This window comes from Shewanella sp. MBTL60-112-B2, assembly GCF_019655055.1.
Lineage (GTDB): Bacteria > Pseudomonadota > Gammaproteobacteria > Enterobacterales > Shewanellaceae > Shewanella.
Genome location: NZ_BPFA01000032.1, coordinates 1 through 57,671, shown reverse-complemented (window position 1 = coordinate 57,671; position 57,671 = coordinate 1). Strand labels below are relative to the sequence as shown.

Sequence of the window (57,671 nt, the reverse complement as noted above, 5' to 3'; positions counted from 1 at the left end):
CAGTCATTGTCGACCTTTAATTCTCCACTAAGGTACTGCAGCACCTTTAAGTTGTTCAGAGGGTGGACCTCACACGCTATAAGCAATGCCATCGCACGAACAATGGATTTATCAAACATTTGTGCTGGTAACAACGATACCTGAGGGTAAGCTTCATCTAAATACTCTAGAATAGCCAAAGACTGAGTCAGCACTACCTCTTTATCTGCCTGCTCAATAACTAAACTGGGTACCAGTTCTTGAGCGTTAAGGTCTGTATACGCTTCGTGATGTTGCTCGCCACCGCCCTTAACTAAATGCACAGATATATGCTCCGCATCCAACGATTTTAAGTTCATTGCAATACGCACACGATAGGCCGCGCTTGAACGCCAATATCCGTATAATTTAAGCTTGGTTGTTTCCATCTTAATATCTCCTTTTACGCCACAACAATAGTCATACCCCCGGTCATTGCCGTTAGCCTAACAAAAAGGCCAACCCGTTAGAGTCAGCCTTTTATGCTACGCAATAAATAGCAATCAACTACGCCTTATATTCGACAACTTGCTGATCGATAGAGCCAAAGATACTCTTGTTGTCATCATCTAACATCTCAATGCGCACACGATCACCAAAGCGCATAAATGAGGTAGAAGGTTTGCCATCTGCAATCGTCTCAAGCATACGCGTTTCAGCTAGGCAGCTTGAACCGGCACTGCGATCGTAATTTGAAATAGTGCCAGAGCCAATAATCGCACCGGCACCCAATGGGCGAGTTTTAGCCACATGCGATACCAATTGGCTAAAGTTAAATGTCATATCAACACCGGCATTTGGACGACCAAATAACTCACTGTTTAAATGAGTAATCAGTGGCAAGTGCACTTTAGCATCTTGCCATTTATCTTCGAGTTCATCAGGCGTAACAGCAACAGGAGAGAAGCTGCTTGAAGGTTTAGCTTGGAAAAAACCGAACCCTTTAGCTAACTCACCAGGGATAAGGTTACGTAACGATACATCGTTCACTAGCATCAATAATTTAATGTGCTTCGCAGCATCATCAACCGTTACGCCCATAGGCACATCATCGGTGATCACAGCGATTTCAGATTCGAAATCGATGCCCCACTCCTCACTGCCGAGTGGAATATCAGCCTTAGGGGCAATAAAGCTGTCTGAACCGCCTTGATATACTAACGGGTCTGTCCAAAATGTTTCTGGCATCTCTGCGCCACGGGCTTTGCGCACTAACTCAACATGGTTAACGTACGCGCTGCCATCAGCCCATTGATAAGCCCTTGGTAACGGAGACAAACATTTGGATTCATCAAAATCAACAGCGTTATCCATCATTCCCTTGTTTAACGCATCGTACAGTTCAACTAATTGTGGATTAAGCAGTTCCCAAGCATCCATCAGTTGTTGCATGGTATGAGCAATAGCAGGCACGGCAACAGCCTTAGTCAGATCTTTGCTAACCAACATCAGTTGACCGTCACGGCGTCCATTATCATAACTTGCTAACTTCATCGTCACTCCTAAAAAATTGTGGCATGGCTGCGAGTTGTTATTATTTAGCATTTGCAGCGAGCATTAATCAAAACTTGGTCATAATTCAAAATCGAACCATAGAATGACATCAACTCACTCCCAAGTGGAATAGTGTGCACGAAATCACACTTAACCACTTTAACCTCATCAGTGTAAACTATTAGATACAGCTCATTAAGAATAGCCGAATCACCATGATTTAGGCCGAAAGCAGCCTATCTATACAGCAATCAACGGCACACTTCATTTACACCTATTTTGGCTTATTGATCTTATATTCCCGAAGTTTGTTAGCAATTGCGGTATGAGACACACCCAACTTCTTAGCTAATTGTCGAGTGCTGGGGTAAGCCGGATACAATCTTCGTAAAAGACTCGCTTCAAACTGTTTCATCGCTTGCTCAAGACTTCCCTCAAACTGATGGTCGAAATAGCCAAACCCTTCAGCATATGAGGGCAGCTTTAGCTGTTCTACCGTGAGCTCAGCACTGCCATCCCACATAGATACGGCTCTAAATATTGCGTTTTTAAGCTGACGTACATTGCCAGGCCATGCATAACCTAACAGGTGCTCACGACACTCACCAGATATACGGCGAATAGGGATCGATAATTGCTGACTGTAGTGCTCTAAAAACATTTCGGTAAGCGGAATAATATCGACTTTACGCTCACGCAATGAAGGCACATGGAAACTCAATACATGGATCCGGTAATAAAGATCTTCTCTAAACTCGCCACTTTGGCATAACTCGGCAAGATTTTTTTGAGTCGAACAGATAATGCGCACATCACTGCGGATCTCCTCATCCCCCCCTACCCGTCTAAAGGTACCGTCCTGTATGAATCGCAATAACTTAACCTGAGCAGCCTTAGACATCTCGGCTATTTCATCAAGAAAAATCGTCCCGCCCTTAGCTTCCTCAATAAAGCCACGCTTAACCACGTTGCCATTGCTAACAAAACCAAAAAGCTCTTCTTCGGCGGCACTGTCAGGCATTGCTGCACAATTAATCGCAATAAAAGGGTGTTCACGGCGCATACTGGCATCATGGCAAGCACGAGACATCAACTCTTTTCCCGTTCCCGTTTCCCCCGTAATCAACAAAGGAGCATCAAGCTGTGCCATACGGCGAGCCTGAACCAGTACTTCTTTCATCTTGTCACTGGTTGCGAGTACATTCTCAAAGCCACTCGATTGATTTTGCAAAGCGTTGAATTGTTTACCCAAGCGTGCGGGCGATTTCAGCGATACCACTGCACCTGCCAAAATGGGAGTATCACTACCACTATCGGGTAAATAAATAGGTAACATCTCGGCTAAGTATTCATTCTCTCCAATATTTACCCGTGTCGCTTGAGCTAGGACTGTTGATTCACTTAACCAACGGCTAAAGTTAAACCCCTGCACCCAATGATTTATCGGCTCATCTATCACTTCATGTTCGGCCATACCTACTGTGTGTAAGGCCGATTCATTGACGATGCGGATCCGCCCTTTCACATCAAGAGAAAATACAGAGTCCGGTAAGGTTTTTAATAGTGTTTTAAGTGCGTAATGTTCCTGCTCTGACGGCATAAATGACACCGTCCGTACATCATGTACGCCTTCTACTTTTCTAATTAAGGGGAGTAATTCACTGAGAGTGTCGAAACTCACTTCAGCAAATTGTAGATATAGGAAACCTTGGTTGCTTGCGTCAATAGCAAACAAATTAATCCCATAGTCTTCCATAATCAATAAGATATCTTTGGCGAGACCCACTCGGTCTAAACAGCTGACTTCCAAGCGCATACTATTGCAGTTCCCTTTTTTAAATACTCGTTATTGGGATAAAACAGCCATCAGAAGGGAATTCGCACGGTTTAGGGAGCAGGCTTAAAAGCAACATCCACTTCTGTAATCGTCTATACGTTAGAAGTTTATCTTTGCTGTGGCAAGACTTGTTTACAGAGGATTTGTAACATAAAGAAAATAAATGCGTGCCAGCAATGCTAACACGCCTTTGATACCGGAGGTTTGACGAACTCATCCGGTAATAAAACAGCCATTTTGCAGCCGTTAAATGCCTATAAGCTTATTCAAATAAGGTGTCGGTCTTTGCCGCCATAATAAAGTCGTTCTTATGAAGGCCCTTTATTGAATGCGACCACCAAGTAACCGTCACCTTACCCCACTCGGTTAAGATCCCAGGGTGATGAAAATCAGCTTCGGCTAGGTCTGCGAGCTTATTAGTAAACTCCATTGCTAACTTAAAATTTTTAAACTTGTACACACGTTCCAACTGCATAACACCGTCACGGACTTCAACGCCCCAATCGGGAATTTTTGCGATTAACTGCGCCAGTTCATCATCTGTCACTTTAGGTGCATCTGCCTGGCATGCTTCACATTTCATTTGCGCTAATTCAGTCATATCTATTCCTTAATCATTGCTACTAATTCGCCTTTACTTACGCCTCTTAATACTCACAACAATCGCTGATGGGCGTTAGTTAACTCTTTTAACGGTTCTTTTAACTATCAGTTATAACTAAGCCGATTTAGCGGGGAATGTTGCAGTAAACAATCCCAACTCTCGTGCCTTATTAACTGCAGCCATAATATCCATCTCGGCTATTGCGCCCAGGTCGCTAATCTCTTCAATGGCATAATAAATTGGCTGCATAATATCAATCCTGTATGGCGTACGCAGCACATCTATTAAATCAAACGGCCTAATCTCAGGCTCTGAGCCCATAACATACAAAGTCTCACCTGGAGAGCTTAAAATCCCTCCACCATAAATTCTCAATTCGTTGCTTTTAGAACGCAATAAACCAAATTCGACAGTAAACCAGTATAGCCTTGCTAAAAAGACCCGATCCTCTTTACTCGCCGCAAGCCCTAATTGGCCATACAGATGAGAAAAATGAGCGAAAGATGAATTGGTCAGCAATGGACAATGGCCAAATACCTCATGGAAAATATCGGGCTCTTGCAGGTAATCCAGCTCTTCTCGGCTACGAATAAAAGTTGCCACCGGAAATGACTTATTAGCCAGAAGCTCAAAGAACTTACCAAATGAGATAAGCGCAGGAACCGCAGCCGTCTTCCACCCAGTAGCTTGTAGTAAGACATCGTCAATCTCAGAGAGTTGCGGCACTCTATCGCTCGCAAGCCCCAGTTTATTAAGGCCATCGTTATATTCTTGACAGGCGCGGCCAGGTAGATTGACTTTCTGTCTTTGATAAAGCTGTGACCAAATATCATGCTCAGTTTGAGGGTACTCAATATAGCCATCGGCATCTGGCAAACGTGCTGTATAGTTGTGCGGTTTACTCATAGTTATTTACTCATGATTCTAATCAGTAGTTTGGAGCAAGAGTGAAAATAAGCGCTCTACAACTGATAAGGAGTGCTTACTTCATACTTCACTAAAGCTGCAAACTTGTTAAGCCGATCACTGTTTATTGTTCATCAGTAAAGAGCCACTAAGTGTAATAATAATGTTACACGCTTAAGCGGTTTTCTCTCCAAATCGTGCCGATGCTTAGCCTTGAAGCGTATAAAACAATTGACACGAGCTTAATCAACCGCCTTAAAACCGCTAATTTTCAACATCAGTAGCATTATGTGATTTCTACCCGCGAACTGTTAAAGCTGAGCTTTAACAACAGAAAGCCTTTTTCTTTGCGCCAATAGTCGCTCTAAGCCGAAAAATTCTTCAACTTTTCAACAAAATCGCAAATAAAGTTAATTTACAACTCGCTTTAAACAAATCTTCACCATTCGAGCTTTATTTCGGTATAGAATATAGGTTTGTATACCCACTCCTGACTTAGAGTAGATAGGATTAGAATGAAACAACATAAAATTCTCAAAGCAGTTATCCCTGTAGCAGGCCTTGGAACCCGGATGCTTCCAGCCACTAAAGCTATTCCAAAAGAGATGCTGCCAGTTATGGATAAACCTCTTATCCAGTATGTTGTCAACGAGGCTATCGCAGCGGGAATTAAAGAGATTGTCTTAGTTACTCACGCCAGTAAAAACTCAGTTGAAAACCATTTCGACACCAGCTTTGAGTTAGAAACTCAACTCGAGCGTCGCGTTAAACGTCAACTCTTAGCTGAAGTACAAGCTATTTGCCCAGACGACGTCACGATTATTAGTGTTCGTCAGTCACAAGCTAAAGGCCTAGGTCATGCTATTTTATGTGCTAAAAGCATCATAGGTGACGCTCCTTTTGCCGTACTTTTACCGGACGTACTGATCGACGACGCAAGCAGCGACTTAAGCAAAGACAACCTTGCCGAGATGGTTGCGATTTATGATCAGACCGAGGTCGGTCAAATCATGGTTGAAGGCGTGCCACATGAACTTGTTAATCAATACGGCATTGCCGATATCAATGGTGCAGAACTAAACCCTGGTGAATCACTGCCGTTAACTCAATTAGTAGAGAAGCCAAGCGTTGAAGATGCCCCTTCTAATTTAGCCGTTGTTGGTCGCTATGTATTGCCTGCCGAGATCTGGTCGTACCTTGCTAAGACGCCTGCAGGTGCTGGCGATGAAATCCAGCTAACAGACGCCATTGCTATGTTGATGGAAAACCAAACTGTTAATGCCTATTACATGCAAGGTAAGAGTCATGACTGTGGTAATAAGTTAGGCTATATGCAGGCCCATGTAGAGCATGCACTGCGTCATAGGGAAATTGGCCCAGAATTCGCTGAGTACCTAAAAGCTATCGTTAAGACACTTAAGTAATAGATACTTAACTAATAGACAATAGCTAACACCTGTTGCATATCGCCTAGATTAAAGGATTTTAGATAATGACGATTTTAGTTACCGGCGGCGCTGGTTATATCGGAACCCATACAGTTGTAGAGCTGCTGAATAACGGCAATAACGTCGTTATCTTAGATAACCTTAGCAACTCAAGCGTTACGGCCCTAGAAAGAGTCGAGCAGATCACTGGCAAAAGAGTAACCTTTTATCAAGGCGATGTACTCAATAGAGCTTTCTTGCAGAAACTATTTACTGATCATGACATTAAGTCCGTCATTCACTTCGCAGGCCTAAAAGCCGTTGGTGAGTCAGTAGCACAACCGCTACGTTATTATGAGAATAACGTCACAGGTACTATCGTCTTATGTGAAGTCATGGCTGAGTTTAACGTTAAAAATCTAGTTTTCAGCTCATCAGCCACTGTCTATGGCGATCCTGCAAGCCTGCCTATCACAGAGGACTTTCCTACAGGGGCAACTAATCCCTACGGTCAGTCCAAATTGATGGTAGAGCATATCCTTAGCGATCTTTATCACTCAGATAATAGCTGGAATATCGCCTGCTTAAGATATTTTAACCCTGTAGGCGCTCATAAGAGCGGACTAATCGGTGAAGACCCCAATGATATCCCTAATAACCTGATGCCATTTATCACTCAAGTTGCCGTCGGTAAACGTGAGCAATTAAGCGTATTCGGCAGTGATTATAATACTGTCGATGGTACAGGCGTTCGTGATTACATCCATGTTGTCGATCTAGCTATAGGTCACTTACGAGCTCTTGATAAGCTACACACCCAATCAGGGTTAGTGACCTATAACTTAGGTACAGGTCAAGGTTACAGTGTACTTGAAATGGTTAAAGCCTTTGAAAAGGCTAGCGATACCACTATCAAATATCAGATAGTGGAGCGCAGACCTGGCGATATTGCAGCATGTTATGCAAACCCAGAAAAGGCACATACAGAATTAAACTGGCAAGCAACTCACAGCATCGATGATATGGCACAAAGCAGCTGGCACTGGCAATCAAGTAATCCGAATGGTTACCAGAACGAAGGCTAAGGTCTTAGGTCTTAGGTCTTAGGTCTTAGGTCTTAGGTCTTAGGTCCTAGGTCCTAGGAAAAGCAGGTTCTAGGCTTGAGTACTAGCTAGGTTCTAGGTTCTAGGTTCTAGGTTCTAGGTTCTAGGTTCTAGGTTCTAGGTTCTAGGTTCTAGCAAAATAGATCGTAAGCTAAACTGATACTAACTTTTGTTTTAGCTTTTCCTAGTATCTAGAAGCGCAGCGGTCTCGCAGTGAGTCTGCGAACGTCCTAGAACCTAAAATCCCTGTAAGCCAACAAACTTACAATCTTAATACCTTCTAAAAATGAGCCTATAAATGAGCAGCATTAATCAGAGCAGAAGAAGACTTTTCAACCGCAAAAAGAGTGATGCAGTTCGCCCTCCTTGGGTAAAGCAGTCAATCGAGTTTACCGACCAATGCACCCGCTGCGATAAGTGTATTTCGGCCTGTGAAACTAAAATCATTGTCAAAGGCGATGGTGGCTTTCCTGAAATCGACTTTAAACTTGATGAATGCACCTTTTGCAAAGAATGTGCAAATGCCTGCCCAGAAGATCTATTTGAAGATACTAACACCACACCGTGGCAAGTTAAGGCCAAAATCCAAGATAGCTGTATGGCATATCAAGGGAGCTGGTGCCAAAGCTGTAAAGACTCCTGTGACTCCCGCGCCATTAGCTTCACCCTTGCAGTAGGTAAAGCCCCCCTGCCTCAAATCGATCTTGAAGCCTGTACAGGCTGTGGTGCTTGTGTAGCACCTTGTCCATCAACCGCAATCATAGTTCGCACCGCGTAAAACAGCCAAAAATATGACATATTAGCGCCAAATTTAAGTGGTTTTGTTTCCTTGAGTTTCAAGGTAACATCTAAGCAACTTAGACTGACTGTGACACGATTATGTTTAGAAAAAAAAGAAGCGGCGGGTTAACATTTATTGCTCAAGGCACCAAATTTACTGGTGAAACTGAGTTTTCAGCTGAAGCGCTTATTGCTGGTGAACTCTTTGGCAAAGTAAGCTCCAGTAGTAACGTCACTATCGAACAGGGTGGCCTTATCGATGGTAAACTTCACTGTTCGGAGCTAAGAGTCTCTGGTACTTTCCGCGGTAAACTGACCTGTGAAAAGCTTAACATTACTAGTACGGGTCTTGTCGATGGTGAAGTAAATTGCCAGTCGATGGAAATTTTTGAAGGTGGTCAATTTATTGGAATGCGCGTGAGAGATGATATCGCCTTCTTACCCTCAAACTCAGCGCCTAAACAGGAAAACAGCCAATCAGCTAAAGAAGGAGTGATTGAAGACGCTGAACTCAGTATGAGTTAACCTCCATCATGCCTATTTAATGCTAGCGGCTTTATCACTTTACCCTAGCTAGCATTAAATTCACCTTTCCAGCACTACGACTTGCCCACAATCGCTCTACAACTGCCCTGAACTATTGTTTTTATACTCTCTCAGTAAAGCGAGAAATTCAATTTCTGACCTATCGAGTGAATCTGTTGAGATAAACAGATGATAGCCTAAGTGTGAATTTAATAGCCGACAACGGTGACCAAACATAGCGAGTACTCCCTTATATCTGTCCTCATTCTCAATAAAAGGCGTAAACTCCGCGCTCATCTGCTCTTCTAACACAGATAGGTCTTCACCTTGAGTTGAAGCTGTCATCAACAGAGGGCGTTGCTCGGTGAGTAACCCCGCAGCCAATCGCAACGAAATACACTCTAAAACAGGGCTGATCTGTTTTAACTTTACGCCTATATAAGGCAAGTCTAGGGTGTCAATCCCCTGAGAAACTCTGGGTTGATCAAAACGTTGGATATTGTTCCATTCAATAACAACCTGACCCCGTCTATGAAAATAAGTCAGCCCCTCGTCAGTCAGTTTAACCGTCACCTCCGGTTCGACCAATTTAGCCCCCCCCAAAACCAGAGCGATTGCGCCAAACGCAAAACAAATCATTCCAGGTGCAAATAGATGACTCCCCGATAAAAAGAGCCCTAACCCAGCGGCTAGACTGAGGCTACCAGCAAAAGTCAGTGTTAATCCATTACGTTTAATGATGGGGCGGATCAGAACAGCTTCGTTTATCAACTTTTACATACTCTTATTGTTTGTGGCACAGCGGGATCCTAGCAGGTTACAAAAACAGAATAAATAAGGTTCTAGGTTCTAGGTTCTAGGTTCTAGGTTCTAGGTTCTAGGTTCTAGGTTCTAGGAAAACCTTAAGCCAACAGCAACAAAGTTAAAGTAGTAAAAACTCTAAATATCGCTTTTGCTTGTATAGTATCTAGAAATAGCAACGCGACGCTCTTGCAGTGACGAAGTCACGTCCTAGAAGCGCTGCGCCCTTCTTAGCTCCAAACTGTCAGCGAAGCGCTCCGTAAGGCCGTAGGCAGTTCCGTCTTTGCTTGTACCGTCTTTGCTTTAACCTAGAACCTGCTTTTCCTAGGACCTAGGACCTTCTTTTTCATGCTTGAGCTTAAACCAGAGCAATCCCATATATTCATAAATAGCGCGTTGTGAATTTAATAAACTCTGTGCATCGAACCGCCACCAATAAGTGGCCCGTTGTGCAAAATCGGTAGGCGCAGCAACCGCATTAAGCTTAGCATTAGTAAAAATGGCCATTGCACGCGGCATATGGCTTGCCGACGTGACTAAGCGAAAAGGCGCATCTTCGACCTCCCACTTCATAAATTGTGCTTCTTCTATGGTATCTTGTGCCAATGGCAATTTAATAATAGCTTTAGGCGATACGCCGAGCTCCACGGCAGCATCAAACATCACATCAGCATGTGAGCGAGTTGAGAGTCCACCGCTCCAACCACTCACCACTAGTTTACAGTTTTGACCTAGAGACAATTGACGCACTCCCTCAGTCAACCTGGCTAAGGCTGTATTTGAAAGTTGCTGCACCGCAGTCAAATTAGCGTTTTCATCATGGCCACTACCAAGCACCATCACCAAGCAGGCATGAGCCATAGGCTTATTATTAACTGAATATTGATCTTCCAATGGCGCAAGTAGCCAATTGCTGCCCCAACTGCTGCTCAAGGTGATCAGTAATGCTGCGGTTATCGCTAATAACGCTCTAGAGGACTGACGGTTACGCATCACTAAGTAAGCAAGTGCAATAAGCAGCAGTACTAAAGGGACTGGCATGAAAAACTGCGACACTATCTTTTTTAACCAAAACATAAAGCAGCCAAAATCAGGTGAATATATTTAAGAAGTGTAGCATGTTATTCTATTTATTAACGTTATCTGTGACCATCCCCAAAAAGGTGGTATCAATAGCGGGTAAAATTAGTGGTTAAATTAGTCATTAACAAAACTAAGTCTCATCTTTACTCCACAACCACGCAGCTCCGCGTACACCTGAAGAACTACCATACATGTTTTGCACTACAGCTGTGCGGCACTCGCCGCCTAATACATATTTAGGCAAAACATCAGGAAGTCGAGAGTAGATACTATCAATATTCGATACCCCGCCCCCCAACACTATGACGTCAGGATCCAATACATTGATGACATGAGCTAAGGAGCGGGCGAGTCTATCTAGATAGCGGTCAAATGTGGCTATAGCGCAAGCTTCACCTTGCTGCACTCGCGCGGCGATCTCTATGCCACTTTCAGCAACGCCGCCTGCAAGTTGATAATCCCTAACCAACCCCGTTCCAGAGATAAAAGTCTCAATACAATCTTTATTACCGCAAAAACAGCTGGTTGAGTTGAACTCTTCAGCAGTCATCCAAGGTAATGGATTATGCCCCCATTCGCCGCCAATGCCATTGCCACCACTATGAACGTTTCCGTTAATGGCAATACCTGCGCCGCATCCCGTACCGATTATGACTCCAAATACCACAGCTTTACCGGCAGCTGCACCATCTATAGCTTCAGAGACGGCAAAACAGTTGGCATCGTTCGCCACCCTCACCTCTCTGTTCAAGCGCTTAGCTAAATCAATATCTAATGGATGTCCGTTAATCCATGTCGAATTCGCATTTTTAACAAGGCCAGAAAAAGGGGAAATAACGCCAGGGATCCCGACGCCAACAGTGCCTTGTTGACCTAATTGCCGCTCAGCTTCAGCGACTAAGGCCTCTATCATATCCAGCGTTGCCTTATATTCCCTAGGAGTAGGCATGCGTTTACGAAAAAGCTCTTCGCCCTGCTCGTTAAGTGCTACAACTTCTATTTTTGTACCACCAAGATCAACGCCTATGCGTAACATTCTTCTCTCCTAGTATTTTCAATTCGTTCTAATACTTTAATCGACAATAGCCTTTAATTCCGCACGTTCGACTTTCGCCAATAGCTAAAATCAACAGAAACTAAATCAACTTGGCTTAATCCCAATGAGGCGCATAAGCAATAAAATAGGGATTGAGTATGTCGGCCTTTTGATTGTAATTAAGAGGGGTATTAGTGTCGTATTGCAGCACCCGACCGCCTGCACTTTCCAAAACAGCCTGCGCTGCTGCGGTATCCCATTCACTGGTTAACCCTAAGCGAGGATAAATATCAGCCTCTCCCTCAGCCAGTAAACAAAATTTCAGTGAACTGCCGACGCTTTTCATCTCATGTTCACCAATCTGCTCTAAATATGTTTGTAAACCAGGGCTTAAATGAGAGCGACTGCCAACGATCCTTGGGGGAGCGGTTTTCAAATCTTTAATCTTGGTTAATCGCCTCTGCGCTCCCGCATACTTTAACCAAGCTCCACTCTCAATTTCACCATAAAAGCATTTGTCTAGCACCGGCGCGTATACCACACCTGCTACGGCTCTATCTTGCTCAATAAAGGCTATATTGACGGTAAACTCACCATTACGCTTGATAAACTCTTTCGTGCCATCGAGTGGATCTATCAACCAATAAGCTTGCCAATGACGTCTCTGCTGCCAATCGATACCCGTCGACTCTTCAGACATCACAGGTATGTTAGGTGTCAGCTGCTGTAACCGCTCAACGATAACTCTATGACTGGCAAGATCTGCTGCTGTAACAGGGCTATCGTCAGCCTTAGTTACAACTCCTAAGTCATCTTCGCCATAGATCGCCATAATGGCGTCACCCGCTTCAGTGGCTATATCGACAATGGCTGATAGCCATTCTTGTTTAAATACCTGGCTCAATGTGAGTTATCTCTATAATTTGTCAAAGGTAATGTTTCTATTATGCCAGTATTTAATCATAAAAATTAATAACCAAAAAATCATTCTAGGGTGAAAACAGACTAAGAGAAGGAGATAGAGCTTAAGTTCTAGAGTGCTCCGCAGTGAGGACGGACAGCATTCTGCATTCTGTATTCTGTATTCCGTAAGCGAATCGTTCTGTAGGCCTTAGGCCGTTCCATCTTTGCTTACCCCGTCTTTGCTGTAACCGCTTTAGCTTGTACCTAGAACTTGTTTTTCCTAGAAGCTGTTTTTCCTAGAAGCTAAGACTTGTTAGCTTTAACCGACATTCAAGCTGTCACACTTTGTGTCTAATCATCGATTCATTTACCTTAACACTACCTGCCAGCAGTGAAATCCTCTAAAATGCGCCTCATTGATAAAAGGGATCCCAATGAAACTTAAATTATTATCTGGATTATTACTGCTTAGTTGCAGCTCAGTGCAAGCAGCTTGGTGGGTTGAACCCACTGACTTACCACTAAGAGCCGACATTCAACTCCTGTCTGATACAGGCGTGATTGTGCAGCCCATCACCACTTACCCGCTAATGTGGGATGGTATTAAACAAGATATGGACAAGGCAGATCAGAATACTCTGTCCAATCTTCAGCGTGATGCATTCGACAGAATCATAAGCGCTTATGAGCATGATCATCGCGGCATGAGCAGCAAAATAGAACTTGCTGGCGGCTCAGATACCACCCGCTTTATTGGTTTTGGTCAAGATTATCGCGATAAAGCCGAAGCAGCAGTGTCTGCTGAAGTCACTAAAGACTGGTTTAGCGGTCGCTTAGCAGCAAGTTACCACTATGACCCTATCGATGGTAACAGCACACGCTTAGATAACAGTTTTGCAGCCGTCATGCTAGGTAACTGGATAGTCAGTGCTGGCGCCCAACAGAAATACTGGGGACCAGGTTGGGATAGTGGCCTTATTCAAACCACCAACGCTAGACCTATGCCAGGAATGACGCTAAGCCGTAATAACAGCCAAGCATTTGAAACCCCATGGCTTAACTGGATTGGCCCATGGACATTTACCACCTCATTTAGCCAGATGGAAAGCGACCGCTATGTACCGGAAGCTAAGCACTGGGGGGCTCGCGGAACATTAAGACCTATCTCCAAACTTGAAGTGGGTTTCTCATGGACCATGCAATGGGGCGGTGAAGGTTACGGTAACAGCTTAGGCGACTGGTGGGATGGCCTCTTTAATGGTGGCATGAGTGAAGGTGAAATTAAAAATGGCCAAGAGAATATGCTTGCAGGCTATGATTTCCGCTGGTCTGATACCGCCTTTGGTATTCCTTACGGGATCTACTACGAGCGTATTCACGAAGATTACCACAACGGTAAGAACAAGCTAATTAACTCAGCTAATATGGGCGGTGTCGATTTCCTATTATCTGATCTCAATACTCGTGTGTTTATCGAATACTCAGATACTCAAGTAGCTTGTGGAGTCGATTCAAATGCCTATAACTGCCTCTATGAACATGGTTTCTATCAAGATGGCTATCGTTACTATGGAAAAAGCCTAGGCAGCACCTATGACAATGACGCAACGACACTCGTTATTGGCGGCATCACTCAGTTAGGTGGCGGACAAAACATCAGCAATAAGTTTCGTTGGTTAAGACTCAACACTGACGGGACTGATACTGGCAACCCATCTGGAGGTAATCCTGTGTCTCCTGGTGAATATGAGCGCGTATACCAGTTTGATACTAGTTACCATAGACCGTTCTACCAAGGTACGTTAAAAGTCGGTGGCACTGTAGGCTATAGCAAATATATGACCTCTGGTGGTGATGACTGGGATACTACGATTTACGCCGGCTGGGAAAGAAGTTTTTAATATAAAAACCGGCAAAAGCTAAGACGATAAAAGCCGATTTAAACAAAGACGGCACAAGCTAAACAAACTTCGTTTAGCTTCAGAGGCAAAAGTAGTCCTAGCTGCTTTTGCCTTTTTTTTACAAAGGAACTAGGACGCTTCGCTACGAGGGCGTTCACAAGCTCACTTCTAGAACGGACTGCGTCCTACTAGGAAAATCGAAAGCAAAGCCCCACCCTCTTTACGTAGGTTGGGCTTTAGCCCATCAGTCTTGCAGTTAATACACCTAAATTGGCGGCATAAATGCCGACCTACGTAAAAATCAGGTTTCAGGTTCTAAGAAAACGAAAATCCACATCAAAAGCCAAACAGTATTTCTGTTGCTTTCCCTATAACCTACTTTATCCTAGGACCTTCTTTTTTAGCTTTTCCGTCTCGGCTTGCTCGGCTTTAACTTCTTAGCTTCAGCCTAGAAGTCGCAACGCGACACTCTCGCGAAGACATAGTCACGTCCTAGAAGCGTATCGCCCTTCTTAGCCCTTCACCGTAAGCGAAGCGTTCCGTAAGTGAGCTTGCGAACGTTCCGTAATCTGTCAGGCCGCAGGCCGTTCGTATTTTTCGTCTTAGCTTGTACCGTCTTAGCCTTTTACCTAGAACCTGCTTTTCCTAAGCTCTAGCCCTTCTTCGCTTTTAACTTTTTGATATTTAAGCATGGCCTCTAGCTGTTGTTGCCAATTGGCACTGATTAAGCTTTTCGACTCGATGCCGAGTAGCTGATTCACTTTTGCTGCGTTTAAGGCACTTTGTGCAGGTCTTATTGCTAAGCGATTTTCATGTAACCTTTGCCAAGCTAGAGTGGTAATGGGCTCTATTTTGCATGCCACAGTGCTCGAAGCTGACTCTGTGCTAACTGGCTCGCCAACCTGTGTTCGACGCTGAATCTCACCTGCAAACTCATACCAAGAAGTACAAGATCCACCAGCGTAATGATATAAATGAGCGACACCTTTTTCCTGATGTAGCGGGTATACAACTTGCTCTATATTACTATTGCCATCGCTCGTATTCGATAGCTTTTTTTGCTTAATCAGCATCAGAATAACCACCGCGAGCGCTTCACACCAGGTAGGACTACCTAATTGATCACTAACAACCGATAAACTCTCTTTTGTCTTAAATAAACTCTGCATGGTTTTAACAAAATTATCGCCATAACAACTATAGAGCCATGAGGTGCGAATAATCGTTGCTTGCTCACCTAATATTTCACTGACCCAGCGCTCGCCTTCACGTTTACTCTTGCCGTATACGGATAACGGTTTGGAAAGTTCTTGCTCTGTGTACGCACGTGATAACTCACCATCAAATACAAAGTCAGTCGAAATATGCACTAACTTAAGATGTCGAAGCCGACATTCACTGGCGAGTAATTTAGGCCCTATCGCATTGACAGCCATGGCCATGTCGATATCAATCTCGGCCTTATCGACTGCGTTATAAGCCGCGCAGTTAATAACTACATCCGGAGCAATTGTATCCAATGCTCTACGTATTGAATCGATATCACCAATATCGAGCACTTGATGAGAGACGCCAACCACTTCATCACTGGGTTCGATACAGGCTTTAATTTCGGGAAAAAAATGCAGCAGCATTTGCTCTGCGGTGGATAATTCAGCATCATTTTTGGCAAGCTTCGCTATAGATAGCAACGCCTGCGCCAACTGACCACCTGATCCCGTAATAACAATTTTCATCTTGTTTATCTCTTCACTCGTTTAGCTATTTCTTCTCTCTTTTCACTGTTTACTTAGCTTTAATTTTAGCTTTCGAGTAGAACCGAATATTCATCGAGTGAGCCGTGGCCTCGTGCAGACAAAAATGCGAGCAAAGCTTCGGGGCTTCGGTTGAGCAGGCGTTCAATCGGAAAGTCAGCTTGTTCGATAATCAGTTCAGCCTGAGTGAAATCTCCTAGGCTATAGGCTACGTGAGAATCTGATCCCATGACCAAAAGTCCACCAGCGTCTTTTACTGCATTAGCTATCGCTAAACAGTTATGTTCACTGCCTTTTCGAGAAGTTAAAAATGAAGAGTTATTGATCTCAAGCGCGACATTATTCTCGGCGGCAGCCATAGCAACGGCAGCAATGTCTATGGGGTACGCAGGGTTTCCAGGATGAGTAATGATGTCGACATGACCACTGTTGATACAGTTTATGAGTGCAGCGGTATGAGTTTCTTTATTGCTTGGAGCAAAAACAGGTTCATGAAAACCAGCGAGCACAATATCGAGCTCTTGTAGGTAGTCACCAAAAAAGTCTATCTCTCCAACCTCATTTTTAATATTAGCTTCGATACCACGTAAAATCCCTACGCCATCGACAACTCGTGGCAAAACTCGCAAATTAACAAAATGCCAAAAATGCGGCGCATCGGCCATATCCGGGCCATGATCTGTATTGGCAAAAAGCTTAATCCCCTTATGTTTAGCCATCGTAATATATTCTTGCAACGTACTATAGGCATGGGTCGAAGCAATGGTGTGTGTATGGGTATCAACAAGATATTTCATGGCGTTCTCTTCACAGCAAGAAAGTTTTAAACAAAAAAGGAGTAGACGCTTAGTCTACTCCTTTCATTAGGCGAGCTCTATGGATAAGCTTGATAATCGAATACATAAGCAATCTAGAACATTAGCAAGAATTTTAGTGGCTTAAGCTGTTTTCTAACTCATCCCAAGTTTGACGTTTTCGGTAGATTGTTGAAGCGCTAATATCCAGCAATGCAGCGGCTTTCGGCACATTGCCGTCACAGCGAGCGATAGCATTTTCAATAGTCTGCTTCTCAGTCTTCCAAAGCGGTACTATCTCATCATTTTTGGCATCACGGTTTTCATTAAGGGTATCAGCGGCAGCTTCGGGCGCATATTGCTGCTCTTTAGCAAAAGTAACTTGCTCAATTTCATCAAGGAAAGAAGGAGTTGTTAACTCAGCCTCAATAGCTTTACCATCGGAATTTGAAGCGGCTGTCAGCTGTACAGGCAACATATCGAGTTCAACTAACTCACAGTCATTTAATACCACTATCTGGCGGATCACATTCTGTAGCTGTCTTACATTACCGGGCCATTGATAAGACTTTAAACATTGCTTAGCTTCTGGGCTAAATCCCTTGAACTTCTTCCCTTCTTCTTTGTTGTACTCTTTAAGCAGACTCGATGCGAGTAACAAGATATCTTTACCGCGCATTCTAAGCGGAGGTAACTCAATTGGGATCACATGTAAGCGGTAGAATAGATCTTCTCTAAAACGACCCGCTTTAACTTCATCCCACGGCATTCGATTCGTCGCGCTGACAAACCTTACATCCACCTTTTCCTCTTTGGTCGCTCCCACTCGTTGAAATACACCCGTTTGAATAAAGCGTAACAACTTGCTCTGCAGCTCAAGATCCATTTCGCAGATCTCATCAAGAAACAACGTGCCGTTATGCGCTTGTGTCGCCGCGCCATCTCTATTGGCTATTGCGCCAGTAAACGCTCCCTTTGTGTGCCCAAATATCTCGCTTTCAATAAGATCCTTTGGGATTGAGGCGCAGTTTAACGCGACAAAGGGACCATCACTGCGATTACCTGCATTATGTATAGCGTGGGCGCACACCTCTTTCCCCGTGCCACTTTCACCAATAATAAAGGCTGAGGCCTTACTGCTAGCAACACAGTCAATTGTTTTATAAACGGTTTGCATCGCCAACGATTCCCCGATGAAGCCCATATAATGTGGCTTAGGTAGGCTACTCTCGTATTTTGCGACAAGATTAACCAGCTGGCGCTGTTTTAAAGCATTACGCACAGTAATAGATAAACGTTTTGCATCAAAAGGTTTGACGAGAAAATCAAACGCCCCCGAACGCATAGCGTCAACAGCAAGATCAATAGAACCATGAGCAGTAATCATAATGACGGTGATATCAGGATAGTCCTGCTGTACTCTTTCTAAAATGTCCATTCCTGACATGTCCGGAAGTTGGATATCAAGCACGAGTAGATCGGGTTGCCAACGTTTAAGTTCATTTAACGCATCACTCCCATGATTAACATGAGTCACTCGCGCTCCCTCTGTACGCAAATATTCAGTATAAAGCGCTCCGAGAGACATACTGTCTTCAACAAGTAATGCGGTAAATGAGCTTGTTATATCCATATAAAATCAGCCTATTGAAAATTAAACAGCTACAGGTAACAACTCGCTTAGACTCAAAAGGTTAAGCTCATTGCTGTCACCAATCCTCTTTGTAAAAACCTATGAGTGGTGAATCTAATATTAATAAGTCTAGCAGTAATTACTCTTGGTGTTTCAGTTCAAAACGTTGCTTAAATAGCTTGATCGTTAATAGTCCCGTTGCGATCACGTCATCCAGTAATACTGGAGCTTGGTTAGCATCTTCAGCCTTAGCGCTTAACTCTAATTGTTCAGCAGCAATAGACAATGCCTTGGCGCCGAAACTTCCTGAGCTACTTTTAAGTGTATGGGCCTGAAGGTCTATTTCAGAAAAATCCCATTCATTGCCTTTGTTATGAGCTGCAACTAAAAGGCTTAGAGTGTGTACTCGCTCCTCTGCTTCAGCTAAGAAAACCGTAATCATTCGATTCATCGCTTCTTCACCGAGCATGATTGTTAACTCATTCAGAGCGGCCTCATCGATAATAATCATTTCTTCCTCATTCCTTTGCAGAGTGTTAGGCATTGGCGCTACTTTATCACTCTCATTTTTAACGATGTTAACTCTCTTTGCCTTAGCGAGCTCAAACGGCATAAGCTTAGCGTTATCGATAATATGGCTGACTCCATCAATATATTCTTCATCGACTTCAGGTTTAACTATAACCTCTTCAATATTCGATACAATCCATTGATTTACTACATTAACAAGATTCACTCGATTGACAGGCTTAGGTACAAAATCTTTCATTCCAGCATTAATGCATTGCTCGACATCCTCTTTTTGCACGTTTGCAGTCATGGCTATCACAACTTGAGAGGGCCGAGATTGCAATATCTTCTGCGTCGCTTCTATACCATCCATCTTGGGCATTCTCATATCCATCAAAATGAGGCCATATTCTTTAGCGTTTGCCATTGCCAGAGCTTCAAGGCCATTATTGGCTATTTCGACCTGAAAACCTGCTTTTCTCAACATTGCACTAGCAACAATCTGATTTGCAGGGCTATCTTCAGCTAGCAATATAGGAAGATGTGCTTCTTTAGCGACAGCGATCATGGGTTCATCTAGAGTCTCCAGACTAGACGTTCCCAGCTCTCCAAGGAGCAGACCTAGCATCGTATCTCGGCTCAATGGTTTATTAATCACTTGATTGTATCCGCAAGCTTTTAGTGCGCGAGAAGCCTCAGGCAATACTGTTGTCATTAACGCGGTGAGCAAACCATCATCACGTAAATAATCACGCTTAAGCTGGTTAGCCATCTCAATATTTATGTCTGATAGGCAAAGCTCATCGATTAGGATTAAGTTAAACCTAGCAGATCCCCTCAAGCGATTAAACAGAGCATCCATACTATCAACACAAACTGTGGTCACATCATATTGATTATATTGCCTTCTCAATAGCTCACTAAAAACCTTATCTTGGTGTACTAACAGCACTCGTGACGTTAATGATACTGACGTAAATGGCATAGGCGAATCTGAATTATCACTCTCCACCCGTTGCAGTAATAAATCGAAACTAAAGCTGCTCCCCCGGCCTTGCTGGCTCTCGACCGCAATATGCCCTCCCATTAGAGCAATGAGCTCTGCACAAATTGCCAAACCTAACCCGGTACCACTGTAGTTGGTATTATGGCTATCATGTACTTGGCTGAATTCTTCAAATAATGTCAATTGAGACTCTTCACTGATCCCAATACCTTGGTCTGAGATCTTGCAACACAATCGAGCCTCACCAGCGTCGGCTAGCCACATCTCTATAGCTACGCATCCACCAAATGAAAATTTAATCGCATTATCGACCAAGTTATGCAGTACCTGCCTAAGCCTTTGACCGTCTCCAATCAAGCTCTCTGGTACATTTCTATCGACAAACAGAGCCAGTTCTATACCTTTATCTTGAGCTTTAACAGACAGTAGCTCTAACACTTGCATCGCCAGTTTGTTAGGCGAGAAAACGCTCTCTTCCAACACCATTTGCCCAGCTTCAATCTTAGAGAAGTCCAAAATATCATTAATCGTACTCAACAATGCCGTACCAGCCTCTTTAGCTGTATAAGCATATATTCGCTGCTCTTTGTTTAATGTTGAGTCCAATATTAATTCGACGCTCCCTAACACGGCATTCAGGGGAGAGCGGATCTCATGACTCATGGTCGCTAGAAAACGAGATTTTGCTTCACTTCCTTGCTCGGCTTGCTCTTTTGCCAATTTCAATTGAGTTTCGTATTCCATTCGACGTGAAATATCTCGAATAAATGCTGTTACCAACATTTCTTGGCCTAGCTGTACTGGGATAAGTGTCAGCTCAATGGCCAGCTTTTCACCATCGGAGCGAGTCGCTTTCATCTGAGTAGAATGTCTAACCGCCAGCCCTTCGCCAGTGGCTCGGTACTCTTCTAAAAGGCTATGAAAACAATCCTTATCGTCAGCGCTAAAGAGTATCTCTTCCAGCTGCTGGCCCAGCATCTGTTCAGAGTGAAACTTAAACAGTAAACACGCCGCGTCGTTCACCTCTTGAATGGCACCACTGGTATCTATCGTCACCAAGGCATCTTTACTGCCCTCTAATGTCGCCAACAGAATAGACTCTGTCCTTTGCGCTGCAGCCTGAGCACACTTTACATCACTTAAGTCCTTCACTAAGCCTAAGAAAAGCACCTCATCATCGATACGCATTCTTGAGATAGACAACTCAATAGAGAACAGGCTGCCATTTTTTTTCTGTGCTAACAGCTCGCGTCCTTTGCCTACGGTTTTATCATCAGCACTCGTTAAATAGTGCTGAATATATTCATCATGCATATTGCGTTCATTCGATGGCATCAACAATGACACATTTTGACCAATAAGCTCAGAAGGGCTGTAACCAAACAGGCGGCTAACGGCAGGGTTAACCTCTTCAATGACACCTTGAGTATCAACAACCACAAAGCCGTCCACAGCAGTTTGTAATATGGCATTGAGTCGAGTATTGGCACTCACTAAGGCCTGATTCTTGTCGGCGACTTTTTTAACCATCTGATTAAAAGCCAGCATAGTCTGACCTATTTCATCGCCACTACTCACAGGAATTTGGACTTGTGATTCTCCCAATAAGATCCGTTGTGAAGCCGTTTTCAGCAGTGCTAAATTACGCGTCAAATAGTGGCCTAATAACCAAGAAAACAAGGCGACCAAAAACATCTCGACACCTGCAATGGTTAAAAACCGTGTTCTAGCATCGGTAATGAAACTATCTAACTGCGCCGTATCAAAACCCAGCTCAACCCTGCCATAGTTGAATCCCGACTCATGCACACCTCTTTCTATATCTAAGATCCCGTCATCCACATTTACGATCCCGCTATCTAATGAGGACACAGAGTTGCCATCAACACTACCGGCGCTGACCAATAAGCGGCTTTTATCGTAGATATTGACATAGAGCACCTGAGAGGTGGTTAACAGCTCATTAGCGAGCACATTAAGCGTCGACAAGTCGCTACTAATTACCGCATCTTTAGCGGCAGCAGCAAATAGTGAGGCTGTAGAGTTAGCTCGTTTCTCAATTTCTGCTTGATTGGAGGTTTTCAAATAATCGACACTTGTGTAGACCAGCAACATTAATAGCAGGCCTTCGATTATTGCGATCCCAAGAATCGTCTTAATTCGAAATGACACTAGTTACTCTCCTTTAACGGCGCATCCAGCTCACTGAGTGATAACGCACGCACATCATCCCAATCACTACTTTGCGCAGCTTCCATGGCTTTGAAGCCTAGACCATCTAGCAGGGCTCGACCTTTACTCGTGTTAGATAGAGCCAGTAACTGAGTTAACAATACTTCGCGTAGCTCATGGGAAACACGGGGATGAGTGGCGATAGCATGGGGAGTGTAACCGGGCGTCCGCCATAAGACCTTTAATTGTTCTGTCACATCCGTATCCATATTTTTAAAGGTACGCCCTACCCCGCCACCAGCATCGACAAGTCCTTGAGCGACGGCAAGATAGACCGAATCATGGGAGCCGACATACTTGGTGTTATGAGCAATGCCTTGTTGCTTTAAAATAGCCCGAGGAATAACGCTCGCAGCGAAAGCTGCAGGAGCCGGAAACGCTAATGACTTGCCATTTAGATCCATCAGTTCAGATAAGCCAGAGTCTTTCCTTACAACAATCAGCCCCTTAAGGTACTTATCTTGCTCCTTAGCCAATGCCATATAGCCAGGCGACTCCTTAAACACTGTAAAATGGTAAGGATTCATATAAGCGATATCATACTCGCCGTTAGCTAGACGCGTCTCAAAGGTTGGAATGTCTGGCGCCGTTGCAAATTGCAAATCAATTTTCGCATTTTGCGATAATTCAGCTAATACTGGTGCCCAGCCTTTTGCTAAGGTACTAGCAGCCTGCTGAGGCACCACCCCAAAGGTCAACACCTTAGGTTCAACATCGGCAGCATTAATGGCTGTGCTATAGCACGTCATTAAAGTAAACCAGTATAAAACAATGACTTTTATGAACGAGTTAAGTGTAGACATCACATTTCATTCCTCGCGCCTGTTGCAAAGCATGCATTAGAATTAGCAATCCCTATGCCAAAGTAACAACAGTTGTAGTTGCTCAGCCCTACACAAGCTGAAATCAAGTAAACTTAGAGATCAATATCTTAGAATCGAACACATAAAAGCTTTTTGATTTTTGCTTTTTGCAAATAGGAACTAAAAACTTCAATTCCTAACCATTGAACAATCAAACTTATTACTTACAAAAATGGATATAAAACTCTGATATAAAACTCTGATATAAAACAGAGATATAAACTTCAGAGATAAACATAGGCGTGAGCATTAACATTTGTCTGGCATAGAGTTTGCTTTGCTACACAACACCTCTGTAATTGGCTGTGGCGATAAAATGACAATGACTATGCCTAAGAAACAAACTAAGACCATCCCCTTATCGAAGGCAAGGACTCAGATTCAGACCAAGCCCCCGACGCTAACTAAAACCAAGCCTTTGAGGACAGTCCAAAAACATAAAATCATCGTCGTAGAAGATAGTTACAGCGAACGCTGCTTACTGCTGAGCCTGCTTGAATCAATGGGATTTTCGGTTCAAGGTTTTTCAAATGCCAATGAGGCTATCAAGCAGCTTCAGCGTGAACCTGTTGATATGGTGATTACCGACTGGATGATGCCAGAGCTCAGTGGTATTGATTTATGCAAAATCATAAAATCAATGCCCCGCTCGCCCTATGCCATATTGCTTACGGGCAATAATCAAAATGCTCATCTAATAGAAGGCATTGAATCTGGCGCCGATGACTTTATTGCGAAGCCTTATCATAGCGGCGTACTGAAAGTGAGAATTCTCGCGGGACTGCGCCTTATAGAGATGCAACGAGAATTAGAAAGCCAAAATCAAGTACTCAATAAGATGCTCCTAAAAGAGCAAGATTATCTAAATAACCTAAAACACGACCTCTCTCTCGCCGCTCAGCTGCAACGCGCTCTACTACCCAAGAATTCTAAATTAAATCAAGGATGGCGAGTAACAACTGAGTTTAAGCCAGCTCAAGATCTCGCAGGCGACCTATTTCAATGTTTCAATATCGATCAGCAGCATATCGGTTTTTATCTATTAGATGTAAGCGGACATGGCACAGCAGCATCAATGCTAAGTTTTACCTTGGCCCAACACTTATCAAGCAGCCAACAGGTCTGGCAGTCACTTGATTTAGCATTGATAACTAACAATCTCAATCGAGAATTTGACGACCCAGAGCAGTGCGGCCGCTTTGCGACCTTACTTATCGGCATCGCAAACACTATTAGCGGCGAGATTGAGATTATTAACGCAGGCCACCCCTCTCCAATAATAGTGAGCCCCCAGGGAGCCAAGTTTGTCGATGATAGCTACGTTGAATCACAGCTGCCAATAGGAATAAATAAACAGCACTGCTACCAAAGTCAGCACTTCACTTTAAAAACAGATGAACAACTGCTGCTCTATTCTGACGGGATCTATGAATGCCGCCATAGCAAATTTGGGAGTTATGGGCTGGCAAAACTACTGAAAAATATTAGCGATGCCAGAGAGTTGCCAGCAGAAAAGTTATTGCACTACCTCAGTTACAGCACTGAGCTTTGGCAAGAAAAACAAGCACAAGACGATATATCGTTAATGCTAATCTCAACCACGACGAATTCGTCCCATTGTGATCCTAAAATGTAAGGAACCACCATGAATAGCTTACAGTTTAACCTCGACAGAAATATTATGGCCAAACACTCCATAAGCAGAGAAATAGAGCAGTTTATGCTGCAAAACCACGTATCCGACACCAAGCGATTCAAGGTGATTACTTGCGTTCTTGAAGCCGTCTCTAACGTTTTTAGCCATTCAGTCCCAAAAATTAACTCTTTAATCATCATTTTGCACTGTGACCATCAACAGATTGTCATCGATCTACTCGATAACTCGCCAATGCAGCCCCTAGCAGCTCCAACCGACTGCCCCCCCGCTAAATCAACCTCAGGGAGGGGACTTTGGATCATAAATAGTTGGATGGACAGCGTTCGTTTACAAGAGACTGTAGCCGGTACCCATCTACAATTTAGCATTGCGATTTAAAAGAAGGGCCTAGGTTCTAGGAAGTTCGCAAGCTCACTGCGAGGACGGCCTTCGGCCTGCTAGGAAAATCAAAAACAAAACAGTGTTGCCTTACAGTATTTTTGCTCTGCCTGCTTTTGCTTATCCGTCTTAGCTGTAGCCGTCTCAGCTTTTAACCGTCTTTGCTCTAACCTAGAACCTGCTTCTCCTAGAACCTAAGACCTTCTCAGCCTTTAACCTGCTTTTCCTAGCACCTAGGACCTTCTCAGCTTTTAACAGCCAGCGCAGCGTTTCGTAAGTGAGCCAGCGAACGTTCCGTAAACCGTAAGGCCGCAGGCCGTTCCGCTTTTCCGTCTTTGCTTAAACAAGGGCCTAGGTTCTAGGACGTTCGCAAGCTCACTGCGAGGACGGCCTTCGGCCTGCTAGGAAAATCAAAAAACAGTGTTGCCTTTGACCTTACCGCTCTATCCAGCTTTTGCTTATCAGTTTTAGCTTGCCCGTCTTTGCTTTAACCTAGAACCTGCTTTTCCTAGCACCTAGGACCTTCTTATCTTTTCGGCCTTTAACCGTCAGCGCAGCGTTCCGTAAGTGAGCTAGCGAACGTTCCGTCATCCGTAAGGCCACAGGCCGTTCCGCTTTTCCGTCTTTGCTTAAACAAGGTCCTAGGCTCTAGGACGTTCGCAAGCTCACTACGAGGACGCTTCGCTGCTAGGAAATCAAAAGCAAAACAGCATTACCTTGCAGTATTTTTGCTCAGCCTGCTTTTGCTTATCCGTCTTAGCTTTAACCTAGGACCTGCTTTTCCTAGAACCTAGGACCTTCTCAGCCTTTAACCTGCTTTCCCTAGGACCTTCTCAGCTTTTAACCTTTCCCATTTTGCATCGCAAATAAAGAAGGCAACTCACAAGTAAACTCAAGAGCCCCTCAATATTCATTAAAAACTATAAAATACAAACAGATAAAACTTGGCCTTAGAGTTGCAATACAAAATATACGCAACAAGATAAGTAAGCATGTTAGTCAAAATACGACTAACGATTCAGTTGAAGTAGTAACAAAGAATATGAGTAAAAGCTGCCGCTGATAACGACTCAGCAAGCAACAGTAACAGTTCAGATAACAACGCAAAATGCCTGATGCATTTTTAAGGACGGCGATATGACTTTCTCTCAATTACCACAAAATAATGCCTGTAAAATTACTCTGCCAGTTGAGGTCATAATGACGCACACACCGACACTCAGAGCCGCTATTTTACAACAAATAGACGCTGGAATGACCCAACTTGTGATTGACTTACACAAGGTCGAATATATCGATTCTAGTGGCCTATCGGTGCTTATTTCAGCCTTAAAGCGAATAGAGAAAGACAATGGTGACATCGTCTTACTCTCTCCAACAGCAGGCGTACGCTCACTCATTGAGTTGACGCGTTTACATCAGATCTTTGCTATCTATGAAGATGAAACCGCAGCAATAGATTACATCTGCAATGAACTTTCCAACGAGCAAGCCGCTCAATAAGGGGCGTAGCCATGGGTCATATTCACAACGTCTTGAACGCAGGCAAAAATATGCACGGCAGAAGTGCTAATAAGACTTTAACCGTTGCGCTGTTAACTTGCCTGTGTCTGCTACAGCTAACGGCTTGCGTCACCCCTCATCGTCCTGAGAAGGCGGCAATTTGTGCGGGTAACAGTGATGACAACATGACTCAGTGCCACTTTTATGATCGTGACACGCCCTACATGCGCATTAAAAAAGAGATGGCAGCCACAGATACCAATCCTCAACCGGCTAACAATCTAACGGGTAATACATGGCTGATGTACGCTAATCAATCACAGCAGCAACTGCACCAACCACAAAACATTCGCCTATCTGTTGGCGATAGGCTCAAGATCCTTGTGCTCAATGGTGAAGAGTTCAGCGGTAATGTTGAAGTCAATAATGATGGCTATATCTATCTGCCATTTCTGCAACCTATCCATGCAAAAGGATTAGACATTAATCAGTTAACAAGCTCGATTAAGCAATATTTAGTCGATGAAGAGTTTATGCTTAAGAACAGCGTTCACTTAAGTATTACCCCATTAACATGGGCGCCAGTTGAGGTAACTGTATCTGGTGGAGTATTTGAACCAGGTCAGCATCTGATCAATGTTAAATCCGATCTTGAAATCATCGATGATGACGGTGGACACAGCGGCGATCAAGCCGTGAAACGTACTATAGCATCAGCACTCAGAGCATCTGGTGGCGTTCGCCCTGATGCAGACATATCTTCGATTACAGTGATAAGAGGGCAGCACAGTTTTAAGCTCGATTTATCCGGCGTGATCCACGGTTCCCCTGTGCCAAAAATGACCTTGATGTCAGGGGACCATGTCCATGTACCGCAACATGACTACTTTGATGATGCTCTGGCTAGACCATCACAGATCACAGCACCAGGCATTCGAGTTTTCATATCAAACCTGACTCAACCGGCTTCGAGTAACGCCCAATCTGCCGTTGATACCGATGCGACTCGTTTTCCTTATGGTACGCGTCTATTAAGTGGCGCTATTGCAGCAAACTGTGTTGGTGGCGCTCAGTCAACCAATGCTAGCCGCCATCTACTGCTGATAACTAAGAACCCTTTAACCGCTCAAGTCGATGTGGTTGAACGCTCAATGGACAGCTTAATCAGACACTCATGGGAAACGGGTATGAACCCAATATTAATGCCCGGAGATGGCATTGCTTGTTACGACTCTCGTGTGACTAATATTCGTGAAATAGCACGAACCATAACCGAAGTGCTTGTTCCTGCAACCTTACTTGAGTTGCTATAAAAGCAAAAATGCTTATAGGAGGCCATAATGACTAAACACTCCTACAGCCCGCTTATGTGGTTAAGACACTACTTTGTAAACGGTAGTAAGCTATCTGCTAAAAAGAGAAAGCGTGCTTATCTCATCGTCACCTCTATTAGCTTACTTGCAATCTGGTTGTTAGTGCTGCTATTTACGCTTTTAAGCCCTAGCCGTTATGTTAGCCAATGGATCCTGATCCTTCCAGGCGCGGGTGCCGGAGCCTTAGTCAGCCTTGACAGTGTCGGTCAAGCTAATAGCTCCACAAACTCCCCTTATGCAAGTAGTGCCATTGACCCTAGGGTCAACTACAAGTCGATTTCAACCAGCAAAACACTTATCAATGCAGCCGCTAAAACATTGCATCTAAAGGGTAGCGAATTTGGTATGCCAAAGTTGAAACTGCCTAACCAAACTGGCTTGATGCAGTTTAGTATCAAAGCAACTACTGCCAAGGCGGCACAGCAAAAAGCCTGGGCCCATTACCACAGCTTACAAGCCTTACTTGCTGAGTTACGCCGAGATGAAATTGAGCAGCGTGAAGATGCTATTCGTGTTGGCATGGCGACTTTTGCTAATAAAGTCAATTTAACCCAGACCAAATTACTCGAGTTTCAATCTGAGCATGGCCTAGTATCGCTCGATCAGTTTAAAGAGCTCGCCTTAACCATGGAGAGACTGAGACATAACAAGGTCAATTTAGTCTCTGAACTTCAAGGTGTAAAAGCCAGCCAGAAGATGCTTGAAATCCACCTAAGCCTAACACCTAAGCAGGCGGCAGGATTGTTGACGCTTAAAAATGATCAATTATTCCAACAGTTGCTGATTGGCTATACCAATGTCACAGCAACATTGGCCGAATACCGCAGTCGTTTTGGCAAACGTCATCCAAAAGTTGTCACCTTCAAAGATGAACAAACATCGGTACTCAATGCGCTGAGCAGACGCTGCAAGGTACTACTTGGCTATAACGATAAACGTTTAATGTTGATGCTGTCGGTTGATGACTTAGATGGCCGAGCTCAACTAATGCAGGAATTACTATCACTCAACACCCAAGCCGAAGGGCTTAGACACAGAATTGATGCCCTGTCGGAGCAAATCCATAATTGGGATCATAGGTTCAATGACAGCAATGACGATGCAGCTAAACTTGAAGGGCTGCAGCGAGAGCATCAAGTCGCCACAGCGGTATTTACTTCCGCACTGGCTAAAATGGACCTAGGTAAGGCCGACATTTACGCAGCCTATCCTTTACTGCAGCTAATGGCCTCCCCCTCATTAGCTGAAAAACCCGATAACTTGCGAACCCTGCTAGCGATTGTCGGGGGGATTGCCGCTTCAATTTCACTATTTACAGGAATGGGAATGCTATGGATCCGCAAACCTATACTCCAGAAAATTCTGACGAATTAATCGTCTGGCGCGCTATCACTGGCACCTATCTGTTTTGGCTTTTAGGCGCTATGTACCTTGTCGCCCCCGTCATCGCATGGGTATTATTGCTGCGAATGGTGAAGCGAGTTCTGCTAGATAAGCAGGTTTATATTGTCAGTAAAACACAAACCTGCTGGATAGTGGCGATGGCAGTAATGTTACTCGCTCTCGTGATAGGTCACTTGACTCACGATTTAGGCGTTGCCAAACTCATCAAATCCAGTATTGGCTGGGCGAAAGGCTGGGCACTGTTGGCGATATTCCCATTACTTGGCAGCCTACAGATCCGTCCTGAGCTTATCTACCGAGCCTGCTGTATCGTCTGTAAACATACACTTATTTTATTACCAGTCTTCATACTCGCCTGGGCTATAAAACTGCCTAGTACTCTATACACCTCGCCCTTGAGTATTATTGGCGGCCCAGGCCCTGAATTCTTTAATGTCAGCTTGTATGAAATCGATCCCGCAAGTGGCCTACCAAGGTGGCGACTCTTCACCCCTTGGGCCCCAGCCCTAGGCATGATAGGCAACTTGTTCTTTACGTTTGCCATTCAGGAAAAATCTAAACGATTTAAATTTTATGGTTTTACCGGCAGTTTTTGCATGATCTTACTGTCGCAATCCCGTTTAGCCTTGGTATGTTACCTGCTGCTAGCTGGATTTTTTATGTTTATCCGCTGGTGCCGTTCTCCCTGGGTTTATTTCGCAGCGACGCCCCTATTTATATTGCTTGGAATTTCTGGAATTTATGTCGCCGAAAAAATGCAACAAAGCGTACAGGCCTTTAAAGCAGCTCGAGCAGGCTCGACCCGAGTGCGCCAAGAGCTGGCTAATATAGCCCTTGAACGTTGGGCCAATGAGGCCGTGGTATGGGGCCATGGCATTGTCGAGCGCGGGCCGCATCTTGTGGAGTATATGCCGATAGGCTCTCATCATACTTGGTATGGCTTACTGTTTGTAAAAGGGGCGGTGGGCGCTATCGCCTTAGCGATCCCGTTAATTGTGAGCCTGCTAGCTCTACTTAGGACTTTGTTTAGCTCGCCCTTAAGCGCCGTCGCAGCAGCGGTGATCTTGCAACTATTCTTATACACCTTTGGTGAAAATCTCGAGATCCTCGCCTACCTGTTCTGGCCAGGACTCGTTATTGTCGGGGGAGCTTTAAAAGAAGGGACGAGGACGGACTGAAGAATCAAGGTCCTAGGTTCTAGGACCTTCTCAGCACTCAACCGTCAGCGCAGCGTTCTGTAAGTAAGCCTGCGAACGTTCCGTAAACCGTAAGGCCGCAGGCCGTTCTACTTATACCGTCTTTGCTCTAACCTAGAACCTGCTTTCCTAGAACCTAGGATCTTCTCAGCTTTTAACCGTCAGCGCAGCGTACTGTGAGTGAGCCAGCGAACGTTCCGTAAACCGTAAGGCCGCAGGCCGTTCTACTTATCCGTCTCTGCTTATACCGTCTTTGCTCTAACCTAGAACCTGCTTTTCCTAGAACCTAGGACCTTCTTAGCCTTTAACCTGCTTTTCATTCTGATTCGCAATATGCGAACCCAATGCCACCAGCTCAAGCCTTAATTATTCTTCCCTAGGCTTAGCCATTACAAATAAGGTTAATAACCAACATGTTAGTAATAAATAATGGCTATAACACAGCGTTGGCATGATCCCTGTATTAACACTACTAACTGCTGATTGATGATTTCATCGCTCGAACAGATGTGATTCGCAGCGCTCTCTTAAACAGGTGCCCATATGCAAAGCTATCTGTCATACCGAGAATCGATATCTACAGCCTTGAATGGCGCACTAGCCAAAGGTCTATTTTGGCTAGGTTCAGCGCAAGTGCTGGGACGCATAGTTCGCCTAGGGTCTAGCATTATTATTGCGCGCTTACTCACACCCGAAGTCTTTGGCCAGGTTGCCATCATACTCACCTGTTTTGAGATCATCTGTACTCCTACACGTCGAATTTCTAGTGCAGCGCTGATTAAAATGGATGACAGCCAAGTTAAACAATCTCTTCACGCGGCCAATCGAGTTAATTGGTTGGCCGCTATTATCGCCTTCGTTGCCATGAGCTTACTCAGCTGGCCGCTTGCAATCTACTACGATAACTTGCAGCTAATTCTTCCTATGATACTCATGGCAACAAGCTATTTACTACTACCTTTTGGCATGCTCTACGCCGCAGTCAATCTGCGTTTAAACCGAATGCGAGTTGTCGGTAGAGCCGTACTTTGGCAAACAGTATTTGATGCTTTGCTAACTGCCAGCTTCGCTTTACTCGGGCTTGGGATTTGGGCGATTATCTTACCCAAAGTCATTGTGGTATTTATATGGATTGGGGTTCATCGATACCACAATCCCCTGCCTGAGACTTTATCAAATGACAACTTCCACCGCCTTTCCCAAGAGAACCAGTGGCAACTGCTACCAGCAAAATCCAAAGCAATACTCAAGTTTGGCTTACAGGTTGGCTTCGGTGATTTGGCTATCGTGCTTAGACAAAATATTGATTACATCTTGGTGGGCTATTTTCTTGGAATAGAGGCGTTAGGAGTGTACTTCTTTGCCTTCAATGCCAGTTTAGGAATTAGCTTAGGTCTAGTGCAAAGCTATGGCACCGCGCTTTATTCCTATCTTTGTCAAAAAGATCAAACGGCAGAGTCCACACCGCTGACATTAGAGCAAAAGTATTTTAAGTCCCTTAAGTTCATCATGTTACTGACTGTCCCAGTAATTAGCTTACAGGCTCTACTCGCACCACTTTATGTACCTTGGGTTTACGGTCAGAAATGGTTAGATGCTGGAGCGCTGCCTGTATTTATCCTGCTTTGCTTAAGCGGTCTCGTTAGGCCTCTAGGTGAAGCCGCTAGTCAGTATCTAATTAGTGCCGGTAGAAGCCAGTTTAATCTGTTATATAACAGCTGTTTCACCCTTATTTTAGCGGTCACAATTGCCATCTCTAGCATCTGGGGACTACAAGCCGTCGCGCTTGGGATCTTACTATCGCACCTGTTCGTGATGCCCAGTTTCACACTCTACTTAAAACTGACTCAATCGATTACCGATACAGCACATTATCGCTCGGAGGCACGCTATGACAGCTAATTTCGCCAATAAAAAAGTGACACCTATAAAGGTTTCAGTGGTAATGCCTATCTATAATGTCGAAGCCTTTGTTCAAGATGCAATCACCTCTGTACTCAATCAGAGTTTTAAGCACTTCGAGCTATTGTTAATTAACGATTGCTCACCGGATAACAGCTTATCTATCTGCAAACAGTTTAACGACCCTAGGATCAAGATAATTGAGCATGAGCAAAACCAAGGTCTAGCCGCAGCGCGAAATACTGGTATTCGTCATGCCATTGGCCAATATGTAGCGTTTATCGATTCTGATGACATGTGGCATAGAGAGAAGCTACAGCAACACGTTACCCACCTCGACCAAGCTCCCGAAGTAGGTATTAGCTTTTGTCGCTCCTTGTTTATGAACTTTCAGGGACAAAAAATTAATATCTACCAAATGCCTCAACTCACTAATATCGAGGCAAGCGACCTACTGTGTCGCAATCCGGTGGGCAATGGCTCCGCTCCGGTCATTCGCCGCGAAACCTTATCTGATATTCGATTTCAGGCGTTAAACAAGCACCAAGCTCATAGTTGTTACTTCGATGAAAACTTTCGCCAGTCGGAAGATATCGAGTGTTGGTTAAGAATAGTCACTACCACCCACTGGAAAATAGAGGGGATCCCCGCTCCACTTACTTTCTATCGATTAAATGCTCAAGGACTGTCAGCAGATCTAAAAAAACAGTATGCCTCTTGGGAGAATATGATTAACAAGGCAAAAGGCTATGCTCCTAAGTTGCTGGCACAACATGAAGCTAAGGCCAGAGCCTATCAACTTAGGTATATTGCCAGGCAAGCCATTCGAAATAAAGATGGCAAAGAAGCGGTTAAATACCTGCATCTGGCACTCAAAACCTCCCCTGGGATCATTAAAGCAGAAACCGGACGCACTCTAGCTACCATGACGGCAGCCTACCTGTTAAAGCTATTGCCACTTCGTCTCTATAAGGTTTTTGAGGAGCTTGCACAGTTTTTACTAGGCCGACTTCAAACCGCCAAAATAAATAGAGATGGAGTCAATCCTGCACTCTTAAAGTAGCTTCTGTAGTCTTGAGTAAGCCAAGCACTTTCCAAATAAGTTAGACACTCTGATAGTAAGCTCAACCCTGTTTCAAAAACCGTTCCCCCTCCCCAAAGCCATTTGCAGCCTGCCTTGCAAGATGCAAATGGCCAAGTTTTTTACTCTAAATAATTATCTAACCAACCCAATAATCAATGTAAGCCACTGAATAATTGGAGTTTTCAATATTGGCCTAGTATGTGCTTAGTTAACAATAAGTATTAAGCATTCGCGCAATCCAGATTCACTATTAATAAGGACTCTATAATGAAAAACACCAACTTGAATTCAGAGTCGAATGCCCGCCCCAATAAAGGGTCGGCTCCCCTTTCTAATAAAGAGTCTAAGCCACTAACCACTCATCATGACCAATCACGTTTCAGCATTCGCTACTTTGACTTTGTCAGCGCCTTATTAATGCTATTGCTTACATCGCCCTTATTCATATATGCATACCTTAAAAGCGCTTTGACTCAGCCCGGAGCATTTGAAACTGTGTATATTCACGGTCTAGGTAAGCAGTGCTCAGGTTTGCAGAGCTCTGATATACAACACTCGGGTTTACAATGCTCAAATTTAAAACAGTCAGGTTTACAATGCATAGCTTTGAAACAGTTTTCCTATTCGGGCTGGTTTAAAAAACTTCCAGTATTGCTCAGTCTATTAAGAGGAGAGCTTTCAATCTTGGGCACAGTGCAAACTTTTGCATTGCCAAAAGCTACCGAGAAGCCCTGCAGCAGACAAACTCATACTAGTGCTAATTCATTAGCAAAAAAAGGCTATCAAATTAAGCCAGGCTTGACCTCTATCGAGCAGATGAATGCTGCAACAGGACTGCATTTTGAGGCAGCGCCAATCTCTCTCGCTAAAGCACATCGTAGCCTAGTTCGCTATCTGCTCGCTCTGCTAAGACTGGTGATTGTCTATATCGTCACCCGTATCGCCTTTAAAAAGCCAAGCAGAAACACAGCTAAGATCTCAGTATTTGGCATCACCTTCGATAACTGGAGCATGAAACAGCTATTAGATGAAGTGTTACTGCAGTGCCAGCATCGCTCACAGCCTATGCAGCAGTACGCCTTTATCAATGCTGATTGCCTAAATATCAGCACTAAGGATGAGCCTTACCGCCAGTGCCTAAAGCAGACTAAACACATTTTTGCCGATGGTATAGGAGTACGTTTAGCCTGCCTAAGTAAACAAAAAGCACTGCAAGATAACCTCAACGGTACCGATATGTTTCCGCGCCTGTGCCAGCTCGCCGCAAACAATAACTTATCTATATTTATGCTGGGCGGCGGCGAAGGTGTAGCTCAGTCCGCTGCGGTGAACATGCAAAAGCAGTATCCCGCTCTAAAAATTGCAGGCTGCCATCATGGCTTTTTTGATAGCGATTCCAATAGCGAAGAGAATCAAGATGTCATAACCATAATTAATCAGTCTAATGCCGATATTTTGCTAGTGGCCATGGGAGCCCCAAAACAAGAGTTGTGGCTAGAAGCGAATAAACAGCAGCTGACTTGCTCTATCGGTATTGGCGTGGGTGGGCTTTTCGACTTTTACGCTAAGCGCATTAAACGCGCGCCGTTTTGGCTAAGACAGATGGGCTTTGAGTGGTGTTACCGCTTACTGCAAGAGCCTAAAAGAATGTGGAAACGCTATATTATTGGCAATCAGAGCTTTCTGTATCGAGTTTGGTGTGAAAACCGTCAACTAGATAAGCTGCAGCTTAACTCACCGTCATCGACAGTGAAGAAAAATCACAGCCTAACAAAGCTGCAGCTTCAAACCGAGTTGAATAAAGCGGCACTTAAAAACCAAAAAGCTCCCCAATTTGATGCAAGACAAGCCAATCTTAGTCGCGCAATCTTTAATCTAAATAGGCATATTGCTCGTAGCTGTAAACGCTTGCTCGACATCATGATCTCAGCTTGCCTGTTAGTTCTTTTGTCACCCTGTCTTTTGTTCGTTGCTGCGCTTATTCGCTGTGAATCTAAAGGAGCTGCGCTATTTAGCCAGCCGAGGGCGGGCCTTAATAATCATCCGTTTACCATGTGGAAATTTCGCTCCATGTACCAAGATGCAGAGCTGCGCTTAGCGGCGTTAAATCACAGTAACGAAATGGATGGTGGCGTCATTTTTAAGATGAAAAAAGATCCTAGGATCACCTTCGTTGGCCGCTTAATCCGTAAAACCTCTATCGATGAGCTACCTCAATTATGGAATGTATTAAAAGGTGACATGTCACTCGTCGGTCCGCGTCCAGCGCTAGTCACTGAGGTTAAACAGTACAAGTTACATCATAGAAACCGTTTAATGATAAAGCCCGGCATCACTTGTATTTGGCAAGTTTCTGGCCGTTCAACGATTCCGTTTGAACAACAAGTTGAGCTCGATATCGATTATATCTACCAACAGTCATTTACTGCCGATCTGCTACTGCTACTGAAAACGATCCCCGCAGTTATTTTTGCCCGTGGCGCGTATTAAGGAGCGAGATATGCAAGCGATTATATTTGCAAACCGTGATGGTAAAGAACTAGCTCCACTCGATAGCTATTACTGTCCGGCCTTATTGCCTATCAGTAATAAAAGCATTATCGAATACACATTAGAAGATCTGGCTGAGGCTGGAATAGAACGAGTCAAGCTAGTTGTTTCTACGCAAGTTAGCGAAATCAAAACATTAGTCGGTAACGGTGAACTTTGGGGCTTAGAAGTCGAGTATTTTCTCAGTAAACAACAGGAGGATATTTCAAAGATCATTCCAAGGCTCGCACTCGATAAAGCTGAGCCAATTTTACTTGCCCGAGGAGACATGTTGAGGAGCCCTTGCATCAAGCATTTTGTGCAATTTAGTCAGCAGATGAGCCATAGCTTTGTCATTGCAAAGTTAGACGAACAAAATGCCGGGTTGATGATGCTACCCGCTGCGGCTTCCTTCACAGAGGATCTCAACTGGCCTTTGTGTGATAACACTGAGCATTCAACTAACAAACACAATACCGTCACCCAAGTGCTACATGGCGATTGCTTTATGCTAAACACGCTTAATGAATACATGCGCGCCAATCAAGCCATGGCACTGAAAAAGGTAATAGGATCCGAGCCCAAAGGACGTTACTGCAGCAGCGCCGATGAAGCAAATGGCTTTTATGTTGGAGCCCAAACAAAAACGGGTCAACTGCGGATGCAAAATGCTTGGGGAGTCATAGGAGATAACACCTGGATAGATGAAAGCGTTAATATGCAGCAAAGTGTGATTGTGGGTAAAAACTGCTTAGTCGATGCCAACTCTAGCCTTAAAAACTGCATTATTCTGGATGACTCTTATGTTGGCCAAGATCTTAATGTTTGCAATGCCATTATCTGTAACAACATGCTGATCACGCCTAGTACTGGCGGGGCAATCAAGCTAAACGATGACAGCATCATAGCTAAAAACCATACCCAGACGCCTAATAGCAAAGTTAAACGACTCGATAGACTGTACGCTTTTGTATTGTTTATCTTGGGGGTTGTAATCTGCCCGTTGCTATTACTTGCCAGCCTTATAAGTTCGAGTAAAAGCACATTTATAAAAGATGTCATTACCCTAAAAAACAAGAGTTATACCAGCTGGCGTTGGGAGCTTAACTCACTGTTTTTTAGCAGACTGCCACAGCTTTATCTTGTGGTGTTAGGCAGGCTTCACTTATTTGGGCGTACTCCTTTTTTAAAGCAAGAGCAGCAGTTTAACGATGACGAACTCGGTTTATATGGGCCACTGCAGCTTCGCCGCGACGTCGTCCCTGAGGAAGAAAGGCAACTCATCGAAACTGAGTTCATGCTGACCAAGCAAAAGATCCAGCGCTGGAAACTCATCAAGCAATCATTGTGTTATTCAGCACCTGAGCCGCCAACCACTGCAGAGCCAACAAAGAACTAACAAAGAGCTAACAAAGAGCTAACAAAGAGCTAGCGAAGAACTTGGAATAACCATGCATTAACAAGGTCCATCCGATTCGATAGCGGAGAATCATTTTAAGTGGAGAGATATTATGAAAACAATTATCACCTACGGCACCTTCGATCTTTTCCATTATGGCCATGTCCGTTTATTTAAGCGTTTAAAAGCACTGGGCGACAAACTGATTGTTGCCGTTTCAACCGATGAATTTAACGCCTTAAAAGGCAAAGCCGCATTTTTTAGTTACTTTCAGCGCGCAGAGATTGTTGAAGCCTGCCAATATGTCGATATGGTCGTGCCAGAAACCCACTGGAACCAGAAAGCAAAAGATATCTGCAAGTATAATGTGAGTATCTTTGGCATGGGGGATGACTGGAAAGGCGAATTTGATGAACTATCAGTACTATGTGAAGTGGTGTATTTAGATAGAACCGGCGAGATCTCAACCACCGAGATAAAGAATAACTTAGCCCAGCCTAAGCAAGTCGGAAATAAAAACGGCAACTCTGCAAGCAGTTCAACATCGGTAAAGCAGATAAAAAAATGATGAGGTTCTCTATGGCTAATTGGGCCAAAGTCATTATCAGGAAGTTGGTTTATACGCTTGCTGCTCTATCTCCTCGCAGCTCAAGCAAGGCACTTTTTGGTAGTTATAAAGAAGGCTTTTCTGATAACAGTAAATACTTGTACTTGCACTGGCAGCAGACAAAGTATATTCGCTGCATTTGGATTAGCGGCAATCGTGAGATTATTGAACAGCTACAGAACCAAGATTTTGAGGTGTACTACCGCTGGTCACTAAAAGGGGTTTATCACGCCCTAACCACTAAGTATTATTTTTATAACAGTTATATCGGTGACATTAACCAGTGGCTTGCCAATGGTTCAACCAAAGTAAACCTATGGCATGGACTGCCGATGAAGAAAATTGAGTTCGACATCAACACAGGTCCCATGGCACAAGTGTTCAACCCCGAAGGTAAACTAGCATTATGTAAACAATGGCTATTTGCCCACCAGCAACGCATCACCCCAGATTTAATGCTAAGCCCAAGTACGCTTATCGACTCTTTGTTTAGCAGTGCATTTAGACTTAACGACTCAAACACTCAGTTAGCTGAAGACTCTAATTATGATAAAGCTGATGGCTCTGATGTTCATGCCGCTGAAGGCTCTGATTACCATAACGCTGATGGCTCAGTAACTAGTGGGACTAAGTTGCTACGAGCAACGAACCCAAGAACGGATTACTACGCGCTCGACACAAGCAAGCGCCAACCGCTCGATAAGATTTTTAGCTCTATCACACAAGAAAATATGCAGCCAAACAGCAATGATGCCTTCGAGCAAGCAGCTACATTTACACCAATACCAACACCAACACCAACACCAACACCAAGCATCATTTTATATACTCCCTCGTGGCGCGATAGCCATAAACAAGGCAATCCATACAGCAGTGCTTTTGATTGGCAGCAATTATCGAATCACTTAGTAGCCAATAACCAACTGTTTTTATTACGCCTACATCCAAATGAAGCAAGCTTGGCTGATGAGCTAACTGAATACGCCAACATCATTAATATTTCACACTTGGGAGATGTATATGGCTTCTTACAACAGGTTGACCTACTCATCACCGATTACTCGTCATTATTTATTGATGCATTACCGTTAAACACGCCAATATGCTTCTACCGCTTTGACGAAGCGCATTACCAACAAGATTGCCGCAATATCTATGACTACGCGACAAAGCTCCCTGACATCGCCCCAAAATGCACAAATTTTGATGAGTTATTACAGCAGCTAACGCCGGTGAAAATAGCTAAACAAAAACCTGATTGTGGAGACCGTTATCAAAAAGATCAGCAAAATAATGACCAAGAAAACTACCAAGAGAATTACCTAGAAGAGTACCAAAACGTAAGCGAGCTGTTTTGGGGAAAAGATACACCAAATGCATTTGAAGCTTTAGAAGGATGGGTGGATAAAAGAAGGACCTAGGACGCTTCGCTCCGAGGAAATCCAAAGCCAAAAAGCGCCACCTTCAGCTTTCGCTTAGCTTTTTCTGCTCTTAACCGTCTTTGCTCTTACCTAGGACCTTCTTAGCTTTAACCTGCTTTTAAGTAGGTTGGGCTTTAGCCCATCAACGTACATTAAATATACGAGAATTGACGGCATAAATGCCGACCTACATAGATAACGGCGCTTTAACCGTCAGCGCAGCGTTCCGTAAGTGAGCCAGCGAACGTTCCGTCATCCGTCAGGCCAAAGGCCGCTCCGCTTTTTCCGTCTTAGCTTGTACCTAGAACCTGCTTCCCCTAGAACCTAGGACCTTCTATGCTTTAACCTAGGACCTGCTTTTCCTAGAACCTAGGATCTTCTTAGCCCTAACCGTCAGCGCAGCGTTCCGTAAGTGAGCCTGCGAACGTTCCGCAAACCGTAAGGCCGCAGGCCGCTCTGCTTTTCCGTCTCAGCTTGTACCGTCTTTTAACCGTCTTTGCTTGCTCGGCTTTAACTTCTTAGCTTCAACCCACTGTGATACACTCAACTGAGCAAAACCATAAAGTCACATGGGCTATTTTTATAATTATGTTTAATTTAAATAAAACATTTTTGATTAATTCTATTCTCGCCAAAGTCCCAGATGTAAAACTTATCTATTTATTTGGTTCCTTCGCTAGTGGTGAGCAACATTCTGAAAGTGATTTAGATATTGCTATATTGCCAGCTAAGGCACTAGATAACCTTAACCGTTGGCAACTTGCTCAAACATTAGCATGTGAACTCAATATCGATGTCGATTTAATTGATTTAAATACCGCATCAACTGTATTGTGCCAACAGGTGATTACTCAGGGAAAATTGCTATGGGGAAGCCAGAATGATGATAATTATTTTACGGTTAAAACCATGTCCATGTACCAACACCTACAAGCAGAAAGAAGTATGATATTAGCCGATTTCACTTCTAATAAAGTGGTGCATAGCAGTAAGGGAACAACCAATGAATGATATTCTCATCAATAAAATAGCCACGATCAAACGCTGTCTAAAACGTATAAATGATGTGTATGGAGATGGAACGTCATTTAAGCAAGATTTGACACTGCAAGACAGTGTGATACTCAACCTACAACGTAGTTGTGAAGCTTGCATTGATATAGCAAATCATTTAAACCGCCAACATCAATACGGTATCCCGCAAAGCAGCCGAGATAGCTTAACCTTGTTAGCACAAAATAATGTACTGAACGAAGCATTAGCTGATAACCTAAAGAAAATGGTGGGCCTAAGAAACATAGCGGTACACGACTATCAAGAGCTCAACCTTGACATTGTGATTCATGTTATCAAGCATCATTTAAGTGATTTTGAAGACTTTATTGAAGCAATAAAAAGAAGGACCTAGATTCTAGGACGTTCGCAAGCTCACTACGAGGACGGACTTCGTCCTGCTAGGAAATCAAAAACCAAACAGCGTTACCTTCAGCTTTCGCTTAGCTTTTCTGCTCTTAACCGTCTTTGCTTGTACCTAGGATCTTCTTAGCCCTACCCGTCAGCGCAGCGTTCTGTAAGTGAGCCTGCGAACGTTCCGTCAACCTAAGGCCAAAGGCCGTTCCACTTTTCCGTCTCTGCTTGTACCTAGAACCTTCTTTTCCGTAGGTTGGACTTTAGCCCATCAACAACTCATTCAAATATTAGGAAATTGACTGCATAAATGCCGACCTACATTATTGTGGCTTAATAAACCTGTACACCGATATGAGGTAAACTCTCCTTAATACAGAACGGTGTAAAAGTAATGAAGACTCAACCAACATATTCAACAGAATTTAAAATTGATGCAGCTAACCTTGTCATTAATCAAGGCTATACCATTCGTGAAGCCTGTCAGGCTACCGGTGTAGGCCCAACAGCAATGAGACGTTGGGTTATCCAACTAAAGCAAGAGTTTGAAGGTATTACTCCATCTACCAACGCTATGACTCCAGAGCAAAGGCGCATTCAAGAGCTTGAAGCTCAAATTAAGAAAATTGAATGGGAGAAAGACATCTTAAAAAAAGCTACCGCTCTCTTAATGCAAGACAGCATCAAACGATAGCGTTGATTGAATCGTTATCGAGAGAGCAAAACAGTGTTAAACCACTTTGTGATTTATTTGAAATCCCGAGAAGCAGCTATCATTACCACCTAAAACACCGTGAATTAATAAAACCAGAACGTGAGTTATTGCTCAAAAAAGCGATTGATATACATAGTGATAGTCGCGGCTCTGCGGGAGCTAGAACGATAGCTGGTCAACTTAATCAACTGGGTGAAAATGTTGGCCGTTATAAGGCCGCAAGTTTAATGAGAGATGCAGGGCTTATCAGTAGCCAGCCCAGAAAACATCGTTATAAGGTGGCAAATGACGAATCTAAAATTGCGCCTAATTTATTAAAACGACAGTTTAACGTTGAAGCTATAAACCGGGTCTGGTGTGGCGATGTAACTTACGTTTGGTCAGGGACAAGGTGGCTCTATTTAGCTGTGGTAATGGATTTATACGCCAGAAAGATAGTCGGCTGGGCGTGCTCAGGTAGTCCAAATACTGACTTAACTTGTGCAGCTTTAAGAATGGCATTTGAACAACGGGGACGTCCTAAAAACCTGATATTTCACTCAGACCAAGGTTGTCATTACAGCAGCCTGCAATATCGACAAATGTTGTGGAAGTATCAAATCACTCAAAGCATGAGCCGAAGAGGGAATTGTTGGGATAACGCGGTGATAGAGCGATTTTTTAGAAGCTTTAAAACAGAATGGATGCCTAAATATGGCTATAACAGTTTTAAGGAAGCTGAGTTCGACTGCATCAACTATATCTTGAAACACTACAATACAAAACGGGGTCATAGCTACAATAATTACATGACACCAACAGCGGCTGAAACGGCTGCGTAAATACGTATCCCCTGTTGGTGTACAGTTTTAGTTGACCACATCATATAGATAACGCCGCTTTAACCGTCAGCGCAGCGTTCTGTAAGTGAGCCTGCGAACGTTCCGTAAACCGTCAGGCCAAAGGCCGTTCAGCTTTTCCATCTCAGCTTTAATCGTCTTTGCCTTTCCTAGAATCTAGGACCTTCTTAGCTTTTAACCTAGAAGCGAAGCGCCCTTCTTAGCCCTTTTATCCTTCTCCGACAAAATCGGCTCAACACCTTCGTCTATCGGCCATTGGATATTTAACAACGGATCATCCCACGCAATGCATCTTTCATGCTCAGGCGCATAGTAATCGCTACATTTATAGATAATGTCAGCATGGGCACTTAAGGTTAAAAAGCCATGGGCAAAGCCAGGAGGGATAAACATTTGCAGTCTATTTTCAGCAGATAAGGCTTGCCCAAACCACTGACCATAGGTTTTGGAGTCTTTACGAATATCGACGGCAACATCGAAAATACTACCAGCAGTTACTCGGATCAATTTACCTTGTGGTTGCACCTCTTGATAATGCAGCCCACGTAGTACATTTTTAGCCGAACGGCTCATATTTTCTTGCACAAAGCTCGGGCAAACCATGCCCGCTTCAGCAAACAGCGCCTCAAACTCTGACTGACGAAAGGTTTCCATAAAGAAGCCTCGTTCATCGCCAAATACTTTCGGCTCAAACAGCAACACATCAGGAATTGAGGTGGGTATTAATTTCATCATTTTCTTTTAAATTAGTCTAGATTTTAAGGTTAAAAGAAGATCCTAAATCCTAGAACGTTCGCAAGCTCACTGAATAAACAAGGTTCTAGGACCTAGGACGCTTCGCTCCGAGGAAATCTAAAACCAAACAGCGTTGCCTTCAGCTTTCGCTTAGCTTTTCTGCTCTTAACCGTCTTTGCTTTAAACCGTAAGCGCAGCGTTCTGTAGGCCGCAGGTCATTCCGCTTTACCGTCTTTGCTTCTACCTAGGACCTTCTCAGCCTTTGCTCAATCCGACCCAAATAAGTCTCGCGTATACACTTTTGCAGCTACATCAGCCAACTCATCAACCATACGATTTGATACTATCACATCAGAGACTTGCTTAAATTCGTTCAGATCTTGTATTACACGTGAGTTAAAGAACTCTGACTCATTAAGCACAGGTTCGAATACCACAACCTCAATACCTTTGGCTTTAATGCGCTTCATGATACCTTGAATAGAAGACGTACGGAAATTATCTGAACCAGACTTCATAGCCAGGCGGTAAATACCCACGACTTTAGGATGCCTCTTGATAATAGAATCAGCAATAAAGTCTTTACGAGTAGAATTCGCATCAACAATCGCACTAATCAAACAATTTGGCACATCTGCGTAATTAGCTCTAAGTTGCTTGGTATCTTTTGGTAGGCAGTAACCACCATAACCAAATGATGGATTGTTGTAGTGTGCTCCAATACGAGGATCTAACCCAACACCTTCAATTATTTGTCGAGAATCTAAACCATGAGACTCTGCGTAGCTGTCTAATTCATTAAAGTACGCCACACGCATTGCAAGGTAAGTATTAGAGAAAAGCTTAACTGCCTCGGCCTCAGTCGAGTCGGTAAAAAGAATGTCGATATTGTCTTTAACTGCAGCATCGCTAAGTAAGTTAGCAAACACTTCAGCGCGCTCTGAGCGCTCACCAATGATAATGCGAGACGGATGCAAATTATCATAAAGCGCACGGCCTTCACGTAAAAATTCAGGTGAGAAAATAATATTTTTAGTATCAAACTTCTGTTTAACAGACTCGGTATAACCGACTGGTACAGTCGACTTAATCACCATAACTGCATTTGTATTAATAGTTAACACATCCCGAATAACTGCTTCAACCGACGAGGTATTAAAGTAATTGGATTTGGTGTCGTAATCTGTCGGCGTTGCAATAACCACATAATCCGCATCTTGATAGGCTAATTGCTTATCAAGCATAGCCGTTAAGTCGAGCTTATGATTACTGAGATAGGCTTCTATCTCGGTATCTGCTATAGGTGATTGACCTTGGTTAATCATGTTAACTTTTTCAGCAACAATATCAACAGCCATAACAGTATTGTGTTGTGCCAATAATACAGCGTTTGATAGGCCTACATAGCCTGTCCCTGCTATAGCAATTTTCATCCATAAACCTTAACAAATATCCGCAAAAAATAGCATTCAACAAGACAAAAGTATTGTTCTAGGCTCACATATGTTAAAGCTGAGAAGGTACGAGATCCTAGGATGTTCACAGGCTCACTGCGAGGACGCTTCGCTGCTAGAAAATCAAAAACGAAACAGCGTTGCCTTCAGCTTTCGCTTAGCTTTTCTGCTCTTAACCGTCTTTGCTTGTACCTAGGACCTTCTATCCTTTAACCTAGCACCTGCTTTCCCTAAAGCCTAGAACCTTCTTAACTTTTTATCTAGGACCTGCTTTTCCTAGTTAGGCCGCAGGCCGTTCCATCTTTGCTTACCCCGTCTTAGCTTGTATCATCTTTGCTCTTACCTAGAACCTGCCTTTCCTAGGGCCTAGGATCTTCTTAATCTTTAACCGTAAGCGAAGCGTTCCGTATTCCGTAAGCGAAGCGTTCTGTAGGCCGGAGGCCGTTCCTCTATAATCGTCTCAGCTTGTACCGTCTTTGCTTTAACCTAGGACCTTCTTGCTTTAAGCTCGTATAGAATCTAGCAGGAGCGTAGCGACGCTCTAGCCGTGGCGGAGCCTCGTTCTAGTCTCTGCGCTTAATAACAACGATAAGGAAATCGAATATGCAAATAATCCATTATGGAGCGGTAAATGGTGTAACGGGCTCATGCCATCAGCTAGATATCAATCCCCGCTCAAGCGTTCTAATCGATTGCGGCCTATTTCAAGGAGCTGAAACAGCAGGAAAGAGCGCAGCAGATCAACTCCAAATAGAATTTGAATTACGTGATATCACAGCGTTAATTATTACCCACTGCCACATTGATCATGTTGGTAGGATCCCATATTTACTTGCTGCTGGTTTTAACAAACCTATCTATGCAACAACAGCCACCGCCGCCCTACTGCCTATGGTCATTGAAGATGCACTCAAAGTCGGTGTCACCCGTAACCAAAACTTAATTAATTTATATTTAAAGCGTTTACAGCAGTTAATTCAGCCTATTGATTATAATCAATGGTTTACTCTGAACGTAAACCTCTGTGATAGTGGATACCAACAGACAAAAGCACGGTTTAATGTTGCAGGCCATATACTAGGCTCGGCCTATGTTGAAATAGAGCTCAGTAACCTATCGCTAGCTCACAAGAATAGTAGCGATGATACAAACCCAAACGGTGACCCAGGAAGCGAGCAAGACACGCACATAGTCGTATTTTCAGGAGACTTAGGTGCCAGTAACACACCACTATTGCCAAGCCCTCAAAGCCCATTGCGCGCCGACATCTTAGTGATTGAGTCCACCTATGGTGATAAAAATCACGTTAACCGCGAACAACGAGCAGAAAGCTTACGTCAAGTAATTGAAAAATCAGTTAGCGACAACGGCGTCGTACTCATCCCAGCTTTCAGCATTGGCCGAACACAAGAGTTACTGTATGAATTAGAACAAATTATCCATAACCAACAACAAGACCCCATGTGGCAGAGTATAGACATCATTGTCGACTCGCCTATGGCGGCAAACTTTACCGAAAAGTACATTGATTATAAAAAGCTGTGGGATTCGGAGGCCAAATCCGTGTTAGCGGAGCAACGCCATCCACTGGATTTTAATCAGCTTTACACCATCGATAGCCACCAAGATCACCTAGCGGTAATAAATTATCTTTCAAGCAGACAAAAGCCAGCAGTTGTCATTGCGGCAAGCGGGATGTGTACAGGCGGACGAATCGTTAACTACCTACAACGATTTTTACCTGAGCCAACTGCAGATGTACTTTTTGTGGGATATCAAGCTACAGGAACTATCGGAAGGGATATTCAAACATACGGACCACGCGGAGGTTACGTGTACATAGAGGGGGAGAAAATTGATATTAAAGCGGGAATTCACACTATCAGTGGCTATTCAGCCCATGCAGATCAACAAGACCTGATAAACTTTGTTGAAGGTATCAAACACAAACCGAAACACATCCGCATAGTCCACGGCGACACCGAGGCCAAACAAGCGTTAGCAGATAAATACCGCCAACTGTTACCTAACGCAGAGATTAAAATAGGAACAGGCTAAAGCCAAAGCTATTCACCACTGAGGACTCGGAGCGCTACTCGACACGAAGAAAAGCAACATCAAGACCAACTAAAAATCGCGCTAATCTTTTGCTCTACGCACTTCTCCGTGTCCTCCGTAAAAGCGCAGCGCTTCGTGGCAAGAATGCTCTTCATGCAGTAATCAAAACAGGCCGCTCGGTTTACCGTCCCAGCTTGTACCGTCTTAGCTCTTATCTAGGACCTGCTTTTCCTAGGCCCTAGGATCTTCTTGGCCTTAACCGTCAGCGCAGCGTTCCGTGAGTGAGCTTGCGAACGTTCCGTATACCGTAGGCAACAAGCCGTTCCATTTTCTCCGTCTCAGCTTGCGCCGTCTTCGCTTTTATCAGCTTTTTCATAAGCCTTTGCTTTTACCGCCTCTTTTACATACCACTCTACCGCCTCTTTTACATACCACTCTACCGTCTTTTTTAGGCCAGACTCAAAGGATTCGATAGGCTTCCAACCTAATTCACGCTGGATCTTGCTCGAATCTATCGCATAACGAACGTCATGCCCAGGTCTATCGTCTACATAAGTAATTAAGCTTTTAAATCCGAGGGCATTACCACTAGCAGCCAGTGAGTCAACGTTGACCGGAACGAGTTCTTCCAACAGCTCACAAATGGTGTTTACAACATCAATATTACGCTTTTCACAACTCCCACCGATGTTGTAGGTTTTACCAATTTTGCCTTGAGTCAAAACGCTATACAGCGCTCTGACATGATCTTCAACATACAACCAGTCTCGGATCTGTAAACCATTACCATAGATAGGAATTGACTTACCAGCTAAAGCATTGGTGATAGTTTGCGGAATTAACTTCTCGGCATGCTGAAAAGGACCATAATTATTAGAGCAGTTTGTCACAACAATTGGTAAGCCATAGGTCCGGTGCCAAGCTCGCACTAAATGGTCGGATGCAGCTTTACTCGCAGAGTACGGGGAACTCGGATCATATCGGGTATTTTCTGTAAATAACTCCCCAAAGTCTAAATCGCCATAAACCTCGTCAGTAGAGATATGATGAAAGCGAAAACCGTCCCTTTTCCTATCTACAAGTGTGGTGTAATACTTCCTGCATGCTTCCAACAATGTATAAGTGCCAATAATGTTGGTTTGCATAAACTCAGCAGACCCATCAATCGAGCGGTCAACATGACTCTCTGCAGCCAAGTGCATAATGCTAGTTGGCCGGTATTCATGAAGCAGATTAGATACTAAGCCTGCATCGCAGATATCACCCTCAATAAAATGATAGCGATGAGACAATCTTACATCGCCTAAAGATGCTGGATTGCTAGCATAAGTCAGTTTATCCAAGTTAATCACCGTATGTGCAGTGTGATGAATTAAAAAACGTACTAATGCTGAGCCGATAAAACCTGAACCTCCGGTAATCAATATCACTTGGTTCATAGTTCAATCCTGTCTTGCAGCAATCTGATAAGATACTGACCATAACTATTTTGCTTCATTAGCTGCGAGATACGAACAATATCGTCATCAGATAACCAACCATTTCGCCAAGCTATCTCTTCTAAACAAGCTACTTTTAACCCTTGTACAGTTTCAATGGTTTGTACATAAGACGATGCTTGCTGCAAACTATCAAACGTACCAGTGTCTAGCCATGCAAAGCCGCGCCCTAGCCTTTCTACCTGTAATTCACCCAACTTTAAATAAGCTTGGTTAATATCGGTGATCTCTAGCTCATGCCGTGCTGATGGTGACAAGTTCTTTGCAATACTAACCACTCTGCTATCGTAAAAATAAAGACCTGTCACAGCCCAATTTGATTGAGGCTGTATAGGCTTCTCTTCAATAGACTGCGCCTTAAAGTCTTTATCAAACTCAACAACCCCAAACCTTTCAGCTTGAACAACTTGATAGGCAAAAATTGTCGCGCCAGCTCGCCGTTCAGCAGCAGATTTCAAAGACTGACTAAAACCTTGTCCATAAAAGATATTATCACCCAAAATGAGGCATACATTGTCATTGCCGATGAAGCTTTCCGCAATAATAAATGCCTGTGCAATACCTTCAGGCTTTTTCTGAATAGCAAAAGTCAGATGTACACCAAAATCACTACCGTCACCAAGAAGACGTTGAAATAGTATTAATTCTTCTGCAGTTGTTATAATCAATATCTCTCTAATGCCCGCCAACATCAATACTGAAAGAGGGTAATAGATCATCGGTTTATCATAAACTGGCAGCAGTTGTTTAGAGATCCCTCGAGTAATAGGATACAAGCGTGAACCAGCACCACCGGCTAGTACAATCCCTTTAGTTATAGCCTGGGCTTTATCGGTAGTTTTAGCGTTACTTTTCAAAGTCATCACCCGTGTTCAAACACATTTAAAAACAAAAAATCCCCATTCGGGGATTTTTTGTATGATATAAATCAAACGATCAAGAAGTACGTCTAATCCACGTTAAGATTTGCCATACATGAGCTAAAGCCCAATTATATGTTGCAAAAACAGCTAAAAATCCTATAAACATAATGTATTCTGGAACTACGAATAATTCGCCAGAAATACCAATCGTAGCAAGGATTGCTGACAACATAGAAATTCTAACTAAAGTTTGTTTACGGCTATAACCCGCACGTTCAAATATATGATGAAGATGGTCCCGGTCTGGTTTAAAAGGAGAATGGCCTTTTTTAACTCTTCGATACATAATTGCCGCCATATCCATTAAAGGGATAGCAATTAAGTAAAGTGCTGTAACAGGGGAAAATGCTGGATTATCTGACTCAGTACCAATCACCAACAACCAAACAACTGTCAGACCAATTAACATACTACCAGCATCACCCATAAAAACTTTTTGTAACGAACTAAATGGCCAACGTAAATTAAAAAAAAGATATGCTGAGATAGCAGCGATGAACAATATAGGTAAGATTGTCCAGGAGTTTTGCGCTTGGTAAAATAAGAAAGCTAATGAGGAAAACGTTACAATACTGAGCACTCCAGCAAGACCGTCTATACCGTCGACCATGTTAAACGCATTGATAGAGCCTATTACGGCTAATACCGTTATTAGAACTCCTATATAACCGAGTTTTAACTCAAAAAAGAACAAGATGCTCCCTAGTGAGGTCAGATAAGATTCTGCACCAAAGATCAAGATAGATGCCGTTATTACCTGAGCCGCGATTCGCAAACGTACTGATAGATCGTAACGATCATCAAGAACACCGATAAACAAAATTAGCGCTGCAGAGATAAGGTAAAGGTTTAGGGTTCTGCTGTACTCAATGAAAACTGACGAAGCAAGTAATACACTAAAAAAAATGCCAATACCACCAATTAGTGGCACAGCACCATCATGAACTTTACGGGCATTTGGTAGGTCGACCAACCCTACCTTAGCAGCGTAAGGCGCTGTAAATTTAATCGCAACAAAGCTCAATAAAAATGCCATAAAGAATGGCTCGATTAAACTCATTTTCTTATCCTTAAGTACAAGCGGTAATCATTCATTTTAATGTCCAAGTTTACAACTAATCCCACGATTATAACAGCTATCAAATACATTAATATGAACTTACGTCTGCCGACCGAAAATGACACTTGTGATTATGCTGAAACGATTTACTTACCAGAATAAGAGCTGCTAGCAAGCTATGAATTTAGCGAACTAACAGGAACCTTAACTTTCTTCTTAATGAAGGCAGTAATTTTCCAAATGTAAGCTATAACGTAAAAATAAATGGCAAACGCTATTAAAAAGGCAACAAACATAATGGTTTCATTAACAGAATGTAGCTCGGACCAAATACCAACACCCGCCATAATGCTAGCCATTAGGCAGATAACCAATAACGAACTACGAGAAGAAAAACCGATACGCTGACAAATATGGTGTAAATGCTCTCTATCTGGTTTAAATGGCGATTGTCCCTTCCTCATCCGCCTCACCATAATGCAAACCATATCCATTAGAGGTAGACCAATTAACCAGAGTGCTGTAACAGGTCGAATAGCATTCGACCTTGCTCCCTGACTAGCTTCAATTAATAGCCAGATCACAGTAAAGCCAATAAAAATACTACCAGCGTCCCCCATGAATACCTTAAAACGTTGCCCTAGAGGAATCCCTAAATTGAGCAATATATAAGGTAAAATAGCAACTACTATCAACAAACAGTATTTAGCTAACTCAGTGTTACCACTTTGATAAAATAACACGCCTAACGCACCAAAAGTGACTGATGCCAAGCCGCCAAGTAAACCATCGATACCATCAACCATATTAAAGGCATTGATTGCACCAATAACCCCTAATATGGTTACTAAGTAACTTACGAGCAAAGGAAGCTGAATAACTTCACTGCCCATTAAGCAACCAAGATTATGTAAACTTTTCTCACCAACAAGAATCATAGCGAGTGAAATAGCTGCCTGAATAACTAGACGAACTTTGAAGCTAATATCGAACCTGTCATCAATAGCTCCCAAGCCAACCAAAACAGTAGAGCAACAAATATACAGCACTACATTTTTATCCAGAGGTGTGAAAAGCAATAGCGTAAATAAAAGGCTAAGAAATATAGAAATACCGCCAATGAGTGGGATCTGACCTTCATGGTGCTTTCGCTCATTAGGCTTATCCACTAGCCCAATTCGCTTAGCAAACTTTCGAAGAGTCAACAAGCTAGAAAATGAAGCGATAAATGCAAAACATAAACTTAAGGACATATCAATCTCAATGGATAATGGATAATGGATAATGGATAATGGATAATGGATAACTATTGATAGTAGAAAGGCCATTTTTACCAAAAAAGCACTACTATTGACGATAGTAGTGCTGAATTAACTATAAAACGGGTTATATACATGGTATTTTTAAATATAGTCAAAGGGGCTAATGCATCACATAGTACAAACAGCTAAAACTAATAGGTTGACGAGGCTTTACCATTTACTGATGCAATATTCACTCAAACCAGATTAGGTTACTCCTAGTTACACTTAAAATGAGAAACTAGATTGAATATACATTTACTGGCAGTTGTATTTAATGCCAATTAAAGTCCTTGCTAGCCAGAGGTGAGTAACACCTTAGCAAAATCGGGATCAAAAGCTCCTTCTTTTACCTCAAGCATAAGTGCATCGTCTGAAATACATTCAACGCTATGTATGTCAAAAGGTTGAAATTCAATAGCCCGACACTCTTCCCCATCTCCAACAAGTAACTCTTTTAACTTACTTCCGTCAGAATTGTAAACGGTAACCCTTATAACGCCATTGATAACGACGAACATCTCCCACTGATGAGGTAACTCATGATAATGAGGTTCGACATAACTGCCTTTAGACAAAGCTATAAATAATCGTTGAACCTTGTCATCAAAAGTTTTGTGTAAGTTAAGGTGTGCTCGCCTTCTAGGTGAGGCCTTAGCATCGCCTAGAAGGTTATCTAGCAATTCTTTTCCCAGAACTTTCATGATTACCCTTTAATTTATCCAAAATATTTGTAGCGATCGAATTAACTGAAAATTCATGTTCAAGTAGCGTGTATGCCTTTTGTCCAACGGTTTTTCTATATATAGCATTTTGAAATAAGGAAATAGCATTTTTTAAGAACTGCTCATCTTCACCGTTAACAGTAATAAGTCCGGCACCATGCTCGTTAACTAACTCTTGTAAATCATTTCCTTCATTGACACTCCCTAAAATTGGCAAAGACTGAACCATATAGCCTAATAACTTACCAGGAAAGTTATGAGCGGTGTGCTTTGCAGATAACGAGAAAAGTCCAACGTCAATGTCAGCTAAAATATCCTTAAATTCTGATTGGTTAACGGATGGTAAGTAGCTTACGTTGGTCAATGACCACTCAGTTACAAGATTGTTAATCAATTCAACTTCGTCACCTTGCCCCACAAAAAGAAAATGAGCATCTATGTAAGGCAGCATACTCTTAGCAAGACGCATAAGATTGGCCATGTCCTGCGCATGTCCAATATTTCCACCGTAAAAGAAAATCACTTTATCTTGTATATTCAGTTTGCGCCTTATTGAATTATGCTTATTCGATAGTTCATATGGGATTAGAGCAGCCCAATTGCGTAGTATTTGAGCTTGATATCGAGATTTGGTACTTTTATTAAATAAAGCCATGTTTTTTTCTGACATAATACCTATCATGTCAGCTTGATTATAAGAGTGTCGTTCGAAGTATCTGAAATAACGCTCAATCAATGACCCCTCTTTAATCATACCGGCATCTATAATCCATTGCGGGAAGAAGTCTCTTAGCACCAGATATGCTGGGCAGCTACACCTTTGCTTAAGGTTCGCGACTACCCCCCCAAAAAAAATTGAGGGTGAGTAATAAATAACACCATCAAATGTTTTAGCTTCAACCTTGTGTTTTATCGACTTCCAAGCACGACTAGAAAGAAGTGTCTCATTTATAGCTCTCTTTACTTTTCCTATGTCCTTAATGGGGCCGGAACTAAAACGCCACACCTTTATACCGTCATAAACCTCTTCAATAAAGTCATTCTTTTCGTAGAAGTGAGGAGTAATAACAGTAACTACACAGCCCATGCTCTGCAATTCAACAGCAAGTTCATGAAACATTTTTGCTGCCACACGCGTACTGTGTGGCAGGTAATCATCAATAACTAATGCTAAATGCATTAATACTTCTTCCAAATAACACGATTCACATAATCGGTATAGCTTAAAATAGTACGTAAAACCTTATCAGAAACATTAGGTGCGATGTAATCCTGAACTTTATTAATCAATCGAACTTCTCCTCGAGGTTGAGTCTCTAGTATCTCAATTGCCTGAAGAATTCGGTTCACACACATTCCTGTAAACATAACAGCCCCCTCTTCAAAACCCTCCGGTCTCTCTTGAGCTTCACGAATATTAATTGCAGGAAAGTTAAGAATAGAAGACTCTTCTGTGATAGTACCACTATCACTAAGTACTACTTTTGCCTCTTTCTGTAAGTGAACATAATCACTAAAGCCTAGCGGCTTTAATAGTTGTACTCTACTATCGAACTCCAAATTGAGTGCTTCAATTTTCTTACGAGTTCTTGGATGAGTTGAAACAATAATAGGTATGTCGTATTTACTTGCAATTGTATTCAAGACTTCTACGTACGCATAGATATTTTTTTCAGAATCAACATTCTCTTCTCTATGAACACTAACGAGGAAATACTTATCTCTTTCCAAAGAGAGACGAATCAACACCTCAGATTCTTGAATTTTATTTCTATAGAAGGTCAGCACTTCATCCATTGGGCTGCCAGTTTTTACGATAAGCTCAGGACTTACTCCTTCTCGTAACAAGTAATTACGTGCAATATCACTATAAGGCATATTAACGTCTGAAATATGGTCGACTATTTTACGATTAATTTCTTCAGGAACACGCAAGTCAAAGCAACGATTTCCGGCTTCCATATGGAAGATAGGGATCTTTTTCCGTTTTGCTGAAATTGCAGCTAAAGCGCTATTAGTATCCCCCAAAATAAGTACAGCTTCAGGTTTTAACTCTTCAAACAATTTATCTGATTTGCTAATAACTTGGGCCATTGTGTCAGCAGAAGTTGTACCTGCACACTCGAGAAAATAATCAGGAGAGCGAATACCTAAGTCATCAAAAAATATCTGATTAAGTTCAAAATCATAGTTTTGGCCAGTGTGTACCAAAATATGTTCGCAGTGTAGGTCGAGTTTAGCAATAGTACATGATAATCGAATAATTTCAGGCCTAGTCCCGACTACCGTTACTACTTTAAGCTTTTTCATGATGTATACCTCTTCAAGTAATCTTTACGCATATATTCAACCAACTCACGCCATGTCGGGGGGACAAAGCCTGTCAACTCTCTAAAACGAGTTGAATCCAACGAACGGTCAATCACTAGGTCAGCGCTTGGATTAATAGTTATTTCTTTGCCATATATCTCTGCAACCAAAGAAACTAGCGAAAACTTATCGATAGGTTCTACAGATAAATGGTATAGGCCTGTTAAATCTGTTTTTTCAAAAACGTTATCTACTAGTATCTTTGCAATATAGGAAGTTGGCAACCCAGAAAATATAGCCTTGGAGAAACCATTTACCTCACCATTTTGGCTCAAAAACCAATCAATCAAGCTCACTGATGTGACTAGTTCATGACCTATAATAGAAGTTCTTAACGTAATATGTCTATCGTAGTTGACTTCACCGAGACATTTGGACTTGCCATAAAGATCAGTTGCTGTTGGAAGATCACTTTCTGTATAATTTCCTTTCTGGCCATCAAAAACACAATCTGTCGAGAAGTGAATCAATTGAGCATTGTGTTTGTTGCATAAGCTTGCCAACTTATGTGGTAAAAGCGAATTAATTTCAATTGCTGACACATTTTGTTTTGAAACGTCATGTTGTTTAATTAGTCCTACGCAATTCAATACCACGTCAGGGGAAACTTGCTGAATAGCATGCTCAATACTAGCAATTTCCGTGACATCAACATGTTCAATTAATTTATGTTCTAAATTCTTAAAAAATCGTTCTTTTTCATTTACATTACGAACAGTTCCAAATACGTGTAAATGTTTATAATCACTTAAATTAGTAAAGAGACTATAACCAAGCATTCCTGTCGCACCAAAAATCAACACTTTCATTTTAAACGCCTTCTGGAACAATTAAATTTCCAGACTCTATCTCTCTAATAAAATCTAATTTTCGTAGTAATTGCTTCATAGCTTCTACGTCAAGTCGTTCAGTGTTATGAGAATTATAATCTTCAACTTTGGATAAATCTGAATCGCCCTCTTCAAAGAATTTTGAATAATTTAAATCTCGATTATCAGCTGGTATACGGTAATATTCACCTTGGTCTTGTGCAACAAACATCTCTTCACGACTACATAAGGCTTCAAATAATTTTTCACCATGTCGAGTACCAATCACATTGACTTTATGTTCGGGTTTGTTGATCATCTCAAGTATTGCCTGAGTTAATACTTCAATGGTTGCTGCAGGTGCTTTTTGCACAAAAATATCACCATTAGAGCCATACTCAAAAGCATGTAAAACCAGATCCACGGCATCATCTAATGTCATCATAAAACGAGTCATTGATGGATCAGTAATTGTCAGTGGAGTTCCTTCAATAATTTGGCGGATAAATAATGGGATAACTGAACCACGAGAAGCCATTACGTTTCCGTAACGTGTACTCGAGATAACCGTATTAGTGCCTTCTAAGTTACGGCTTTTAGCAACAATCACTTTTTCCATCATCGCTTTAGAAATACCCATAGCGTTGATTGGGTATACAGCTTTGTCAGTACTCAAACAAACGACCCGACTTACACCGTGGTAGATTGCAGCCTCTAATACATTCTCTGTACCCAACACATTAGTTTTAACAGCTTCTAATGGGTAAAACTCACAAGAAGGCACCTGTTTAAGCGCAGCAGCATGGAATACGTAATCAACACCACGCATAGCTGTTGAAATACTTTGTGGATCGCGAACATCACCAATGTAAAATTTTAGTTTATCATTGGAGAATGCCTTTCGCATATCATCTTGTTTTTTTTCATCACGAGAAAAAATACGGATTTCTTTAATCTCTGATTCGAGAAATCTACGCAATACAGCATTACCAAAAGATCCTGTTCCACCGGTAATTAAGAGTATTTTATCTTTAAACATATTAATCTCTATATTAATTTAAAAAAATCTTTCCATGAAGAGGACGGTTTAAAAGTGAAGTCCCCATTATGTAAAGAATCACATTTAATTTTATTTAATGTATTAGTAATTGCATCAGCCCAAGCAAGAGGGTCTTTGTAGTCTAAATATGTTGCTCCTGGATAACCATTTAATACATCTCTTGAAAATGGAAAATCGCTACATAACACAGGTTTTCTTAAAGTAGCCCCTTCAGCCAAAGGTAAACCGAATGTTTCGACATAACTAGGAAATAGAACCATTGAAGCTGACTGATATTTCTGTATAAGTTCGCCATAAGGAATAGTGCCTAAATAATCAACATTATCATTTAAACCATATTGGTTCACTGATTCAGAAAATGATTTATACTCCTCGGGTTTAAAAGTAACTTGAAATTTTATATTACTAATTTCATTTCTAGCTTTAATTATCTTGAGAGAATCCAAGATGATTTGATGGTTTTTGTAAAAAAGCGGTGTTGCCGGATAAAGAAGAGTATGATGTATACTTGCAGTTTTTTTCGGATTATCATCAGGAACAACATTAGGAAGTTCTATATCTGGCTTTATTACGTGCACTCTGTTTTCATTAATATTAGAAGTGGAACACAGTGCACTTTTCATCCAATTGGTTTGTACAACAAAAACTGTATTATTCCTAACGTATAGTAAAATAAAAAACTTATAAAAATGCTTATATAAAAATAGTTTAAATTGTTCTTTCTTAAGGAATGACCAACGCACACTAGAAAAGGGTAGAGGCTGGTGAAGATATATTATTTGTTCTTTGTCAGAGTTAATGGATGTATTTTGTAATGAGATAATTTTTACGGGATTAACACCATGAGTTTTTAACTGTTTTTCAAAAAAATAACTATCCCATAGGATTCTTTTAAACCAACCCAACTTAGAAACTTCTACAAAAGAAACATTGTTTGACTTTTGCAAATTGAGACCTTTGGGAATAAAACAAAAATAATGATATCTATGATCTAAAGATGCATGTTTTATAAATTGCTTTAGTATTGTTAACGCACCACTCTTACCAAGTGCT

At 42.7% G+C, this 57,671-nt stretch carries 47 protein-coding genes (1 of these 47 running past the window's edge); 21 read left to right on the top strand and 26 right to left on the bottom strand.

The genetic code is table 11. The features are described from left to right. The 5 genes from maiA to phhA form a co-directional block, all read right to left on the bottom strand. Nucleotides 1-407, bottom strand: partial view of a maleylacetoacetate isomerase gene (maiA, locus tag K5Q73_RS17495; RefSeq protein ID WP_220764633.1) — the 5' portion only. Its footprint begins 259 nt before the window's first position; only the first 407 of its 666 coding nucleotides appear in the window; its start codon is at nt 405-407; its stop codon lies off the left edge, out of view. A gap of 118 nt (nt 408-525) precedes the next feature. After that, nucleotides 526-1,512: a fumarylacetoacetate hydrolase family protein gene (locus tag K5Q73_RS17490; protein ID WP_220764631.1), complete on the bottom strand. Its 987-nt coding sequence runs from the start codon at nt 1,510-1,512 to the stop codon at nt 526-528. Between the two features lie 274 nt (nt 1,513-1,786). Then, a complete protein-coding gene (tyrR, locus tag K5Q73_RS17485) occupies nt 1,787-3,328 on the bottom strand; it encodes a transcriptional regulator TyrR (protein WP_220764629.1) in 1,542 nt (513 codons plus the stop codon). Between the two features lie 283 nt (nt 3,329-3,611). Continuing rightward, nucleotides 3,612-3,950 (bottom strand): 4a-hydroxytetrahydrobiopterin dehydratase, encoded by a 339-nt coding sequence (locus K5Q73_RS17480; RefSeq protein WP_220764627.1) that lies wholly within the window; start codon nt 3,948-3,950, stop codon nt 3,612-3,614. Between the two features lie 117 nt (nt 3,951-4,067). Then, nucleotides 4,068-4,859 carry a phenylalanine 4-monooxygenase gene (gene phhA, locus K5Q73_RS17475; protein ID WP_220764625.1) on the bottom strand — a complete coding sequence of 264 codons (792 nt, stop codon included), beginning with the start codon at nt 4,857-4,859 and terminating at the stop codon, nt 4,068-4,070. Nucleotides 4,860-5,374: 515 nt separating this feature from the next. Here phhA and galU point away from each other — a divergent pair. The 4 genes from galU (at nt 5,375) to K5Q73_RS17455 (ending at nt 8,694) form a co-directional block, all read left to right on the top strand. Continuing rightward, the gene (gene galU / locus K5Q73_RS17470; RefSeq protein ID WP_220764623.1) at nt 5,375-6,283 is read left to right on the top strand and encodes a UTP--glucose-1-phosphate uridylyltransferase GalU; all 909 of its coding nucleotides are present in this window, start codon (nt 5,375-5,377) and stop codon (nt 6,281-6,283) included. A gap of 68 nt (nt 6,284-6,351) precedes the next feature. Next, nucleotides 6,352-7,371 (top strand): UDP-glucose 4-epimerase GalE, encoded by a 1,020-nt coding sequence (galE, locus tag K5Q73_RS17465; protein WP_220764621.1) that lies wholly within the window; start codon nt 6,352-6,354, stop codon nt 7,369-7,371. 316 nt (nt 7,372-7,687) lie between these two features. Further along, a complete protein-coding gene (napF, locus tag K5Q73_RS17460; protein WP_220764619.1) occupies nt 7,688-8,167 on the top strand; it encodes a ferredoxin-type protein NapF in 480 nt (159 codons plus the stop codon). Nucleotides 8,168-8,268: 101 nt separating this feature from the next. Continuing rightward, entirely contained in the window at nt 8,269-8,694 is a 426-nt protein-coding gene (locus K5Q73_RS17455) for a polymer-forming cytoskeletal protein (protein ID WP_220764612.1), read from the top strand. 96 nt (nt 8,695-8,790) lie between these two features. Here the strand turns inward: K5Q73_RS17455 and K5Q73_RS17450 are convergent, their stop codons facing one another. From K5Q73_RS17450 to cysQ, 4 genes are all read right to left on the bottom strand, one after another. Beyond that, nucleotides 8,791-9,465, bottom strand: a complete 675-nt coding sequence (locus K5Q73_RS17450) for a DUF2982 domain-containing protein (RefSeq protein ID WP_220764610.1) — start codon at nt 9,463-9,465, stop codon at nt 8,791-8,793. A 354-nt stretch (nt 9,466-9,819) separates the two neighbouring features. After that, nucleotides 9,820-10,572, bottom strand: a complete 753-nt coding sequence (locus K5Q73_RS17445) for a YdcF family protein (protein WP_220764608.1) — start codon at nt 10,570-10,572, stop codon at nt 9,820-9,822. A gap of 136 nt (nt 10,573-10,708) precedes the next feature. Then, nucleotides 10,709-11,614, bottom strand: a complete 906-nt coding sequence (gene mak / locus K5Q73_RS17440) for a fructokinase (RefSeq protein WP_220764606.1) — start codon at nt 11,612-11,614, stop codon at nt 10,709-10,711. A 115-nt stretch (nt 11,615-11,729) separates the two neighbouring features. Then, nucleotides 11,730-12,518, bottom strand: a complete 789-nt coding sequence (gene cysQ / locus K5Q73_RS17435; RefSeq protein ID WP_220764604.1) for a 3'(2'),5'-bisphosphate nucleotidase CysQ — start codon at nt 12,516-12,518, stop codon at nt 11,730-11,732. Between the two features lie 433 nt (nt 12,519-12,951). On the opposite strand from cysQ, the gene K5Q73_RS17430 reads away from it, so the two are divergent. Beyond that, nucleotides 12,952-14,418 (top strand): capsule assembly Wzi family protein, encoded by a 1,467-nt coding sequence (locus K5Q73_RS17430; protein WP_220764602.1) that lies wholly within the window; start codon nt 12,952-12,954, stop codon nt 14,416-14,418. 629 nt (nt 14,419-15,047) lie between these two features. Here K5Q73_RS17430 and rfbD read toward each other — a convergent pair. From rfbD to K5Q73_RS17405, 5 genes are all read right to left on the bottom strand, one after another. Then, on the bottom strand, nt 15,048-16,154 hold the full coding sequence (rfbD, locus tag K5Q73_RS17425) for a dTDP-4-dehydrorhamnose reductase (RefSeq protein ID WP_220764600.1): 1,107 nt from the start codon (nt 16,152-16,154) through the stop codon (nt 15,048-15,050). Nucleotides 16,155-16,219: 65 nt separating this feature from the next. Continuing rightward, a complete protein-coding gene (locus tag K5Q73_RS17420) occupies nt 16,220-16,969 on the bottom strand; it encodes a phosphatase (protein ID WP_220764598.1) in 750 nt (249 codons plus the stop codon). Between the two features lie 133 nt (nt 16,970-17,102). Further along, the gene (locus K5Q73_RS17415; RefSeq protein ID WP_220764596.1) at nt 17,103-18,599 is read right to left on the bottom strand and encodes a sigma-54 dependent transcriptional regulator; all 1,497 of its coding nucleotides are present in this window, start codon (nt 18,597-18,599) and stop codon (nt 17,103-17,105) included. A gap of 139 nt (nt 18,600-18,738) precedes the next feature. After that, the gene (locus tag K5Q73_RS17410) at nt 18,739-22,287 is read right to left on the bottom strand and encodes a PAS domain S-box protein (protein ID WP_220764586.1); all 3,549 of its coding nucleotides are present in this window, start codon (nt 22,285-22,287) and stop codon (nt 18,739-18,741) included. Then, complete coding sequence (locus K5Q73_RS17405) at nt 22,287-23,150, bottom strand: phosphate/phosphite/phosphonate ABC transporter substrate-binding protein (protein WP_220764584.1); 864 nt, start codon at nt 23,148-23,150, stop codon at nt 22,287-22,289. The genes K5Q73_RS17410 and K5Q73_RS17405 overlap by 1 nt, the downstream gene beginning before the upstream one ends. Before the next feature lie 376 nt (nt 23,151-23,526). On the opposite strand from K5Q73_RS17405, the gene K5Q73_RS17400 reads away from it, so the two are divergent. The 15 genes from K5Q73_RS17400 (at nt 23,527) to K5Q73_RS17330 (ending at nt 42,606) form a co-directional block, all read left to right on the top strand. Next, nucleotides 23,527-24,846 carry a SpoIIE family protein phosphatase gene (locus K5Q73_RS17400; protein WP_259655238.1) on the top strand — a complete coding sequence of 440 codons (1,320 nt, stop codon included), beginning with the start codon at nt 23,527-23,529 and terminating at the stop codon, nt 24,844-24,846. A 9-nt stretch (nt 24,847-24,855) separates the two neighbouring features. After that, nucleotides 24,856-25,245 carry an ATP-binding protein gene (locus K5Q73_RS17395; RefSeq protein ID WP_220764582.1) on the top strand — a complete coding sequence of 130 codons (390 nt, stop codon included), beginning with the start codon at nt 24,856-24,858 and terminating at the stop codon, nt 25,243-25,245. Nucleotides 25,246-26,382: 1,137 nt separating this feature from the next. Continuing rightward, complete coding sequence (locus K5Q73_RS17390; protein ID WP_220764580.1) at nt 26,383-26,748, top strand: STAS domain-containing protein; 366 nt, start codon at nt 26,383-26,385, stop codon at nt 26,746-26,748. A gap of 11 nt (nt 26,749-26,759) precedes the next feature. After that, a complete protein-coding gene (locus K5Q73_RS17385) occupies nt 26,760-28,061 on the top strand; it encodes a polysaccharide biosynthesis/export family protein (protein WP_220764578.1) in 1,302 nt (433 codons plus the stop codon). Nucleotides 28,062-28,088: 27 nt separating this feature from the next. Beyond that, on the top strand, nt 28,089-29,495 hold the full coding sequence (locus tag K5Q73_RS17380) for an exopolysaccharide biosynthesis protein (RefSeq protein ID WP_220764569.1): 1,407 nt from the start codon (nt 28,089-28,091) through the stop codon (nt 29,493-29,495). Then, nucleotides 29,453-30,703, top strand: coding sequence for an O-antigen ligase family protein (locus tag K5Q73_RS17375; RefSeq protein ID WP_220764567.1), 1,251 nt, complete (start codon nt 29,453-29,455; stop codon nt 30,701-30,703). The genes K5Q73_RS17380 and K5Q73_RS17375 overlap by 43 nt, the downstream gene beginning before the upstream one ends. 561 nt (nt 30,704-31,264) lie before the next feature. Then, nucleotides 31,265-32,623, top strand: a complete 1,359-nt coding sequence (locus K5Q73_RS17370; protein ID WP_220764565.1) for an oligosaccharide flippase family protein — start codon at nt 31,265-31,267, stop codon at nt 32,621-32,623. Next, nucleotides 32,613-33,686 carry a glycosyltransferase gene (locus K5Q73_RS17365; protein WP_220764563.1) on the top strand — a complete coding sequence of 358 codons (1,074 nt, stop codon included), beginning with the start codon at nt 32,613-32,615 and terminating at the stop codon, nt 33,684-33,686. Before K5Q73_RS17370 ends, K5Q73_RS17365 begins: the two co-directional genes overlap by 11 nt. Before the next feature lie 288 nt (nt 33,687-33,974). Beyond that, nucleotides 33,975-36,197: a WecB/TagA/CpsF family glycosyltransferase gene (locus tag K5Q73_RS17360; protein WP_220764561.1), complete on the top strand. Its 2,223-nt coding sequence runs from the start codon at nt 33,975-33,977 to the stop codon at nt 36,195-36,197. Nucleotides 36,198-36,207: 10 nt separating this feature from the next. Further along, nucleotides 36,208-37,635: a sugar phosphate nucleotidyltransferase gene (locus tag K5Q73_RS17355; protein WP_220764552.1), complete on the top strand. Its 1,428-nt coding sequence runs from the start codon at nt 36,208-36,210 to the stop codon at nt 37,633-37,635. A gap of 112 nt (nt 37,636-37,747) precedes the next feature. Next, on the top strand, nt 37,748-38,203 hold the full coding sequence (tagD, locus tag K5Q73_RS17350; RefSeq protein ID WP_220764550.1) for a glycerol-3-phosphate cytidylyltransferase: 456 nt from the start codon (nt 37,748-37,750) through the stop codon (nt 38,201-38,203). A gap of 11 nt (nt 38,204-38,214) precedes the next feature. Further along, nucleotides 38,215-39,663 carry a CDP-glycerol glycerophosphotransferase family protein gene (locus K5Q73_RS17345; protein WP_259650810.1) on the top strand — a complete coding sequence of 483 codons (1,449 nt, stop codon included), beginning with the start codon at nt 38,215-38,217 and terminating at the stop codon, nt 39,661-39,663. Nucleotides 39,664-40,275: 612 nt separating this feature from the next. Next, the gene (locus tag K5Q73_RS17340; protein WP_308443286.1) at nt 40,276-40,674 is read left to right on the top strand and encodes a nucleotidyltransferase domain-containing protein; all 399 of its coding nucleotides are present in this window, start codon (nt 40,276-40,278) and stop codon (nt 40,672-40,674) included. Next, complete coding sequence (locus K5Q73_RS17335; RefSeq protein ID WP_220764546.1) at nt 40,667-41,071, top strand: DUF86 domain-containing protein; 405 nt, start codon at nt 40,667-40,669, stop codon at nt 41,069-41,071. Before K5Q73_RS17340 ends, K5Q73_RS17335 begins: the two co-directional genes overlap by 8 nt. Nucleotides 41,072-41,464: 393 nt before the next feature. Next, a protein-coding gene (locus K5Q73_RS17330; protein WP_374706875.1) for an IS3 family transposase occupies nt 41,465-42,606 on the top strand; the annotation gives its coding sequence in 2 pieces (ribosomal slippage) (nt 41,465-41,714 and nt 41,714-42,606; 1,143 coding nt in all). A gap of 192 nt (nt 42,607-42,798) precedes the next feature. On the opposite strand, the gene rfbC is transcribed toward K5Q73_RS17330, so the two are convergent. Both rfbC and K5Q73_RS17320 read right to left on the bottom strand, forming a co-directional pair. After that, a complete protein-coding gene (gene rfbC / locus K5Q73_RS17325; protein WP_220764542.1) occupies nt 42,799-43,356 on the bottom strand; it encodes a dTDP-4-dehydrorhamnose 3,5-epimerase in 558 nt (185 codons plus the stop codon). Nucleotides 43,357-43,625: 269 nt separating this feature from the next. Further along, entirely contained in the window at nt 43,626-44,792 is a 1,167-nt protein-coding gene (locus K5Q73_RS17320) for a nucleotide sugar dehydrogenase (protein ID WP_220764540.1), read from the bottom strand. Between the two features lie 624 nt (nt 44,793-45,416). On the opposite strand from K5Q73_RS17320, the gene K5Q73_RS17315 reads away from it, so the two are divergent. Beyond that, nucleotides 45,417-46,871, top strand: a complete 1,455-nt coding sequence (locus K5Q73_RS17315) for an MBL fold metallo-hydrolase RNA specificity domain-containing protein (RefSeq protein WP_220764532.1) — start codon at nt 45,417-45,419, stop codon at nt 46,869-46,871. 338 nt (nt 46,872-47,209) lie between these two features. Here K5Q73_RS17315 and rfbB read toward each other — a convergent pair whose 3' ends face one another. The 10 genes from rfbB to K5Q73_RS17265 form a co-directional block, all read right to left on the bottom strand. Continuing rightward, entirely contained in the window at nt 47,210-48,310 is a 1,101-nt protein-coding gene (rfbB, locus tag K5Q73_RS17310; RefSeq protein ID WP_220764530.1) for a dTDP-glucose 4,6-dehydratase, read from the bottom strand. Continuing rightward, nucleotides 48,307-49,188 carry a glucose-1-phosphate thymidylyltransferase RfbA gene (rfbA, locus tag K5Q73_RS17305; protein ID WP_259650813.1) on the bottom strand — a complete coding sequence of 294 codons (882 nt, stop codon included), beginning with the start codon at nt 49,186-49,188 and terminating at the stop codon, nt 48,307-48,309. The genes rfbB and rfbA overlap by 4 nt, the downstream gene beginning before the upstream one ends. 118 nt (nt 49,189-49,306) lie before the next feature. Next, nucleotides 49,307-50,353, bottom strand: coding sequence for a UDP-N-acetylglucosamine--undecaprenyl-phosphate N-acetylglucosaminephosphotransferase (gene wecA, locus K5Q73_RS17300; RefSeq protein WP_220764519.1), 1,047 nt, complete (start codon nt 50,351-50,353; stop codon nt 49,307-49,309). A gap of 176 nt (nt 50,354-50,529) precedes the next feature. Further along, on the bottom strand, nt 50,530-51,606 hold the full coding sequence (gene wecA / locus K5Q73_RS17295; protein WP_220764638.1) for a UDP-N-acetylglucosamine--undecaprenyl-phosphate N-acetylglucosaminephosphotransferase: 1,077 nt from the start codon (nt 51,604-51,606) through the stop codon (nt 50,530-50,532). Nucleotides 51,607-51,950: 344 nt separating this feature from the next. Continuing rightward, nucleotides 51,951-52,358: a WbuC family cupin fold metalloprotein gene (locus K5Q73_RS17290; protein ID WP_220764517.1), complete on the bottom strand. Its 408-nt coding sequence runs from the start codon at nt 52,356-52,358 to the stop codon at nt 51,951-51,953. After that, nucleotides 52,327-53,559, bottom strand: a complete 1,233-nt coding sequence (locus tag K5Q73_RS17285) for a glycosyltransferase family 4 protein (protein ID WP_220764515.1) — start codon at nt 53,557-53,559, stop codon at nt 52,327-52,329. Before K5Q73_RS17285 ends, K5Q73_RS17290 begins: the two co-directional genes overlap by 32 nt. Then, entirely contained in the window at nt 53,559-54,689 is a 1,131-nt protein-coding gene (gene wecB / locus K5Q73_RS17280) for a non-hydrolyzing UDP-N-acetylglucosamine 2-epimerase (protein ID WP_220764513.1), read from the bottom strand. Before wecB ends, K5Q73_RS17285 begins: the two co-directional genes overlap by 1 nt. Beyond that, nucleotides 54,686-55,558, bottom strand: coding sequence for an SDR family oxidoreductase (locus tag K5Q73_RS17275; RefSeq protein ID WP_220764511.1), 873 nt, complete (start codon nt 55,556-55,558; stop codon nt 54,686-54,688). The genes wecB and K5Q73_RS17275 overlap by 4 nt, the downstream gene beginning before the upstream one ends. 1 nt (nt 55,559) lies before the next feature. Continuing rightward, nucleotides 55,560-56,597 (bottom strand): polysaccharide biosynthesis protein, encoded by a 1,038-nt coding sequence (locus tag K5Q73_RS17270; RefSeq protein WP_220764510.1) that lies wholly within the window; start codon nt 56,595-56,597, stop codon nt 55,560-55,562. A gap of 8 nt (nt 56,598-56,605) precedes the next feature. Then, nucleotides 56,606-57,671, bottom strand: a 1,066-nt coding sequence (locus K5Q73_RS17265) for a glycosyltransferase (RefSeq protein WP_220766158.1), incomplete at its 5' end; no start/stop codon positions are given.

What these genes read in the sequence shown, in the direction of transcription:
- K5Q73_RS17490 (WP_220764631.1), bottom strand. Translation starts at nt 1,512, where the DNA reads ATGAAGTTAGCAAGTTATGATAATGGACGCCGTGACGGTCAACTGATG.
- tyrR (WP_220764629.1), bottom strand. Translation starts at nt 3,328, where the DNA reads ATGCGCTTGGAAGTCAGCTGTTTAGACCGAGTGGGTCTCGCCAAAGAT.
- K5Q73_RS17480 (WP_220764627.1), bottom strand. Translation starts at nt 3,950, where the DNA reads ATGACTGAATTAGCGCAAATGAAATGTGAAGCATGCCAGGCAGATGCA.
- phhA (WP_220764625.1), bottom strand. Translation starts at nt 4,859, where the DNA reads ATGAGTAAACCGCACAACTATACAGCACGTTTGCCAGATGCCGATGGC.
- galU (WP_220764623.1), top strand. Translation starts at nt 5,375, where the DNA reads ATGAAACAACATAAAATTCTCAAAGCAGTTATCCCTGTAGCAGGCCTT.
- galE (WP_220764621.1), top strand. Translation starts at nt 6,352, where the DNA reads ATGACGATTTTAGTTACCGGCGGCGCTGGTTATATCGGAACCCATACA.
- napF (WP_220764619.1), top strand. Translation starts at nt 7,688, where the DNA reads ATGAGCAGCATTAATCAGAGCAGAAGAAGACTTTTCAACCGCAAAAAG.
- K5Q73_RS17455 (WP_220764612.1), top strand. Translation starts at nt 8,269, where the DNA reads ATGTTTAGAAAAAAAAGAAGCGGCGGGTTAACATTTATTGCTCAAGGC.
- K5Q73_RS17445 (WP_220764608.1), bottom strand. Translation starts at nt 10,572, where the DNA reads ATGTTTTGGTTAAAAAAGATAGTGTCGCAGTTTTTCATGCCAGTCCCT.
- mak (WP_220764606.1), bottom strand. Translation starts at nt 11,614, where the DNA reads ATGTTACGCATAGGCGTTGATCTTGGTGGTACAAAAATAGAAGTTGTA.
- K5Q73_RS17430 (WP_220764602.1), top strand. Translation starts at nt 12,952, where the DNA reads ATGAAACTTAAATTATTATCTGGATTATTACTGCTTAGTTGCAGCTCA.
- rfbD (WP_220764600.1), bottom strand. Translation starts at nt 16,154, where the DNA reads ATGAAAATTGTTATTACGGGATCAGGTGGTCAGTTGGCGCAGGCGTTG.
- K5Q73_RS17420 (WP_220764598.1), bottom strand. Translation starts at nt 16,969, where the DNA reads ATGAAATATCTTGTTGATACCCATACACACACCATTGCTTCGACCCAT.
- K5Q73_RS17415 (WP_220764596.1), bottom strand. Translation starts at nt 18,599, where the DNA reads ATGGATATAACAAGCTCATTTACCGCATTACTTGTTGAAGACAGTATG.
- K5Q73_RS17405 (WP_220764584.1), bottom strand. Translation starts at nt 23,150, where the DNA reads ATGTCTACACTTAACTCGTTCATAAAAGTCATTGTTTTATACTGGTTT.
- K5Q73_RS17400 (WP_259655238.1), top strand. Translation starts at nt 23,527, where the DNA reads ATGACAATGACTATGCCTAAGAAACAAACTAAGACCATCCCCTTATCG.
- K5Q73_RS17395 (WP_220764582.1), top strand. Translation starts at nt 24,856, where the DNA reads ATGAATAGCTTACAGTTTAACCTCGACAGAAATATTATGGCCAAACAC.
- K5Q73_RS17390 (WP_220764580.1), top strand. Translation starts at nt 26,383, where the DNA reads ATGACTTTCTCTCAATTACCACAAAATAATGCCTGTAAAATTACTCTG.
- K5Q73_RS17385 (WP_220764578.1), top strand. Translation starts at nt 26,760, where the DNA reads ATGGGTCATATTCACAACGTCTTGAACGCAGGCAAAAATATGCACGGC.
- K5Q73_RS17380 (WP_220764569.1), top strand. Translation starts at nt 28,089, where the DNA reads ATGACTAAACACTCCTACAGCCCGCTTATGTGGTTAAGACACTACTTT.
- K5Q73_RS17375 (WP_220764567.1), top strand. Translation starts at nt 29,453, where the DNA reads ATGGATCCGCAAACCTATACTCCAGAAAATTCTGACGAATTAATCGTC.
- K5Q73_RS17370 (WP_220764565.1), top strand. Translation starts at nt 31,265, where the DNA reads ATGCAAAGCTATCTGTCATACCGAGAATCGATATCTACAGCCTTGAAT.
- K5Q73_RS17365 (WP_220764563.1), top strand. Translation starts at nt 32,613, where the DNA reads ATGACAGCTAATTTCGCCAATAAAAAAGTGACACCTATAAAGGTTTCA.
- K5Q73_RS17360 (WP_220764561.1), top strand. Translation starts at nt 33,975, where the DNA reads ATGAAAAACACCAACTTGAATTCAGAGTCGAATGCCCGCCCCAATAAA.
- K5Q73_RS17355 (WP_220764552.1), top strand. Translation starts at nt 36,208, where the DNA reads ATGCAAGCGATTATATTTGCAAACCGTGATGGTAAAGAACTAGCTCCA.
- tagD (WP_220764550.1), top strand. Translation starts at nt 37,748, where the DNA reads ATGAAAACAATTATCACCTACGGCACCTTCGATCTTTTCCATTATGGC.
- K5Q73_RS17345 (WP_259650810.1), top strand. Translation starts at nt 38,215, where the DNA reads ATGGCTAATTGGGCCAAAGTCATTATCAGGAAGTTGGTTTATACGCTT.
- K5Q73_RS17335 (WP_220764546.1), top strand. Translation starts at nt 40,667, where the DNA reads ATGAATGATATTCTCATCAATAAAATAGCCACGATCAAACGCTGTCTA.
- rfbC (WP_220764542.1), bottom strand. Translation starts at nt 43,356, where the DNA reads ATGAAATTAATACCCACCTCAATTCCTGATGTGTTGCTGTTTGAGCCG.
- K5Q73_RS17320 (WP_220764540.1), bottom strand. Translation starts at nt 44,792, where the DNA reads ATGAAAATTGCTATAGCAGGGACAGGCTATGTAGGCCTATCAAACGCT.
- K5Q73_RS17315 (WP_220764532.1), top strand. Translation starts at nt 45,417, where the DNA reads ATGCAAATAATCCATTATGGAGCGGTAAATGGTGTAACGGGCTCATGC.
- rfbB (WP_220764530.1), bottom strand. Translation starts at nt 48,310, where the DNA reads ATGAACCAAGTGATATTGATTACCGGAGGTTCAGGTTTTATCGGCTCA.
- wecA (WP_220764519.1), bottom strand. Translation starts at nt 50,353, where the DNA reads ATGAGTTTAATCGAGCCATTCTTTATGGCATTTTTATTGAGCTTTGTT.
- wecA (WP_220764638.1), bottom strand. Translation starts at nt 51,606, where the DNA reads ATGTCCTTAAGTTTATGTTTTGCATTTATCGCTTCATTTTCTAGCTTG.
- K5Q73_RS17290 (WP_220764517.1), bottom strand. Translation starts at nt 52,358, where the DNA reads ATGAAAGTTCTGGGAAAAGAATTGCTAGATAACCTTCTAGGCGATGCT.
- K5Q73_RS17285 (WP_220764515.1), bottom strand. Translation starts at nt 53,559, where the DNA reads ATGCATTTAGCATTAGTTATTGATGATTACCTGCCACACAGTACGCGT.
- wecB (WP_220764513.1), bottom strand. Translation starts at nt 54,689, where the DNA reads ATGAAAAAGCTTAAAGTAGTAACGGTAGTCGGGACTAGGCCTGAAATT.
- K5Q73_RS17275 (WP_220764511.1), bottom strand. Translation starts at nt 55,558, where the DNA reads ATGAAAGTGTTGATTTTTGGTGCGACAGGAATGCTTGGTTATAGTCTC.
- K5Q73_RS17270 (WP_220764510.1), bottom strand. Translation starts at nt 56,597, where the DNA reads ATGTTTAAAGATAAAATACTCTTAATTACCGGTGGAACAGGATCTTTT.